The following is a 57,050-nucleotide window of genomic DNA, read 5'->3' on the forward strand; positions in this document are numbered from 1 at the left end:
CATCTTTCCATGTACCAGAATCTTCAGGCCATGATGAGAAACCAAGGACATCTCCTTTAGTGTCTGGCATACGCCCCACTACCCAAATATTGAAGTTGTTTGTGGTGTTCGTAGCATCAATTCCTCCTGTAGATGCTCTCTTCATCGTACTGTTGTTAACATCTGTTGGTCCCCATGATGATTTTGTAGTCGATTTTCTAACCGTATTCACTAGTTTGAATCTTACCTTTACATCACCTGCTTTTACTCCTTGAAACTCTGTAGGTATTTTTGAAACATCAGTGTTTGTTCCACCATAATCAGCATTTAATACGGCAATCTGTTCTGCAATTCTTGTATCTGATACATTCTCAGCAGTTGTACTGTATAGTACATTCACTACTACAGGGATCTCAACAGTTCCGTCGGCTAGAACTTTTCCCATAGCCATATTTTTGGCAAAATTTGTCGCATTAGCTTCAAAATCAGCAACTTTTTGTCTTAATGCCGGATCGTTTTTTAAGGCTTCATTTCTCATTTCTTCTGAAGGACAATTTCTTTGTGTAGCACTGAGAGGAGAAGAAGCTTCTGAATTCATTGGTGTTTCATTTTGGTTGTTTACGCTGTCATTATTACAGGCAGACATTAATCCCAGAGCAAGAGCTCCAAATAATAGTTTTTTCATATCGCTTTTAAATTTTGAGAATGTGAAATTATATTATTTGAAATTGATGTGCAAATTATTTTGCATTTTATTTAAATTATTCTCAATCAATAGAGGTTTTAATTGAGTATTATTTATTTAAAATAGCGTTGTATTGAATTTTAGTTAAAATTGAATATATTTGATATATTTCACAATTATGTGGGTTGGGTGAAATAAAAAAATTCTATAACGAATTATTTTTATAGAATTTTTTTAATATTATTATTAGCTGGCAAAGCCATTTTTAATGGCAAAAACGGCTAGTCCAACACGGGTTTTTAAATCCAGTTTTTCACATAATTGGTCTCGATAGCTCTCAACTGTTCTGGGACTGCAGCACATTCTATCTGCTATCTCTTTATAACTTAGCTCAGTGACTGTATATTTCAGGAATTCTTTTTCCCGTTCGGATATTTTTATAGAGATTTCGGATTCATTAGCTTTGTTGAGATTGGAAAAGATAATCTTTGAAGCCCATTCGGGGTAAAAGAATCCGTCCGTATTTAGCCTTATTAAAGCTGTTTCCAGATCTTTTGGGTGGGTATTTTTTAAAAGATATCCCTTTGCTCCGTTTTTGATCATTTTAATCACACTATTATCATCGCCCTGCATACTCAATGCCATTATTTTGATATCCGGGTGATTCTTGGTAACCCAGGCGGCTGTTTCAAAACCATCCATCACGGGCATGCTGACATCCATAAGAATGATATCCGGAATCTTATTTCCCTCTTCAAATTTTTGAATCAGATCTTTGCCGCTATCACAGACATAGATAACCTCAAATTCACTGAAGTTACCAATAATCCCTTCCAGGGCTTTAGCTATAAGTATATGATCATCAACAATTACAATTGTTTTTTTCATGGTTGCTTTTTTAAAATAATATTAAGTTGGGTGCCTACATTTTTTTTACTCTCAAGAAGGAAGTCGGCACCGATAATTTCAGCCCTGTTTTTCATATTGGTAAGACCGATACCGTTGGATTTTGTACGAGCAGTATCAAACCCAATCCCGTCATCACGAATAGTGAGTTCCCAAAGAATACTTTCAGAAGTATCTAAACTGATCAAGATATTTTTGCAATGAGAATGTTTTATACTGTTTTGAATAAATTCCTGAGTGATCCTGAGCAGAAGATTTTTATGTACAAAACCCAAATCCAGCTGATCAAAATTATGTTCGAAGCTGATAAGGCATTTCTTCAATGAATTGGTATTGTCAACTTCTTCCTGAATTAAAGTAATGATTTCTTTTTGACTGATATTATCATCCGTCAGCGTTTTTGAAAGGCTTCGCAAATCCTGTAAAGATTGATTGATGATTTGTGAAACCTGGTCAATTCTTTCGTTGGCCTCCGGAACTTTGTTCTCATAAAGCATTTGTTGAACATATAGACTCACAAGGGTTAGTTTTTGTCCGATATTGTCATGCAGTTCCCGCCCAATTTGCTGCATGGTAGCCTGTTGGATCTCCAGTTGAGTAGACAGTAGTTCCCTCTGGTGAATTTCATTTTTCATTTCGATCTCATTAAGATATTCTTTTTTACGCTGCCTGTAGTTTCTGATATAGATAGCTACTGCAACGGCAAACATTACAAAGAATGTATTGAAAAGAATGATTGTGACTATTAATTCTGCTTTCCCCATATAAATGAACTTGCGAATAAAATATACATTACAGCTCCGGACACCTGAAAATAAGCAAAATAAAGATCCCATATATCTCTATATTCCCAAAGAAGAGACATGAAGGTGAAAAATGGGAGCGTTCCTATATAAAAAAGAGTAATCCCCAGGTTGATATAAAACATCCTGTTCGTACTGAATTTTAGAATCTCCGTTGAGTTGACCTGCTTATAATATTCCATGACTACCAAAACCATTAAAAATAAGCAGCCTAAAGTATAATTTAAAGAATAAACAACCTTTTTTTCCATGAAAAGCGAAAGTTGTGGAATAAACGCAGCAAAATACAGTGCAGAAAATATATAGAACAACTTTGGTTTTTTCAGAGACTTTATAGCATACAGCCAATAAAAGTATATAAATTGCAATGGCATTACAAAATAGTTGTAAAAGATAATCCTATCGATACGAAGAGGTTTTTCTGCCCATTTCACAGAAGATTCGCACAAAAAAATAGCAATCAGGTACAAAGAAAAATACTTCCAATGCTGTTTTTTTATGCGGTTGAAATAAATAATGGAAACTAAAGCAGCTATTGCTTCTCCAGTATACATGAATTGTGAGAAAAACCTCTGAAATTCAGTCATTGCTTATAATAAAATTCTTTTAATTGATACTAGAACATTCCTCTGGAATTTCCCGGAGGAGATAATATTCCGCTATTTTCTCCTAACTCTCCAGGAGGTTCTTGTCCACGTGCAGTAAGGGCAAGATGGGGTGACTTTCTTTTTTTAGTCTGTAAAGTATGAAAATCACAATTGAAAATTTCCCCTTCATATTCTTTTTTCAAGGTAGGGATCATGACGAGAGTATGTCTTCCAGAGTATTCGTGTGGTACAGGGTGACTTTCCATCATATCCCAATTTTCAATTGTTGGATATGCAGCATAGTAAAATCTGATTCCCAAATCTTCAGGAGTATAATCAGGATTTATTTTACTGGCTTCCTGCTCCATCAGATTGATGAAATTTTTCAATTTAGGAAGATCAAACCATATCGAATTAGCGTCTTCTATTCCCATGGCTTTGTTGATAGCATTCATTTGATTCTCACGATAATTGTCAATAAGCGCCTTCATCAGCTCATTTGACATTATTCCTGATACAGCAGAATAGCGCTCATTAGTAGATTCTGTTTCATAACTTAGTTTTATAATGGAATATCCGTATTTCTGCAAATTTCGTAAAAAAATAAGTTATAAAATAGAATAGGGAATAGGGAATTATACTATTATTTTTTCCGTGTTTTTACGGGTTGCATATGAATGGGAAAAGGATGATGTAAAACTAATCGATTGTGTATAAAAAAAACGGAGAAAATTCTCCGCTTCTATTTAAATGCATCCATATTTTTTAGGATCTCTGCAGACCAGACCTGCTGTACAGCAAAGACCGGTAGGGCAATTCCAGAATTCGTCACATGCAATCATTGGAGGAAGAACTCCACCCGCGATTTTCTTTAACTCTTGTCTTTTTAACTTTTTCATACTGATTTTGTTTAAGTTATTAATTTGTTTGTATGATAAAGATAGTTATAATTCACTGGATTTTGATAAAAAATGAAAGGATAATAAATTTCTTAACCCCTGATGAATATATATATAGAAATAGAATATAGATTATTCATGTATCGGAATATCATAAATGCTAATCAGATGTAAGGCTTTATCATTAATTGTGATTTCGAGCCTGGAAGCTGTAACTATGTAAGAGACGAGCCACACCAGATTTCTGTCTGTGTTTTTATATTTTTTAACCTTCTTTTCAGCATTTTTGAAGAAGCTTATTAGCATTTCTTCTACCTGAATATCACTTATATGATCATTATTCTTTTTAATTTCTTGCAAAAGATATTTTCTTGCAAGCTTATCAGTAGCTGCAATGGCTTGGCTTTCATTGTGTTTGAACTCTTTATCTTTGCTGTTTTGGTGAGGCGGAATGGGCGGATAGTCTTTATTTTGGGCGCTGGAGAGAAACGAAAGCCCTAAAAATAAAAGAATAATTAGCTTTTTGTACATGATTATAATTTTACTCTAAATTATCGAAAAAAAATAAGTGCCGCAGATTTTCTCTACAGCACTTATCTACAAAAATTAATATATGAAAAAAAACTATTTTATTCTTTTATTGTTCAGTCGGTCTGAATACTAATCCTGTTTCCACAAAGTAATCCAGCGTAATTCTGTCACCATCATTTACATTTCCTGCAAGGATTTCTTTGGACAGTTTATTCAATACTTCCTGTTGAATAACTCTTTTTAAAGGTCGTGCTCCAAATGCCGGATCATATCCTTTATTCATCAGATAATCTACTGCATCCTGAGTGAAAGTCATGATGATATTACGTTTGGCTAACATCTCATTGAAGCCTCTCAACTGATACTGAACGATTTTTCCAATTTCTTTCTTTTTTAAAGGCTGGAACAGTACAATCTCATCAATTCTGTTCAGGAATTCCGGTCTTAATGTTTGCTTTAAAAGATCGAAAACCTGATCTTTGGTTTTATCCACAATCTCATCCTGATTTTCCTCAGTTAAGTTTTCAAAATTCTCCTGAATAAGGTGAGAACCTAAATTCGAGGTCATAATGATGATTGAATTTTTGAAATTTACTACACGGCCTTTATTATCTGTTAAACGACCGTCATCCAAAACCTGAAGCAAAGTGTTGAAAACATCAGGATGTGCTTTTTCAATCTCATCTAAAAGTACTACTGAATAAGGTCTTCTTCTTACGGCCTCAGTCAATTGCCCGCCCTCATCATATCCAACATATCCCGGAGGAGCTCCTACCAATCTGGAAACGCTGTGACGTTCCTGATATTCACTCATATCAATCCTGGTCATATTGTTTTCATCATCAAATAAGAATTCAGCTAATGCTTTTGCAAGCTCAGTTTTACCTACACCAGTTGTTCCTAAGAATAAGAAGGATCCGATTGGTTTTTTATCATCACTCAATCCGGCTCTGTTTCTTCTGATGGCATCCGCTACAGCTTCAATGGCTTCATCTTGTCCTACAACTCTATGATGAAGTTCTGTTTCCAGATGTAATAATTTATCTCTTTCAGATTGCAGTAACTTGGTGACAGGAATACCTGTCCATTTGCAATGACTTCAGAAATATTTTCAGAAGTTACTTCCTCTTTGATAAGCTCGTTCTGATGGTTCTGCATTTCCAGTTCCATTTTGGCTAGCTCATCTTCTTTTTCACGAAGTTTTCCATATTGGATTTCCGCTACTTTAGCATAGTCTCCGGTTCTGGAAGCTCTTTCGGCTTCTAATTTCAGAGATTCAATATCTTTTTTGATCTGAGTAAGATCTTCACTTTTTTGTTTTTCTTTCAGCCATTTTGCATTAATCTCATTTCTTTGTTCAGAAATTTTAGAGATATCTTCTTTTAAATGGTCAATCTTGGTTTGGTTGCCTTCTCTTGAAATGGCGGCTAACTCAATTTCCAACTGCATCAGTCTTCTGTCTAAAACATCCAGTTCTTCTGGTTTGGAATTGATTTCCATTCTTAGTTTAGCAGAAGCCTCGTCGATAAGGTCAATAGCTTTATCCGGTAAAAATCGGTCTGAAATATACCTTTGAGACATTTCTACAGCCGCAATAATCGCTTCATCTTTGATTCTTACCTTGTGGTGCGCTTCATATTTATCTTTAATTCCACGAAGAATGGAAATCGCAGATTCAGTATCCGGTTCTTCCACCATTACTTTCTGGAAACGTCTTTCTAGTGCTTTATCCTTTTCAAAATACTTTTGGTATTCATTTAAAGTGGTTGCTCCAATAGCTCTTAGCTCACCTCTTGCAAGGGCAGGCTTCAAAATGTTGGCAGCATCCATAGCGCCCTCACCACCACCAGCTCCTACTAAAGTGTGGATCTCATCAATGAAAAGAATGATTTGTCCATCCGATTTGATCACTTCATTCACAACAGATTTCAGACGCTCTTCAAATTCACCTTTATATTTGCCCCGGCGATCAATGCACCCATATCCAATGAATATAATGTTTTATCCATCAGGTTTTCCGGAACATCTCCATTAATAATTCTATGGGCAATTCCTTCAGCGATAGCCGTTTTACCTACACCTGGTTCCCCAATGAGGATAGGATTGTTTTTGGTTCTTCTGGAAAGGATCTGTAATACTCTTCTGATCTCTTCATCACGCCCGATTACCGGATCCAGTTTTCCTTCAGCAGCTAATTCGTTGAAGTTTTTAGCATATTTATTTAAAGATTGGTAAGTCTCTTCTGAACTTGCAGAAGTCGCTTTGCTTCCTTTTCTTAATTCTTTGATGGCTCCTTCCAATAATTTTTTGGTTACTCCCATATCTTTCAACATCTGAGAGACTTCAGAGCTTGTTTCTATTAAGGATAACCATAAATGTTCAATCGTTACATATTCATCACCCATTTTTTTAGCGATGTTAGGTGCATCCAGCAATACTTTGTTTGCTGATTGTGAAAGATAGATATTCCCTCCCTGTACTTTAGGAAGCTTTTCTAAATTTTCACGGTTTCGCTCTCTAACTAAATTGGCATCTGCTTCAGATTTCTTTAATAGGAAAGGCGATATATTTTCATCCACCTGGAAGATTCCTTCCAGTAAATGTTGAGGTTCTATTTGTTGGTTGCCAAATTCCATTGCAACTTGTTGAGCTGCCTGAATGGCTTCTTGTGATTTTACAGTATATTGGTTTAAGTTCATATTTTCTATATTTTTGGTAATGATTCGTTTAAAGTTCAGTTTAAAAAAACATCAAGAAACTAAATTTTAAGGCTCAGTTTCTTAATGCCTATCAATTATTTAATCATGTAATCGATGACTGTATCGCAAAAATCGTTCAATTATTAAATTTACAAAAAATTAGGACAAAATTTCCGGATTATGTATTTTTAACGATAATTTAACTTGACAAAATTTCCGATTCTTTATAATTTTCTTTGAAGTTGATGAGCAATTCGTCAGTTCAGAGAAGAAAAATATTGAAACGGAATTTGGATATCAACGAATTTGCTAGATTGCAACTCTCAATTTATTTCAGAATAACTACTTTTGCATTTTTACAGATGGAACTTAAAGAAAAACAAAGGAAAATATTAGACGTAGCAGTAGAGCTTTTCAAGGAGAAAGGCTATATGGGGAGCTCGGTAAGAGATCTGGCTACGAAGCTTAATATCAAAGCAGCATCGCTGTATGCACACATCCGTTCAAAGGAAGAAATTCTGGAATGGGTTTGTTTTGGTATTGCACAGGAGTTTTTCGATGAGCTTCAGAAAGTAAAAAATACGAATATTGCTCCAAGGGAAAAACTAGATCTGTTTTTGGATAAACATTTATCGGTTGTTCTTAAAAACCGTGATGTTACCCACATTTATTCTATAGAATGGAGACATCTGGAAGAAAGGCTTCCAGAATTCATAGAGCTAAGAAAGAATTATCAACAGGAAGTGGAACAACTGATTTCCGAAATCTATCAGGCAGAAAATTGGGAATTGAAGTCCCCATCATTTACGACAAGATTCATTCTTCATACTCTAAATAATTCGTATTTCTGGTTCAAAAGAAGTAGTGATTCTACTGATGAAATCACTGAGGAAATAAGGGATAAGATTCTTTTTGGACTTCTAGGGAACCAAAATAAATAAAATATTCTCTGTCATTATTTCAATTTAACTAACACATTAGTTAACATTCCGAACTCCACTTCGTTCCGCTCTGAATGACAATCAGTAAGGATATAAGTAATTGGTAAAGGTTCAAATATACCTTTTAATATTGCTATTGAGTCTATGGTCATTCCGTGCCATTTTCAAATCAGTTATTTAGAATCATTCAAAATATGACGAAAATCATAAAAATTTTGTCAGCTTCCAAAATCTTTTTAAATTTACACCTAACAAATGTTAGTTAGTTTTATGGATTTTTCAGTTGAATATCTGGAGCTGGGTCAATTGAGACAGCTTCAATCCGACCGGTTAGTAAATCTCATGGGTTATCTGAACGAGAGATCGGAATTTTATAGAAGAAAGTTTGATGAATTGCAGATCTCCCCACAGGATATAAGGTCAATTGAGGATATCACGAAACTTCCAATTACTTACAAACAGGACTTAAGAGACAATTATCCATTCGGTTTATTTACAGTTCCTAAAGATGAATTACAGAGAATTCACTGTTCAAGTGGAACTACGGGAAAACCAACAGTGGTGGGATATACTAAAGAAGATGTAAGCCTGTTCAGTGAAGTGGTGGCGAGATCACTACATGCTGCTGGTGCAAGGCCGGGAATGCAATTACATAACGCTTATGGTTATGGGATCTTTACAGGTGGATTAGGACTTCATTATGGTGCAGAAATGTTAGGAATGAGTGTTCTTCCTATTTCAGGAGGAATGACGGCCAGACAAGTGGATCTTATTGTAGATTTTAAGCCGGAAGTGATCTGCTGTTCTCCATCTTACGCTTTGACCATTGCGGATGAATTTGCTAAAAGAGGGATTTCTGCCGATGAAATAAGTTTAAAGTATGCCGTATTAGGATCAGAACCATGGACAGAGATTATCAGAGGTCATATCGAAGAAAGGTTAGGAGTTCATGCCACCAATATTTATGGATTGAGTGAAATTATTGGGCCAGGAGTTTCTATGGAAGATTTTGAAGAAAAAGGTGGAGCTTACATTTGGGAAGACCATTTTTATCCTGAGATCTTAGACCCAATTACGAAGCAGCCAGTTCCTTTCGGGGAAGAAGGGGTGTTGGTGATTACCACTTTAACAAAAAAAGCAATGCCACTTCTGCGTTATTGGACGAATGATATTACAAGTCTTTATTACGATGAAAATGCTAAACGAACATTGGTGAAAATGAAACCGATCATTGGCAGAGCAGATGATATGCTGATCGTAAGAGGAGTAAATGTATATCCAAGCCAGATTGAAGAGGCATTTTCTCATGTGAAAGGAGTGGTTCCCAATTATTATTTAACCCCAATTGAAAAAGAACATATGTGCGTAGCTTTGGATATTGATGTTGAAATTGATGATGAGCTTGTAAATGCTCAAAAAATTAAAGCAGATACCGATGATTATTTTAATTTTGTCGGAAGCTTCGGGAAAAATATTGAAAACGAAATCAAAAAGAGAGTAGGGATCACTACAAAGGTTAAAGTGCACGCCCAGGATAGCCTGCCAAAATGCGAAGGTGGAAAAATTAATAGAATACTAAAAAAATAATGAATTCATTTTATAAACTTAAAACTGTAAAGGTTCAGAAGGATACTTCAGATGCGGTAAATGTTGCTGTAGAGATTCCTGAAGAATTGAAAGACAAGTTCAGGTTCAAACAAGGACAGTATCTTAATTTCCGAATGATGATCAACGGAAATGAAGAAAGACGTTCTTATTCTATCTGTAATGCTCCAAGTGAAAAAGGCAATACACTGGAAGTTTTGGTGAAATTGTTGGAAAACGGAAAAGTATCCGGGTATTTCAATGAACATCTTCATATGGATGAAATGTTGGAAGTAATGCCTCCAATGGGTGGTTTCAATACTTCCTATCACCCAACTAATGTGAAGACTTACGTAGGATTGGCTGCGGGAAGCGGAATTACTCCGGTTTGTCTAATATTAAAGAAAGTCTTTATCAGGAACCTAGCAGTAATGCTTATCTGTTTTACAGTAACAGAAGCATGAATCATGTTTTAAGAAAAGCTGAAATTGATAAGCTGGTGGAACAGTTCAACGGAAGGCTTAAAGTGATTTATCTGGTAAGCCGTGAAAAACATGAAGATCCGGTTTTTGAAGGAAGAATTTCTCCTGAAAAGTTAGATCAGTTGTTTGAAAGATATACAGAGGTTGATGTAAAAGAAGCTACTTATTTTATTTGTGGTCCTTCAGAAATGATCAAAGGGATTGCAGATTATTTAAAGAAAGATAAAAAAGTACCTGCTATTCAGGTTCTATTTGAATATTTCACAGCTCCCGATGAAGAGAATACAGAAGAAATGAGTGATGAATTCAAAGCTATTGCCAATATTGAAAGTATGGTGACAGTGATTATTGATGATGATGAATATTCATTCCACCTTAATTCCAAAAAAGAGAGTATCTTAGATAAAGCATTGAAAGACAATCTTCCTGTGCCTTTTGCTTGTAAAGGAGGAGTGTGTTGTACGTGTAAAGCGGAAGTTTTAGAAGGAGAAGTTTTTATGGAGAAAAACTACGCACTTACCGAAGACGAAGTCGCGAGAGGTTTCGTTCTTACCTGTCAATGTCACCCGACAACGAATGTGGTGATGCTTAATTATGATGTTTAAAAATTTAATGTAACAATGTAACAATTTACCAGTGTAATGATCATTGGTACATTGCTAGACTGATACATTGCTAAATTGAAAAAATTATGGACTTAGAAAAATTTGTTCAATACGTTCACGAAGAAAATAAAGTAGAACCTAAAGATGTAATGCCTGATGATTACAGGAAATTATTGGTTCGTCAGATTTCACAGCACGCCCATTCTGAAATTGTGGGAATGTTGCCGGAAGCAAACTGGATTTCCAGAGCGCCTTCATTGAGAAGAAAAATGGCTCTTCTGGCTAAAGTTCAGGATGAAGCAGGACATGGTTTATACCTTTACTCTGCGACTGAAACTTTAGGAAACGGAAGCATCAGAGCAGACAGAGATGCTACTTACGACGATATGTTGGAAGGAAAAGCAAAATACTCGAGTATCTTCAATTATCCAACATTAAGCTGGGCTGATATCGGTGCTATCGGTTGGTTGGTAGATGGTGCTGCCATCATGAATCAGGTAATGCTGATGGGAAATTCTTATGGTCCCTATTCAAGAGCAATGGTGAAGATCTGTAAAGAAGAATCTTTTCACCAAAGACAAGGGTATGAGATTTTAATGGCACTTTGCCGTGGTACCAAACAACAAAAAGAAATGGCTCAGGCCTCGTTAAATCGTTTTTGGTGGCCGGCTTTAATGATGTTTGGTCCTAATGATGACAGCTCACCAAACTCGAAAATTTCTATGAATTACCGAGTAAAAAGAGAAAGTAATGACAATCTTCGTCAAAGATTCATTGATGTTACTGTTTCTCAGGCTGAGTTCTTAGGATTAACGATTCCTGATAACGATTTGAAATGGAATGAGGAAAGACAACATTATGATTTTGGAGAGCTTCCGTGGGGAGAATTTATGGAAATCTTAAAAGGAAACGGCCCTTGTAATAAGAAGCGTATCGAAACCAAGAGAAAAGCACAAAGAGAAAACTCCTGGGTAAAAGAAGCGGCAATAGCTTTTGCAGAGAAACAACAAAAAGAAGTAATATAATTTGAAAATGTGCTAATTTGAAAATTTGAAAATGACTTTAACCACGTTATTTATGCTCAAATTTTCAATGAACACGATTCATCAATTTTCAAATTAACCAATTTTCAAATTTTCAAATTAATTATGGCAAATTTAGATATGTGGGAAGTGTTTATTCAGACTAAACCGGGATTATCTCACAAACATGTTGGAATTGTACAGGCACCAACAGCAGAAATGGCTTTGCAAAACGCAAGAGACGTTTATACAAGAAGAAAAGAAGGAACTTCTGTTTGGGTTGTTCCAAGTAAATATATAGTGACTTCAGAAGGAATAGATAAAGAAGCTTTCTTTGATCCTGCAGATGACAAACTATACCGTCACCCGACTTTCTACGATATTCCAAACGATGTAAAAAATATGTAATAAGACTTCGAGATAATAGACGAATAGATAAAAGACGTTAAAGTTTACCTATCTATTATCTATCCGTCTATTATCTATTGGTCTTCAAATCTATTAAACAATGAATCCATTATATAATTATTTATTAAACTTGCAGACGACAGTTTCATTATGGGACAGCGTTTATCTGCATGGTGTGGTGAAGGGCCTTACCTGGAGGAAGATATTGCATTGACAAATATTGCATTGGATGAACTTGGTCAGGCAAATAACTTTTACGTCTATGCTTCAAGAGTAATAGACAATGGTAAAAATGAAGATGATATCGCTTTCTTAAGATACGAGCACGAATATGTAAATGCACACTGGACAGAGCTTCCTAATGAAGACTATGCTCAGACGATTCTAAAGGTGTATGTTTTCTCTGTGTACCAGAAACTGATGTACGAAGCATTATCCAACTCAGCGAATGAAGAGTTGTCAGCCATTGCCCAAAAATCATTAAAAGAAGTAAGATATCATTATACTCACGCTGCATCCTGGATGAAAATCTTCGCTCAGGGAACAGAAGAAAGCCGTCAGCGTTTAGAGAAGGCGATCGAAGAAATCTGGGAATATACAAAAGGATTATTTGCCAAATCAGAAGGTGAAGATGATCTTGTTGTCTTGAATATTGTTCCTAATGTTGATGAGCTATACAAAGAGTTTGTAGCAATTACGGAAAAAGATTTCCAAAGTTTTGATTTGGAATATCCAACCAATCCGTTTATGCAACCAAAATCAAGAACAGGGTATCATACGGAATATTTCGGATTTATCCTTTGCGAGCTTCAGTATATGCAGAGAGCATATCCTGGGTGTACTTGGTAACAGGTCATGAGAAGGATGCTTCTTGGGATATTGATCTTTTTTCTTACAGCATATGTGATACTATGTGTGGGTGTTTATTTCTATCAGGAGAAAATTATCTTTTATCCTGAAAAATTACCTCAAAATTATAAGTTTAATTTTAGAGATGATTTTGAAGAAATAACAATAAGAACAAAAGACGATAAGAGTTTAAATTCAGTTTTATTTAAAGCTGAAGACCCCAAAGGAGTTATCTTTTATCTTCATGGAAATGGGGGATCAATTAAAGAATGGAGTGAGGTTGCTCAGCTATATAAGAGTATGAACTATGATACATTTATACTTGATTACAGAGGCTATGGAAAAAGTGAAGGTGAAATTAATAACAAAGCCCAGCTTTTTTCAGATATAGAAGAAGCTTACAGAGAACTTTTAAAAAGATATCCGGAGAACAAGATTATAATTTTAGGATACTCAGTAGGAACTGGACTAGCTGCAAAATTAGCATCGAACCATCATGCAAAATTATTGGTTTTACAAGCACCGTATTACAGTATGAAAGATGAAATGGATCAAAAATTTTCATTTCTACCTAAGTTTTTACTGAAATATAATTTTGAAACCAATGAATATTTAAAAACCGTTCCATCACCTGTTATTCTTTTTCATGGTGATCAAGATGAGGTCATTCATTATAATGCATCTTTGAAACTTAAAAAGAATTTTAAAAAAGGAGATAGTTTGATTGTATTAAAAGGTCAGGCTCATAACGGAATAACAGATAATTTGGACTATCAGAACTCAATGAAAACAATTCTTGATTCTGGTAAAAAATAGAATATGAATCAGCTTTTAGATTTATTAAAAACAATCCCAGACCCGGAAATTCCGGTGATTGATATTGTGGAATTAGGAATTGTAAGAGATGCACAGGTTACAGGAGAGAATTCCTGTGAGGTGATAATTACTCCTACATATTCCGCTTGCCCTGCAATGTTTACCATTGAAGAAGATATCATCAAAATGATGAAGGAAAATGGATGGGATGCCAAAGTAGTTACCAAAATGTTTCCGATTTGGACAACAGATTGGTTAACGGATGAAGCGAGAGAGAAACTTCGTGCTTTCGGAATTACACCGCCTGAAAAAGGAGCAGATGAACATCACATCGGGAAACCGAAAAAATGTCCACGCTGTGGTTCTGAGCATACCAAACAGATCAGTAGATTTGGGTCTACACTGTGTAAGGCATCTTATCAGTGTTTAGACTGTTTAGAACCTTTTGATTATTTTAAATGTCATTAACTTTAGTGTAATTATAAATCAAGATTTCAATTTCTCAATACAGTTTACGGACTATGCAAAACATAACGATGATAGGGCTAGATTGTTAAATTGTTAGACTGTTACATTAATTTATATTATTAAATTAGTGCATTGTTAAATATAAATTCAAAAAACTATGTATACACAACTCGATATTGAATCACACTTTGACGGAAAGCTTAAAATCGCGTTTCTTAATCAGCCTGAAACAATGAACGCTCTTACTAAGCCGGCTTTAGGAGATCTGAAAGATTTCATTAAAGAATGCAGTGAGGACGAAACGGTAAGATGCGTTGCTATTTCCGGAAGAGGAAGAGCTTTTTGTTCAGGACAGAATCTTGATGAAGCTTTTGTAGTAGGAAAAGAACACCATGATCATGACATCATCAGAAAAATTGTAGTAGATTATTACAATCCTCTCGTGACTGAAGTTACCCGTTGTAAAAAACCAGTTATTGCTTTGGTAAACGGACCTGCAGTAGGAGCTGGTGCGATGCTGGCATTGATCTGTGACTTTGTACTGGCAAACAACAAAGCTTACTTTGCTCAAGCATTTTCAAATATCGGTTTGATCCCTGATACAGGAGGTACTTATTTCTTACCGAAGCTTTTAGGTAGACAATTGGCTAACTATTTAGCATTTACAGGTAAAAAACTATCTGCAGAAGAATCTAAATCTTATGGTCTTGTGGCAGAAGTTTTCAGTGAAGAAGAATTTACTCCAAAGTCAATGGAAATCCTTGAGAGAATGGCCAATATGCCAACAGCAGCGCTTAAGTTGACGAAAAAGGCTTTTGCTCATTCTTATACAAACACATTAAAAGAACAGCTGGATCTGGAAGCCGATCTTCAACAAGAAGCAGCAGAAACAGAAGATTTCATAGAAGGTGTAAATGCCTTTTTACAGAAAAGAAAACCGGATTATAAAGGAAGGTAAAATTCGTATTAATGTATTCATGTAAAATGTATTGATGATTTTAAAACAGGTTTACATGAATACATTTTACATTAATACATTGTACAGATAAAAATGAATATTGGAATTATTGGGGCAGGAACCATGGGCGTTGGAATTGCTCAGGTAGCTGCAACAGCAGGATGCAAAGTCGTTTTATTCGATGCTAATGCTCCACAAATAGATAAAGCACTTACAGGTTTAGAGAAAACCCTTCAGAAATTAACTGAAAAAGGAAAGATCTCTCAGGAAAAAGCTGGAGAAATCAGAAACAATATCATAAAAGGTGAGGTATTGCAGGATTTAAAAGATTCTGATCTAGTTATCGAAGCGATCATTGAAAACAAAGATATCAAAACCAAGGTTTTTACAGAGCTTGAAACCTATGTTTCTGCAGACTGTATCATCGGTTCCAATACATCATCTATTTCTATCACCTCTCTTGGTGCAGAACTAAAGAAACCGGAACGTTTCATCGGAATCCACTTTTTCAATCCGGCTCCATTGATGCCTTTAGTAGAAGTGATTCCCTCTTTATTAACAGAAAAAACGTTAGCAGAAAAAATATATAACCTCATGAAAGACTGGGGGAAGATACCTGTTATTGCTAAAGATATTCCAGGGTTTATTGTAAATAGAATTGCCCGGCCATATTATGGCGAAGCATTAAGAATTGTAGAAGAAAACATTGCGACTCCTGAACAAGTGGATGAAGCAATGAAAACTCTTGGAAACTTCAAAATGGGACCTTTTGAATTAATGGATCTCATTGGAGTAGATGTAAATTTTGCCGTAACAACAACGGTTTATAAAGATTATTTCTACGATCCGAAATACAAGCCTTCTTTACTTCAACAAAGAATGTCTGAAGCTAAACTTCATGGCCGAAAAACAGGAAAAGGCTTTTATGACTACAGTGAAGGTGCTATAAAACCGGAAGCACAGAAAAACGATGCTCTTTATCAACAGATCTTTTTAAGAATTATTTCAATGCTAATCAATGAAGCTGTTGAAGCTAAAAGATTAGGTGTTGCCAATGACGAAGACATTGAACTGGCCATGCAGAAAGGAGTAAACTATCCAAAAGGATTATTAGGCTGGGGAGAGGAAATCGGATATTCAAAAATTTCTGAGACACTACAAGGTCTTTACAACGAATATCAGGAAGAAAGGTACAGACAAAGTCCTTTATTAAGTAAATGAATTAGATAATTTGAAAATGCGCCAATTTGAAAATTGATTATAACTGGTTTTCATTTTCAAATTTTCAGATTTATTTCATTTTCAAATTAATATTATGAATATAGAAGAATTCAGAGCAGAACTGGAAACAAGGCTTCTCATTGAAAAACAGTATTTAACTCAGGAAGCTTCTTCCATGGAGGGTCAGGAAAGACTTGAATTATTGGGGAAGTTTAATGAAAAATACAGAATGTTAATTCAAAGACTAGCCAATGAAAGCGGAATTGATTTAAACGCAATGTATGAAGCCGAAGATAGCTCAGGCAATTCCGATACGAACCTTTCATATGAACAGGTGATTTTAGGGAAAACGATGAGTGTTTACGATAAATTATCGGATGAATTATATGAAGAAATAACAAACGAATAGCAGAAATGAATCCAAGACAAGTTGCAGATTATATGTTCGATCAGGATTATTTTTCCCAATGGATGAATATTAAAATGATTGAAGTGAAAGAAAACTATTGCCTGATAGAAATGCCTATTAAAAAGGACATGCTGAATGGGCTTAAAACTGTTCATGGTGGGGTTACCTTTGCTTTTGCGGATTCAGCATTAGCATTTTCATCCAACAATACAGGAGATGCAGCGGTAGCTTTAAACTGTATCATCAATTTTACCAAAGCTGGAAAAGAAGGTGATGTGTTTAGAGCAGAAAGTGCCCTGGTCAACGATACCAGAAAAACAGCTGTTTATGATATTAAAATCACTAATCAAAACAATGAACTGATTGCCAAATTTGTGGGAACAGTCTATAAAATCGGAAAGAAAGTAACTGAATTATAAAGAATTTGAAAATTTGAAGATGTGGTAATTTGAAAGTTATTATACTCTTTAAATCTTACTATCAGATATTTTCAAATTTTCAAATTGACTCATTTTCAAATTAAAATTATGAACAACGTATACATCATAGACTATGTCAGAACTCCTATTTCAAAACTACAGGGAGGATTATCAGAAGTAAGAGCCGATGATTTGGCAGCCATTGTTATCAAAGAAGTGGTAGCAAGAAATCCTGAAGTTCCTGTAGAGGAAATTGAAGATGTGATCTTCGGATGTGCTAATCAGGCCGGAGAAGATAACAGAAACGTAGCTAGAATGGGGCTTTTATTGGCTGGGCTTCCTTATAAAATAGGAGGTGAGACGGTAAATAGATTGTGTGCTTCAGGAATGTCAGCGGTAGCCAATGCTTTCCGGTCAATTGCAGCTGGAGAAGGGGAAATTTATATTGCAGGCGGAGTAGAACATATGACGCGTTCTCCTTATGTAATGTCAAAGCCTACTGCAGCCTTCGGAAGAGACAGCCAAATGTATGATACCACTTTTGGATGGAGATTTGTAAATCCAAAAATGAAAGAAATGTATGGCGTTGACGGGATGGGTGAAACAGCTGAAAATCTTGCAGACCTTCACCAGATCAACAGAGAAGATCAGGATAAATTTGCCCTTTGGTCTCAGCAAAAAGCAACGAAAGCTCAGCAAAGCGGTAGATTGGCTGAAGAAATTGTAAAAGTTGAAATTCCTCAAAGAAAAGGAGATCCTATCGTTTTTGAAAAAGATGAGTTTATTAAACCAACATCTTCCATGGAAGGATTAGGAAAACTTCGCCCGGCTTTCAGAAAAGAAGGAACAGTAACGGCCGGAAATGCTTCAGGAATGAATGATGGAGCCGCAGCATTGATCTTAGCCAGTGAAGAAGCTGTTAAAAAATATGGATTAAAACCAAAAGCTAGAATCTTAGGATCTTCTGTAGCGGGTGTAGAACCAAGGATTATGGGAATTGGGCCTGTAGAAGCGACTCAAAAACTACTAAAGAGATTAAATCTATCTCTGAATGATATAGACATCATAGAATTAAATGAAGCTTTTGCAGCACAAGCCTTAGCGGTAACAAGAAGCTTAGGATTGCAAGATGACGATGCAAGAATAAATCCGAATGGAGGAGCAATTGCCATCGGTCACCCGCTAGGAGTTTCCGGAGCAAGAATCATTGGTTCTGCAGCTATAGAACTTCAGAAACAAGATAAAAAATATGCATTGTGTACCCTTTGTATCGGTGTTGGACAAGGATATGCAATGGTGATTGAAAAAGTATAAAACAATTTAAAAATGGAGTAATTTGAGAATTTGAAAATGTTTAGCGACATTATTAATTTTCAAATTAACTCATTCTCAAATTTTCAAATTTAAAAATATGAACATCTACTCATATCACGGAATCCGTCCCATTATAAAGCCTTCTGCCTATATTCATCCACAAGCCGTAATTATAGGGAATGTGGAAATTGGTGAAGAAGTCTATATCGGCCCTAATGCAGTAATCCGTGGCGACTGGGGAAAAATTATCATTAAAGATGGAGCGAATGTTCAGGAAAACTGTACACTTCATGTTTTCCCTAATATAGAAACTATTTTAGAGGAATCGGCTCACATTGGACACGGAGCGATTATTCACTCGGGACACATCGGAAAAAACTGCTTGATCGGAATGAATTCTGTAGTGATGGACAAAGCTTATATCGGTGATGAAAGTATTGTCGGTGCTTTGGCATTTGTTCCAGCCAACTTCAGATGTGAACCCAGAAAACTGATCGTAGGAAGTCCTGCAAAAATTATCCGTGATGTTTCCGATGAAATGATTCATTGGAAAACAGAAGGAACAAAACTATATCAGGAACTGGCAAGGGAAGGAAAAGAAGCCATTCTGCCTTGTGAACCTTTTACTGAGTATGTACAACAGATCCCAACAAAGATTGTAGATTACAGTATCTGGGATGATGTGAAATAAATAATATTGTGGATCTAAACCTAACAGGTTTCTAAAACCTGTTAGGTTTTAACAGAGTAAGCATCAAATTTAAAAATGATTAATACAGAAAGTTTTGAATTCGAAGGAATTTATCACATCTTTTCTCATGTAAATGGGAAAGAAGTTATTTTTCGGGAAGAAACAAATTATCATTTTTTCCTAAAGCAGTTAAACAGATATATTCTTCCGATTGCAGATATTTATGCATACTGCCTGTTACCCAATCATTTTCATTTGCTATTAAGGTTTAAAAGTTTTAATGATATTGATACAGAAGATGAACATCAATATTTGATGAAAAATTTTGGAGACTTTCTAAATTCTTATGCTAAAGCATACAATAAAAAATATAACAGAAAAGGAGCTCTTTTTCTTAATACAATAAAGAGGAAAAAAGTGAATGACGAAAAGTATTTGTTGAAAGTTGTACACTATGTACATAACAATCCTGTACACCATGGCTTTGTCAACAATATTGAAAATTGGAAACATTCTTCTTATAAATCTTTTTTTAATTTAGAAAAAGAAAGCAAATTGGATAGAAAAACGATATTAGATTATTTTGACACAATAAACGATTTTATGGTTTACCATAATTCAAATGTTGAATACGATTATTTGGATTTAGAATAATTGTGAACATCTAAACCTAACAGGTTTTTAAAACCTGTTAGGTTTCAAAAAAAATTAAGTATGATTAAGAAAATTGCTCTTGTATGCAGTATGATGTTGGCGGTAACTTATACAGTTTCAGCACAGACTGTTACTACTAAACCGCTTACAATAGGAGAAGTAAGGACGATTAAGTCCAAAACATTGAATGAAGAAAGAACATTAAACATCTATCTTCCTCAAAATTTTGATAAAGCAAAATCATATCCGATTATCTATCTTTTAGATGGAAGTATGAATGAAGACTTTATCCATGTTTCAGGATTGATGCAGTTCTTTAATCAGATGTATTCTATGCCGGAAACTATTGTGGTGGGAATTGCTAATGTGGATAGAAAAAGAGATTTTACTTTCCATACGGATATAAAAGATTTACAGAAAGATTATCCTACAACAGGACATTCTGATAAGTTTATTGCTTTTTTTGAAAAGGAATTAAAACCTTATGTTGAAAGTCAGTTTAAAACTACTGAGAAGTATCTGTTCGGACAATCTCTTGGAGGGCTTTTAGCAACAGAGATTTTACTGAAAAAGCCTGAAATGTTCAATAATTACTTCATCATCAGCCCAAGTTTATGGTGGGATGATGAAAGTCTTTTGAAGCAGGCTCCACAGTTACTTTCAAAATCTTCAGATACTAAAAAATTCGTTTATGTTTCTGTAGGAAAAGGAGAGCATCCTGTGATGGTGAAAGATGCAGAAGATTTTTATGATGTTTTGAAAAAAGCAGGAAAGAAAAACTGGACAGTAGAATACAAAATGATGGAAACAGACAATCATGCCACCATTCTTCACAGAAGTTTGTATGAAGGACTGCTGAAATTGTTTCCGTATCAGGAACCGAAATAATTAATAAATGTAACAATATACCAATGTAAAAATCTAACCATTCTTTTCATGCAGAATACTGTAAGCATTTATTGGTAAACTGTTAGATGGATACATTGTTAAATTAAATATTATATGGAAAAATTAAAAAATTATATCTACGGACAATGGGTAGAAGGAACTGGAACCGGAATTCCTTTATACAATGCCGTAACCGGAGAGCAGGTTGCTGTTTCCGATACGGAAGGACTTAATTTTGAACAAGCTCTTGATTACGGTAGAACGGTAGGATACAAAAACCTTTCTTCAATGACTTTCTACGATCGAGGAGAAATGTTGAAAAAAGTAGCACTTTACCTGTTAGAAAGAAAGAAAAAATATTACGAATTATCATATAAAACAGGAGCCACACATGTTGATTCATGGGTAGATATTGAAGGAGGTTTCGGAACCTTCTTTACCTACTCCGGATTGGCAAAAAGAATGCTGCCTAATACTCCGTTTTGGGTAGATGGAGATACTCAGAAGATTTCTGCTAACGGAACTCATTTGGGAACTCACATTTTGACACCTAGTGAAGGCGTGTCTGTACAAATCAATGCCTATAACTTCCCGGTTTGGGGAATGTTGGAAAAGTTATCCACATCGTTGTTAGCAGGAGTACCTTCCATTGTGAAACCATCTCCTTTCGGATCTTATCTTACGAATGTGGTATTTCAGGATATGATTGAAAGTGGAGTATTACCTGAAGGGGCAGTACAATTGGTATGCGGAGAGCCAGGAAATATTCTGGATTATGTTCAGGATGGAGATTCTGTATTATTCACTGGTTCGGCAACAACAGGAAGAAAGCTAAAATCACTTCCATCTGTTGCAGGAAATGCTGTTCGTTTCAATATGGAAGCAGATTCCCTGAACTGTTCTATCCTTGGATTGGAAGCAAAACCCGGAACTCCGGAATTTGATTTATTCATCAAAGAAGTTCGTAACGAAATGACTACAAAAGCAGGTCAGAAATGTACGGCGATCAGAAGGATTATAGTTCCTGAACATTTAATTGGGGACGTTCAGAATGCTTTATCCAAAGCGTTAGACCAAACGAAGATCGGTAACCCATTAAGCAGAGAAACAAGAATGGGATCTTTGGTGGGAAGACAGCAATACGAAGAAGTTTTAAGAAAAGTAAATATTTTAAAAACAGAAACGGAACTTGTGTATGATGGGAAGCATGAGCTTGTAGATGCCAGTTATGAAAATGGAGCATTTATGAGCCCTAAACTATTCCTGAATGACAAACCTTTCGAGAAAAATATCTCTCACGATGTAGAAGCTTTCGGACCGGTATCTACATTAATGCCATATAAAGATGCTGAAGAAGCAGCGGCTTTGGCAAAAAGAGGAAAAGGAAGTTTGGTAGGATCTATTGTTTCTCATGACGAAAACTTTATTGCCGAAACTTCCTGGAAAATGGCTTCTCAACATGGTAGAATCTTTGTACTCAACAGAGATAACGCTAAAGAAAGTACAGGTCATGGTTCTCCACTTCCGACATTAATGCATGGTGGCCCTGGGAGAGCTGGTGGTGGCGAGGAAATGGGTGGCTTGAGCGGACTGCATTTCTTCCTGCAGAAAACGGCTATTCAAGGATCACCAGATGTATTGAAGGCTATTACTAAAATTTACCAGCAAGGAGCAGAGAAAAAATTCTCTGATAAACATCCTTTCCAGAAATATTTCGAAGAAGTTGAAGTAGGAGATTCTCTTGAAACAGCAGGAAGAACTGTAACTGATGCAGATATTGTCAACTTCTCGAATGTATCTTGGGATCATTTTTATGCCCATACTGACGCAACAAGTTTAACGGGAACTATTTTTGATAAGACAGTTGCTCATGGATATTTCATCCTTTCGGCAGCAGCAGGATTATTTGTTTCCGGGAAAAAAGGCCCTGTTATCGCTAATTATGGATTAGAAGAGTGTAGTTTCTTCAAGCCTGTATATGCCGGAGATACTATTACAGTTTATTTAACAGCAAAAGAAAAGATCAACAGAGGGGTAAAAGGAAGAAATATTCCATCGGGAGTAGTGAAATGGTTGGTTGAGGTAGTTAATCAAAGAGATGAGGTAGTTTGCGTAGCAACTATCTTAACCTTGGTAGCAAAACAGTCTCCTTTCATTGATCTGAATGTGAAAAATGTTCAAAAGATCTTAGGTGGATTAACGGAAAGTACTCCTGCACTTTGGGGGAAAATGTCTCCACAGCAAATGATTGAACATTTGGAACAGGCTTTATTAGTAAGTTTCGGAGAACCTGAAGCAGACCAATGTTTCACTCCTGAAGAGCATCTTGAAAAATGGCAGGATTCTCTTTATAATCATAGAGGAATGCCAAAGGACTTTACAGCTCCTTTCTTACCAAAAGATGGATCACTTCCTGAAGCTATACACAAAAATCTGGATGCCGCAAAAACCTCTTTCATGGATAACCTGAAGAAATTTGTAATCTACTACAAAGAAAATCCACAGGCAGAGCACATGAACTTTGTATTCGGAAAATTGAATAAAGAAATGTGGGAGCTGATGCACAGAAAGCACTTCACTCATCATTTCCAACAGTTTGGATTGATTTAATTCAAAATAAATACGTATAAAAGTCCCTTTCATCATTGTATTGAAAGGGACTTTTATTTTTATATTATTCTGTTTTTATTTTCTAAATTCAGCAAAATTTTTATCATGAGGTATTGGATTCTTTTCACAGCTTTTGGGGTTCTTACTCTTCTTTCTTGTTCAGGGAATCCCAAACCGGGAAATGACGGGTATTTTTCTGAAGAGAAATTTGTAGACAGCTTGAATGCAGGAGTAAAAGGTAAAACCAAAATCGTTTTTGAAAAGTTTAGGCATTCCGGAAATGGTGAGGTCTATGTTTCCATTCATTTTTATGACCTGAAAAAAATCCGGGTGGAATCCAAAGGCTCAGAATTGTACACCTGGGAGCTGAAGAATAATTTTAAATTTGATAAAGATGGAGTTTCAGATCTTAATGTGGAAATTAAAGATTTTAATAACGATGGATTTAATGATATAACCTATCAAAGTGCCATAGCAGGAAGGGGAGGAAATGTCGTAATGACACTATTTATATACGACCCTAAAAATAAAAACTTTATTCATATTAAAAACTCTGAAAGATTTCCGAATTTAAGTTATAATACAAAACTAAACTGTATCAATTCTTTGATATTGACAGGTTCCACCACAACAGCATTTTTAAAAATTAAAAAAGATTCTTTGGATGAATTTGCAAGGGTGGATGTTTCAGATACCATTCAGGTAGAAGTAAAAGATGCTACGGGAAAGTTCAAAATTATTCAAAAGAAATCATTTCTAGGTTCAGATGAGGACTCTTACAGAATCTTTAGAAATTACAATCCCTTAGAATACTAGATTGATATTTTAGGTAACTATATTTGTTTCGATATGTTGTTTTATTTTGTATCAATCTTAGTTTTCATTTTGATGTAAAAAGTCTCATTTTTTCTAATGCTATTCTATGTGATAAAATCAATAAGAGAATAGAGCAAAGCAAGAATTGCAAAAATGAATTTAGAACTCAGTTTACCGGATGAGCTTTTTAATTGAACCATGTCAAGGTTTCAAACCTTGACATGGGTAAAAAGATAGAAAACCAGACTAAAGTATTTTGAAAATCAATAAATGAATAGTATTTTTAATCCTCAATCATAAAATAAGAACAATGAACGAAAGCTGGAAGCAAAAATGGAAAGAGATAAAAGATAAATTAGTATCTCCTGTAGATATTGAGACCTATTTTATCGCGGAAGAGATCATGGAGCAGAAGATGGAGACCATGGAAATTGGTAATGTTTCCCTGCCGTCAGGAAAAGTAATCGTAAGAGATCCTCTGGTATATCTGAATCAGAAAGAGCAGCCTTTTTTTGTTGAGGTTCCCAAAGGAAACTTTCCCGTAACCATAGCTGTTGTAAAACTGGAGGATTGGGGAGATCGGTATGCTGCTGCAAAAGTAGAGTTTACTAAGGAAAAACCGGTGATGTATAGAGAGGCATTAATTGGTATTGAGAATATTGAAAATGCCAATGAAGATGAGTTTTTTGGATTTAACGTAGATGCTGGTTTAGCTTGTATTACCGATCCTGAAGTAGTTCCTTATGTAGACAAATTTATTGAGGAACTGGATGTAGACAATATTTATGATGATTATTTTGCAGAATTATTCGCGAAAAGTTATTCAGAGAATCCAAGAAACCAAAGAGAGCTAGGCGATTGGATCAACTGGACTGTTCCCAATACAGAATATCAGATCCCAATATTTGCCAGTGGAATAGGAGATGGTGTATATCCGGTTTACTTTGCTTATGATGAACAGGATCAAGTATGCGGATTATATATCCTGTTTATCGATATTGAGTTAGAATTATCTGAATATGATGAAGACGAGGATGAAGATGATGATACTGATCAGCCGGATAATTTTGTTTTCCTAAAATAAATTCAATGAATAAAACTTTTGCAGATCAGGTGATTGAATTCAATGAGAATCTTAGCTATTCGGGAAATCTTCCTGATGGTTTTGAAGTATTGAATCCATATCTGGATAATCCGGAGACGATGCAGGTCATGCAAAAGTTTTATCACAAGTATTATAACGATTTTCGTAAAAGAAAATTTATCGTTGGGATCAATCCTAGCCGGCATGGAGCAGGAGTAACAGGTGTTCCTTTTACTGATACCAAGCGATTGGAGAGTGTATGCGGAATAAAAATGGAATCTGCCCGTACTCATGAAGTCTCTTCTGTATTTATGTATGATATGATAGAAAGTTATGGTGGAGCGGATGTGTTTTACCAAGATATTTATATCAATTCGCCATTTCCTTTGGCCATTGTAAGAAAAACAAAGAATGGATGGCTCAATGCCAATTATTATGATGATAAAGAGCTTTTCAAGGAGGTAAAGGATTTTATGATTGATTCATTAAAAAAGCACATCAGCCTGAATCTGGATACCTCAGAAGTCTTTGTGTTAGGTAAAAAAAATGCCGAATTTATTTCAAAACTTAATAAAGAAGCCCAACTATTCGATACTATGACGGTTTTAGAACATCCTCGGTATATCCAGCAATATAAATCGAAGGAGAAACAGCTGTATATAGACAAATACGTTTTAGCATTAAAAGATAAAGATCAGTAATTCCGATAAGCTCGTTTTTTATTAAATTGTGAACATGAATGTTTTTCCTAAAGACACAGCCTTTAAATACAGCTGGCGGATGTATCAGAAAAGATTTCTGGATCATTTGGAGGAGTATCTTATAGATAATCATTTGCATGTCTCTGCACCTCCTGGTTCCGGAAAAACGGTTCTTGGATTGGAAGTGATGATAAGACTGGATAAACCTACACTTATTGTTGCTCCTACTTTAGCCATTAAAAATCAATGGATCCAAAGATTTTGTGAGCTGTTCCTCAATACAGAAACTGTTCCTGAATGGATCTCTTCAGACATTAGAAAACCGGGAATTATTACAGTAACAACCTATCAGGGTATTCATTCTGCTTCTGAAACAGCTGAAGAAGAGGAAGAAACAGTAAGGTCTTCAAAAGTTCCGGCCTCAGAAATTATAAAACGACTTAAGAAGCAAAAAGTAGGTACTCTTATTCTGGATGAAGCCCATCATTTGAAAAATGCATGGTGGCGAAGTCTCATGGAACTGAAAAGTAAAATTGAACCCACTGTTGTCTCTCTTACAGCCACACCGCCTTTTGATGTTTCAGGTATAGAATGGCAAAAATATATTCAATTGAATGGGCCTATAGATGTAGAAATATCTGTTCCTGAACTCATGATTGAAGGAGATCTTTGTCCACATCAGGACTTAGTACACTTTACGTTACCTTCTCAGGAAGAACAAAATAAAATTGAATATTACCATACACAGGCATTAGGGTTTTTTGAAGAAATAAAAAAAGATGCTGCACTTCTTGATGCTATTGATCAACATCCCGTATATCAGAAACCGTTGGAACACTTGGACTGGATCTATGAAAATATATCTTCCTATACTTCGGGATTGGTATACCTTCATTTCAGGGGAAGAGAAATTCCCGAAGTCCATTTTGAAATTATTGGCGATCAGCAGCAATATATTCCCGAATTTGATTTCTTCTGGATGGAAGAACTTTTAGACTTTTATTTAATCGTGGATGAGACTCATTTTAAGGTTGATGAAAGTCACCGTACTGATTTGGGTAACAGATTAAGAAGGCTTGGCTTTCTGGAGCAAAAAACATTGAGTTTCTTTAATAATAAAAATCTCAATCAAATCCTTAATTCAAGCATCGGAAAACTTCAGGGGATAAAAGAAATTTCCGACTTTGAGTTTTCAGAACTTAAAGATGAACTCAGAATGGTAATTCTTACTGATTTTATTAAAAAAGAATATTTAAATAACGGAACTCAAAATACGCTTATTCTGGATAAAATAGGTGCGGTTCCAATCTTTGAAAAACTGAGGCGGGAAAATTCTCAACATAAAAAAATCGGAATTCTTACAGGAAGTTTGGTCATTATTCCTGCAAGTGCAAGGAACATATTTGAGGAGCTTTGTATGAGAAAGGAATTGTTAGGAATAGGACTTTCTCCATTGAGCTATGATCAGGATTACCTTGTTATCAATCTTTCAGAACAGATAAAACATGATATTGTACACATTATTACGGAAGTCTTTCAACGCGGAGAAATTCATGTTCTGATTGGAACCAAGTCATTACTGGGAGAAGGTTGGGATGCACCCAAGATGAATACGCTGATCCTAGCAAGTTTTGTAAGTTCCTTTGTTCTTTCAAATCAGATGCGGGGAAGAGTTATAAGAACTGATAAAGATATTCCTCATAAAACCGGGAATATATGGCATCTTGTATGTTTTGACTCCAACGATGAGGCTGGAGGGCAAGATCTGAATATTATGAAGCGGAGGTTTAGAACCTTTGTAGGCATTTCCAATAAAGAGATTCCAACTATTGAAAACAATTTTGAAAGGCTTAATACTAAGACGATTGAAAATAAAGAAGATATTCAAGCGATGAATCAATCCTTTTTCGCTTTGGCTAAAGATAGACAGAACCTTATTAGACGTTGGGAAAAAGCTTTAGAGCAAGGAAATGTTTTAGTAGAAGAGATTCAGGTTCCTGTCATCAATATGATTGCCATGGAAGAGGTGAAAATGAATTATATTGGAAAAATGTCCAGGAATATGGTTAAGGTGATGGCATCTTCTGTACTATTATTCTGGCAGAATCTTTTATTTGGTCTCTTAAGGAATATACAGGCAATTAGTTCTGTAAAAACTTTTTCATTGTTTGTATCTCTATTTGGATTAGCAGGTTTCGTGGTGTATGGAACAAAGTTATATAGATCTGCAAGGCAATACTGGAGATGCCGGGATGTCGGAAGGCAGCTGAGTGCACTTGCAGAAGTAGTCTTATATGGACTGATTCATGAAAAAGTCATAAAAACCTCTTTTGAGAAATTAAAAATTGTAAGCTCATCCAACAGAAATGATGGAGCATTCTGCTATCTGAAAGGAGGCAGCCAATACGAAAACGCGCAGTTTATCCAGACATTACAAGAGTTGGTTTCTCAGATAGATAACCCGAGATATCTATTGAAGCAGAAAAGAAATTCTTTTTTCCAAAAAAGTGAACAATACTTTCCGGTGCCGGAAATGTTTGCAAAAAACAAAAAGAGTGCGGAATTCTTCATGAAGGTCTGGAATAAAATTATGGGAACATCAGAACTGGTTTTTACCAGAACCATTGATGGTCGTAAAATTTTATTAAAATTAAGATTTGAATCTCTTTTAAAAAGAAATGGAAGAATAGAACACCTTCATAAATGGACAAGATAAAAAACAAACCCCTTAATAAATCAAGGGGTTTTGTTATTCATGAATTAGAATCTTTATGGGAACAAGCTCGGATGTGAACTTTGAAATATTAGTTTTTAATAACTTTAGTAGATTCGGTAGCGGTCTTGATAAAGTAAACGCCTTTAGGAAGCTCTGAAATACTAATTTCATTCAATCCTTTCTGAACCTGAACCGTTTTCAACATTTTACCATCAACACTGTAGACGCGTGCTTCAGAGTTGTTCTCTGCTGTAATGGAAAGTGGTCCATGGGTTGGATTAGGATAAAGAGTCAAGTTTTTTTGAGTGCTTTTATTTTCTGAAGTACCTAATACAATGTTACTATCTTTTACCCAGGTGAAAGCATCTAAAGCTACATATCTAAACCCGCCATTTGCTGTGATACGGAGTTCGTCAATAACAATGTTTGAGTAATTCTGGCCATTTAAGTTGGTCATATCTATCAAGGTATAACCATTGGTCGCTCCTAAACTTGTTGCAAATCCGTTGGTTTTTGTTTGGGTAAATTTTGTTACCCCGCTCAATTTTCCGGTTATCGTAAGGGAGCCTGTTACATTAAGATCAAGATTCAATGCCGAGAGATACATCCAGAATCTGTTTACTTTAAATAAATTAGAAGTCGTTCTGATACTGAAGGATGGTGGAGACTCTTGATTATTGGAATTATCAATGTAACGGTTATCATTGGCTGTTCCATTCCAGCCTGTTCCCGGATAGTTAGCTTGAATATCAAAAACACTTACATAGGAGATGATATTAAAGACAACCCCATTATCGGTGAAGCTTGTACTTGCGTTTGACTCCGTCTCAAATTGTTCTGTGCTGGTCTGCCCAAATGAAAAAAGTGAAATGAGCAGACTACAAATTGTAAAAATAGTAGTGCTTTTCATGATTTTTGTTTTAAATATTAGGTTATGATATGTATTAATCTCGCGGAGGGTAAATACCTTCCACACAGATGATATAATTTAATCCCAGATAAGGCGGCATATTATTCATAGGTAAATTTTGACCAACGAAAGCAATACTTTTGTTGTTAATAGCGGTATCAGGATCATTATTGACATAACTTGTCACTGCATTGAAATCTCTTCCTACCTGTGTTCCTGTAATAGCAATAGAGGTGGTAGCGTTTGGAGTAGATGTATTTGCGTTTTTATTGGCCACTTTAAGTTGAAAACCCGCTCCAACACTTGGAAGGTTTGAAGCCAATAATGTGTTTTGAGTTGTTCCGGCTACTACTCCCAGTGGATAAAATTCATTGGCATTTACATTTCCCGCTCCCAAAGCCATTCTTCCCTTTAAGTTGGGAAGGGCAAATGTTGTTATTCCGTCTCCACCATATGTGGTTCCTAAAAGAGAAAATAATGCCGAATTTCTTGAAATAGATAATATGCTTCCGTCACAAAACATCCAGCCTCTTGGTGCGAAATTTCCTGCAAATAATTTAACGATTCCCATGTACTCTTCCATGATATATTTTTTTAGCCTTTAATTTTCTTACTCTGTTGATGGCTTTTCAGATTCCGCCGTTAGTGATTTTTTCTTACCCAAAGGAACAACTAATCATAAGGCGGTACTAGAGTAGAAAATACCAAATTGAGTATTCCGTATTTCTACGGATAATGAATTTTTGAGGGGTAAATAAATTGAGTACATAAAGAGAAAAACGAAGCATGTACAGTTGAAGAATTAAGATATTTTTTTATTCATTACAAATCTGATTACAGTTTCAGATATCCATCTTCCATGATTCTTTATCATAAACCTAATTATCAAACACTTTTCCATCTAATTTCTCTCTCTGAAGTTTCTTCAAAAGCACTGTATTTAGTATTTTTGTAAGAATCCAATAAAAATTAAAATGAACGAATTCGTAGTATCAGAAATTAAAAATAATATTGCCGAAATTACATTCGGAACCCCAAAAAGTAATGCTCTTCCAGGAGCTATTTTAGAAAAACTTGCCCAAACCATTTTAGAAGAAGGAGCTAAAGATGAGGTAAAAGCGATCTTAGTAAAAAGTGAAGGGGAAAAGGCATTCTGTGCAGGAGCAAGTTTTGATGAACTTTTGGCTATTGAGGAGCTTGAGGCTTCAACAAAGTTTTTCGGAGGTTTTGCTAAAGTTCTGAATGCCATGAGAAATTGTGGAAAGATTGTAGTCGTAAGGGTTCAAGGAAAAACAACTGGCGGTGGAGTAGGAATTGCATGTGGTGCTGACTACTGTTTTGCAACAAAAGATTCTGCATTGGCACTTACAGAGATCAATCTAGGAATCGGACCTTTCGTTATTGGGCCTTACGTAGAAAGAAAGATCGGAAATCACAATTTTCAGCAATGGCTATTGATGCCGATTTCAGATCCGCTGAGTGGGCAGAACAACATAATGTGTATCATTCTGTTTCAGATAATATCCAGGAAATGGATGAAAAGCTTGAGAAGTTCTTACAAACTCTAGCCTCAAGAAGCAAGGAAGCTTTGGCATTGATCAAAAAAGTTTCATGGGAAGGAACAGATCATTTTAACGAACTTATGCCGGCAAGAATTCACATGAGCGCAAGCCTTATTTTAGAAGATTCTGCAAAAAAGAATATTGAAGCCATCAAAGAAAGATTGAGAGCAAAATAATTTCTTTTTACGCAAAAGATATTCACCGCTGATTATTTCAGCGGTTTTTTTATTGATAGAAAATTGGGAAAGGTCTTTTATTACGGTATTATTAATGAAGTTTTTCAATCTGAAAATAAGGATAATAACTAATGATTATTACTCTTATAACTTCAAGCTTCCATCATCTAAGTTCAAATTCATTTCCATAATTTTAAAAAAATATTTTGCAGGTTCATAAAAAATTATAACTTTGTAATTCAAAGTTCTTTTTATGGATTCAAAAAATTATCACGAAGATTTATCCCATATCCGTTCCATGATGGAACGGTCTTCCAGATTTATTTCTTTAAGCGGTCTCTCCGGAGTGGTAGCAGGTGTAGTAGCACTTTTAGGTGCGGGGTATGCTTATTTTGCCATGGAAAGTAAAAAAGTAGGGTATATGCATACGGGCAGGCTTAGCTTTACTACTGACTTGGTTCATGAGCTTATCATCACAGGATTGGTAGTTTTAGTAGCAGCAGTTTTCAGTGGCTATATTTTTACAGCTAATAAAAGTAAAAAGAAAGGATTAAAGATCTGGGATGCCACTACCAAAAGACTTTTAGTTACCTTTGCAGTCCCGTTAGCAGCTGGAGGGATCTTTTGTGCAGCCCTTATTGAACATCATTTACTAGTATGGGTTGCTCCTACCACTTTAATCTTCTATGGACTGGGATTGATTAGTGCTGAAAGGTATACCTTGCCGGATGTAAAATATCTGGGATATTGTGAAGTAGTCCTTGGGTTATTTTCCTTGTTTTTTCTGGGATGGGGATTATTTTTCTGGGCTGTAGGCTTTGGGATTTTGCATATTGTCTATGGGCTTATCATGCATAAGAAGTATCAATAATGGGAATTGGTTTTGTCATATTATTCCACCTTATCATTATAGCTATTTTGGCTTTCATATGTGCCATAATAGGTTGTCTGCTTATTTATTTCATCAGTGGAAAAGAAAAAAGAAAACGGAAAGTGATATTGGTATGTATAGCTCCTTTTGTGGCATTTTATACTTTCTATATCGTTGGTATTATTGGATTATCCATAATATCAGAGAATAAAAAAGTAGATATCGGAATTGGGGATGCATGGTATATTCCTTTGAAAAATAATCATCAACTGCTATTTATTGATATTCCGGAACAGGCGAGCATTAATAAAAACAATGGAGAAACTCAGATTTCAATGGTGGCAAGAATTGAAGAGAAAGGAAATCAGATTTTCGGAAAAACTTTTGATAATGAGTATTTTTTGTTGGATACAAAAACAGATATGTTGAAAAAGTTTACTACAGAGAAAGAGTTGGTTACGCTTCATTCAGATAAGAAACTCAAGTTGGAGGATGTTACAAAATTTTATTCAGAAAGAAAAAATAATATAATGGGATACTGGCCTCTGTTGATAGTATTCTTGTCTCTCATAATCAGCATTGGAGTGGTATATATATTAAAGTTAGTATTTAATCTTTTAATATTTGAAAAATCATCATATGTGTCATAAATAGGGCTTTTCGGAAGGAAAAAAAATTAATCCCTATTTTTGCACCGTTTTTTGAAACAAAAAAAGTGGTAAAACTATATCAGCAAAGGATTAATGAGAATGAAAAAATAGTCACATTTTGACTGTTTTAGAATAAATAAGATAAAGAAATGATCAAAATAAGTCAACTCAATAAAGAATTTGAAAGTCGTGTAAGATTGGGCATTATGTCTGTTCTTATGGTGAACGACTGGGTTGATTTCTCTGAAATGAAAGGATTGTTGGAGATTACAGACGGAAATCTTGCCAGTCATAGTAATGCCCTTGAAAAAGTGGGATATATTGAAGTGAAAAAAGAATTTGTAGGGAAGAAACCTAAAACCTCTTATCGAGTTACGCAGAATGGGAGACAAGCTTTTACAGATCATCTGGATGCGCTTGAAAAACTATTGGGACGCTAGTCCTATATTTTTTTGAATTTTTACTTTGTAATTCAAAGTTCTTTGTTTTAAATAAATATCATGAATAGGAAAACATTTTTAAAAAAGATTTTACAGATTTCAGTGCTGGGAGCTTTTCCGGGATTGTATTCATGGCAGGTAGAGCCGTTTTGGGTGGAATTTGTTCAGAGAAAGCTTCCTGTGAAAAACTTACCTAAGGCTTTGGATGGGAAAATACTGATGCAGATTTCCGATTTGCATGTAGGAGCTCGCTTCGATTGGAATTTTTTAATTGATTCTTTTCAAAAAGCTAAACAATACAAACCGGATTTTGTAGTGTATACGGGAGATTTTGTAAATCATGGAACATCTCAGGAACAGGAAGATCTAAAAAAAGTAATGGAAAACTGTGTACTGGGTACTTTAGCAACCTTTGGAATCTTAGGAAATCATGATTACGGAGAAAATTGGGAGGATGCAGAATGTTCAGAAAAAGTATGTGATACTCTTAGTAACTCAGGGATTACAATGCTTAGGAATGCCCAACAGGAAAGTCATGGTTTACATTTTATAGGATTTGAAGATCTATGGTCACCTTATTTTCACCCTTCAGAAGTGATGGCACAGTATAATCCTTCAAAAGCCAATATTGTGCTTTGTCATAATCCAGATGCTTGTGATAAGAACATCTGGAATGGTTATCAAGGCTGGATTTTGAGTGGCCATACCCATGGCGGACAATGCAGAATTCCGGGAATCGTTACTCCCATACTTCCGGTAAAAAATAAAGAATATATATCCGGAGAGATTGATCTGAAAGATGGAAGAATGTTGTATATCAATCGTGCTCTTGGACATTCTTTCCAAGTAAGATTTATGGTTCGCCCCGAAATCACTGTTTTTACATTAACTCAAGCTTAAAAAATTAATTAAATGAAAAACAAAGAAATCATCAACCTTGGAAAATCCATATTTGGAGTATTTTTTATACTGGGAACAATCTTCCTTTTAGGAGGAGTAATAACCAGAGATGAAGTATTTGCTAGAGCAGGCTATATACTGTTTTATTTCGGAGTGCCGGCAAATCTGTTGTGTGTATTATCCTTTTTGATTTACGGTATAATACATCGTCCGAAATTTTTAGCCTGCTTAAAGACAGTTGGTATACTCTCAATCAATATTCCCATTGCAATTCTATATGGGGCAATAGGGATCAGTTTATTTTATTAAATTATTCAAAAGATGTCAGAAAGAAATATTTTAAATTTAGGAAAAGCTGTATTTGGCGTGTTTTTCCTCATAGGAAACATTTGCCTTTTCGGATATATTTTAACTAAAGATTTCAAATTTGCAAGTCTGGGCTTTTTAATTGTTAGCTATGGGGCTGCTTTCAACCTCATTGTTTTAGCAGGTCTCATGCTCTACGGATTGATCGATAAGAATAAAACCAAAACCTGCTTTCAGTCAGCAGGATATCTTCTCATTATTATACCCTTTGCTATTCTTTATATCATAATAGGTTGGGATCTTGTTTTTTAAAATACATGCACTATGAAAAAAATACGTGTTCAGTTTCTGCTTTTTGTATACGATAAAACTCAAAAACTATACAGAAAATACTTTAAAAAGAAAAAAAGGCAATGGCAGTTCAATGAAAGGCAGCTGCTGGAATTTCAGGAAGATTCACTGGGAAGAAAGCTAGGAGAATTCTACCACAAACACGGGTTTTCTATGATCCCTAAAATGGAAAATCACGATGTTCATCATCTCATTACTGATTGTGGAACCAACTTCGAGGATGAAATTGCCATGCAATACCTCTTGTTAGGAAACGGAAAACTCAATGCCCATCTTTTAGCAGCTATTGTACTGGGAACCTTGATTCTGCCGGAATATATCAAAATATATGGTAAAGCTTACAGGAAAGGGCAAACGATGAGGGCTTTTCATCAATGGGACTTCGAAGGTTTACTTTGGCAGAACTTTGAGCATCTGAAAGACTTTATCCAACAGAAAGATCCGGTTGCTTTACATTAAAAACGCATCATATAGAAAATATAAAGTTCAGTTCTACCGGGAAATATACTTTTGCTATCTCTCTTGGTCTGGGAACATTTTTGTTTTTATTATTTTTTATCACTAGAAGTGAATATTTGCTGGTTTGCGGATTAATGTATGTAATCCTTGCAGTACTTGTGAACGTAACAGTACTTTTATGTGAACTGATTGTTTTTCTGCTGGACATTTCTGAAAGAAAAGACTCAGGAAACTCTGTTCTCCTTTTATTGGCAAATATTCCAATTGCAGTAATATATCTCCTAACCATTTTCAATTTTTGTTAAACTAACTTCTAATTATTATATACTATGAAAACACATCACTATATATTTTTAACAACAGCTCTGTTTGTTATCCTTTTCTACGATCAGGACATGGGGCTGAATTTTGGAATCCTTGGGATTCTATATACAATTCTGAATTTCTTTAAAACTCCTCAAAAAAACAAAACCAGGGTATTTTACTTGCTTACAGGGACAAGTTTACTTTCGGGAGTTGCATTTGCATGGTATGGTGACTTTCCGTCATTCCTGGCAGTGGCCAGTTCGCTTCTTTTATTAGCTTATAAATCAAGGAACAGGAAAATGAAGATCCTTTTTTTAATTCCTGTTTTTATAACCAATGGCTGTACTTCAATCTGCAGAATTTTTATGTTGGATAAATGGCTGCCTCAAAAGAATATTCCGGGAATGTGGCAGAAGATCATGGCCTTTGTACTCATTCCTTTAGTTCTTATTTCCGTCTTCTTTGGAATTTATGCCACAGGGAGTGATCATTTTGCAGCTCTTTTTACAGATTATGAACTGGATCTCAATCTTTGGCAGGTCTTCTGTCTTACCGTTTTAGGCTTTTTAATCGCTTTTAATTTCTGGAACTTCGCGGTGGAAAAATTGATCTATAAAAACCATCACTTTTTGGATAATGACTTTCAGAAAAGTGTTCAGATTCCTAAATCAACCTATTCGTTCCTTGATCTGGATGCAGAAAGAATGAGTGGTGTAATATCTTTCTTCTGTCTGAATATTTTGCTGGTATTCTTCATTATCACCTATAATTATGAACAGTTTTATGAAGTTTCCAAAACACCGGTTCAGCTTTCAGAAGAAACTCATGAACGTGTCAATGCAGTTATCATGTCTATTGTAATGGCTATCCTGGTCATTATGTTTTACTTTAAATCAGGATTCAATTTTGATCCTAAAGCCAAGCTGCTGAAAATTTTAGCTAAAGTCTGGATTGTTTTAAATGCTGTATTGATCCTCTCTGCAGCAGCCAAAAACTATGAATATATCGTCAACTATGCCTTTACTTATAAAAGATTGGGTGTTTTTGCATTCCTTCTTTTATCTCTGGTGGGACTTGGTTTAACCTTCATTAAAATTCAAAGACAAAAAAGAAATGCCTTCCTCTTCAATACCATGGCGTGGTATCTTTATGGAACCATTTTGATTTGCAGCTATATCAACTGGGGTGGTTTTATTACTTCACAGAATATGAAGCGAAAAGATTTTGCGGTGAATTATCATTTGGGATCTGTTAACTTCAGCGAAAAAGGTTTGTTGAAATATGCAGATGAAAAGAATAATCAAAAGCTTAAAAGAGCTCTTCAGGACAAAATCAAAGGAGAAAAGTCAAAATCTTTCCTTTCAAAGATCATCTATTATCAAACCATCAAATAAAAATAAAACAAGATGAAAAAGTTAATGGAATCTCCAAGATTTAAAATGAATTCTTTGTTGATATTAATGACCCTGTTCTGTTTCAGCCTTTCCCTTTTCAGGTATTATATCAGCGAAACAAAAGTATTTTTATTTCTGAACTGGAATCTGTTTCTGGCATGGATCCCTTTATTTCTAAGTACTTTTATATTGGCATTCAATATTAAAAGCAAAATATCCCTTGCTTTGATCATTATTGTCTGGATCTTATTTTTCCCAAATTCACCCTATATCCTGACCGATCTTTTTCATTTAAAAGTAAGAAATACAATTCCTATCTGGTATGATCTGATTGTAATACTTTCTTATGCCTGGACAGGGCTTATCTGTGGGTTTTTAAGCCTTAATGATATTGAAAAACTTCTGTCAGGTTACAGTAAACAAAAAGTTATCAATGGAATTGTAGTCCTCTTTCTTTTTATGAGCAGCTTTGGAGTGTATCTGGGAAGATTTCTAAGATGGAACAGCTGGGATGTCCTGAATAATCCTTTTGGATTGTTTAATGATATTGTCGTACGATTTATATATCCGCTGGAGTACACAAAAACCTGGGGTGTTACCCTTTTAATGGGAATTATGCTCAATTTTATGTATTTCACTTTTAAACTGATTAGAAATAATAGCGGGGAGCCTGTTCAGTCTAAAAATCTAGTCGGTTAAAAGAGTTGGAACAATTTTAGCATTTAAAAAAGACTGATTAACCAGGATTGAATTGAAAAGGGAAATTTGAACATTGATAATTTCTAATGAAACAGGGTTCAGAAGTATGGAAGACTATAATAACTTCCATCTTCCAGCCTCCATCTTCCAATTTTTTCCAATCTTAAAATTGATTATTATGAAAAAAAGCTTATTGTTAATACCATTGATTATTATTTCATGTAAAAAAGATCCTGCTGTGGCAGATGTATCTCAAAAGGATTCAACGATCGTAACTGAAATGCCGGACTCTGTTTATAAAGCAGATTCTGTAGCGCTGAGAAAGAAAGATTCAATCATTAACAATGCTCCTGCTACTAAGGAAGTTTTACAAAAAGGAGTAATGAGAAGTGAGAAAGAAGGGCAGATCGTAAGAACGGCAGATGCATCTCAGCTTCCTTTCACAATAGGTGAAGAATTCAAAAAAGATGATCAGGAACTGGTTTTAAAGCTAACCCATTTTGAACAATCTCATATCAAGGCAAAAATCTCAACAAAAGAAAAAGAATTTAATATCAGATTCAATCAGATAAAACTTCCTAATGGAAATTATGATGGCCCATTCGGAAGAGAACTTACTTATGAAATTCCTGAAAAAGGAGAAGTATGGCTGATTATTGGAAAAAGTAATATGGCTTCCGGGAATACCAAAGGACATTTTACAGTGAGTATTGAATAGTTTTTATCATTTTGGTACAGTTTCTGCAAATTGATAGAAGAAGTTTAAATTTAAAAATTATGAAAAATATAGTTCTAACAGCAATGGCCGCTTCAGCTGTACTTGTAAGTTGCGGAACCGTACAGTCGCTCGTTCAGAATACATTCCCATATACAACGAATGTTTTAGTTTCTACAGGGGTACCTGTTGATAAAGAAGTTTCTTCAACGGCAACAGCTACCAATGTACAAACATGGTTTGGAGGAAATAATAATGCCCAGATCAAAGATGTAAGAATCTCTGATGCTAAAATTTCTGTGGCATCTCCTTCCGGAGGAAATCTAAGTGCATTTAAAACGATTAAAATATATGTTTCATCCAACGGAACAGGGGAAAGGCTCATCGCATCCCGTTCCAATATCTCTACCAATTCATCCAGCATGAGCTTGGATTTGAATGATACAGGATTCTTGGATAGCATTGTAAAAAGCTCAGGGCTTACTGTAAGAACCGTTTATGAATTGAAGAACCAAACATCTTCAGATATGAACATTAAAGTTGCCCTTAATTTCAGCAGTGTTCCTGCAAAATAATTTTGTACAAACAGTCTATGACTAAAAAAACTCCTTTCAAAATACTGAAAGGAGTTTTTTGCTTTAAAGGAAAATATTGTCTCTTAATTATAATTTAGTAAACTTCTCTAGAACTCGTCTTGAGCCTTCATTGATATTCATGATATATTGCCCAGTAGGAAGGTGAGAAATAATAATCCTCTCTCCGGAAGAAACTGTACTTTTTATCACTGATCGTCCTTGCATATTGATGATTTCAACCTCTAATTTTTTATCTTCAGTACTCTGAATCGCTATATAATTACTGGAAGGATTAGGATATATTTTTACCTCAAGTGCAGGAAGTGCTTTAACAGAAACTGCAGATTTACCTTCCAACTGTAAAATGGCATTTCTCACATTTGGAAGTGGACCTATTTTTTTATTAACATCAGTACCACCTTGTGGAATTCCCGTAGAAACCAAAAGGTTTTTCATAGCAGCCGGACTTAAATATTGCCCCTTAGTCTGACGGTAAAAAGATTGTATAAGTACTGCTGCAGAAGCTACTGTAGGAGTTGCAGAGCTTGTTCCACTGAAATAATTGTATGTTCTGTTGTTGTCATTATCATACTTTGCATACGATCCATATCCTGCAGCCAAACACTGCTGCCCCATCCCTGTACGTCCACTCTGCTCCCATAAGTGCTGAAACTTTGTTTTGAATGTGTTGTGTTAGGAGTTCCGGCTCCTACAATGATGGCTCCACTGTTGCCTCTGGCTCTGTATGCTGCATAAAAAGGTTCATCAAGATCCTGATTTCCGTTTCCTGCTGCTGCAATGATGATGATTCCCGAATCTGTAGCTGCTTTTGTAAGATCCCAGATCACGCTATCATATTCAGCAGGACAATATTCACCGTTTTTTCCACCGGTCTGCATTTCATACAGGATAATATCTCCGGCTTGAGAAGCATTAATGGATCTGCTGACTGCTGAAGCTCTGTTATATCCAACGGTAGTCCATTCCATATATCCTTTTATTTCTGAGGCATTGTAAACCGCACCCGTAAGCCCAATATTATCTTTTATAGATCCTAAAATGCTTACCACAGCAGTACCATGATCTCTATAATTATTTCCTGATAATCCCGAGTTTGGAGAATATCCGGGCTCTAATTGGATAGAATTCTGATTGGTTAACATTTCATGAGTTTTATAGAAACCATATTCTACATCACGAATACGAATATTTTGCCCGGTGATTCCTCTTGACCATGCATATTTTGCATTAATGCCCGGATTGTCATTCAAATAGGTTTGTACACTTTCCAGATCCGGAGTGGTAACAAACATATTGACCAATGGTGGTTCAATAGGGGTGCTACTCATCACCGATACATATTCTATTTCAGGAAACTTTTCAAGGGTCTGAGTCAATCTTTGGAAAGTATCATCATTTTGAACAGGAACATTCGCTTTAAATATTCTTTTAAGCTTTTGAACAGATTCTCCAGAGTTTCCATTCATTTTGCTGTTTTCCATCATTTCATTAATTTTCTTATCACTGAAACCCAGATCATAAGTAAATGAAATTCCATTTTCTTTAACAAATCTTTCCAATTCAGCATTTTTTTCAAATGCATCTTTCTCTGAAGTGACACCTTTTGAAAAACATACATAGATCTGATCGTTTTGCTTGCTACTGCGATTTGAAAGCGATTGTCCAAATGAAAGGACGAAACAGAACATAAATACAATAAGGAGTTTAATTTTTGTTTTCATATTATTTTTATTAAATGGTTGTGAATTGATTTGGATAATGTCAAAAATAATAATAAAATGAAAACAAATCACGTTTTTGTGAATTTATTTTTCAATGAAATTATTCTGCTTTTAGATAAAGGAATTGTTCTGTTTTTTTATAAAAAAATCCCCTTCAGTTTTGCTGAAAGGGATTTTATCATGTAAATAAAATGATGAATTCTTAACCTTCTTCAAATTGTTTTTCATTGATTTTATGATAAACAACCTGCTTTTTATTCATGATTTTATATTCAATTCCAATGCTGTCTTTATTGGCTTTAACAAATTTTGCCTCCTGAATAGGTGCTTGTTGCTCATCTGCCGGGATATCAATCGAAGGCCGCTGCATAACCTTTTCTAAAACCTCAATATAGGGAGTTTTACTGATTCTTTTTTCAAGAATACCCTTCTGTTGGTAAACAGCAATTTGCACTTTAGATAATGCTCCGGGACGATGCCTTTCAATTCGATAATTGCCATCCAGCTGAATCCTCTGGTAGCTGTCAATCCTTGAAAAATAACTGAGAAGGGCAAAGAAAGGAATCATCATTGGCAGAATACTCAAAATAATTCCGGCTACCAAAAAGCCGAAATACACCTTAATTGCTTTTCTTTTCCAAAGTTTGATGATAATGAAAACAGTCATCGCTAGCCAAAGCCAACCTATAATCTTATCCGGGTAATATCCGGCATAACTGTATTGATTAAAATTTAAAACAACTTCACTCAGGAAAATTAAAGTTATCACCAGATAGATGATCACTATATTTCTGTTTTTCATTTGTTTAATTAACTTTTTGTAATGGAATCCATAATGATGGTAACTGGCCCATCATTGATTAATGAAACCTTCATATCCGCTCCGAAAATGCCACTTTCAGTTTTAAGGCCGGACTTTGCCATTTCTTCTTTAAAATAATCAAATAATGGAATGGCCTTATCAGGTTTGGCTGCTTTAATGAAAGAAGGACGGTTGCCTTTTTTATAGTCTGCAATCAGGGTAAACTGGCTGATGCAAAGGAGTTCTCCGGAAATATCCTTTACCGAAAGATTGAGTTTATCATCTTCATCACCAAAGATTCTTAGATTCAGTATTTTTTGTACCAGCCAATCTGCATCTGCTTTCTCATCATTCTCATCAATGCCTACCAGCAGCATGAGCCCTTTTTCTATCTCCCCAACGATCTTTCCGTCTACTTTTACACTGGCTTCAGAGACTCTTTGTATAACGATCTTCATTTTTATTTTATTTTTTGTCTTCTGGTATTTTTCTTAGGAAGACATTTCTTCTTCAATATAATATTTTTAATAATGACTTAAAGAACCGGACTTAAAAAACCGGACTTAAAAAAACACTCTCATAAGTCTCTAAGGCGCGTTTCGTTTTTAGTGCTCTCATCTTTTGCTTACGTTCATCCTCAATTGGCATTTTTTCACCTAGAAATCCTGTATCATATTTATTAACTCCAGATAGATATAATCCTTTGCGAATGCCATTGATCAACGTTTTGCAATACTGACTTTTATAAGTGCTTTCTTCTGTATTATCATAGTTACTAACAATTGATGCGGGATCTTCATAATACATTTTTGCTTCTTCAAACTCCCAGAACAGCATCATAGCCAATCCCAGGTCGCATTGATTATGTTTTACAACTTCAAGAGGAATCACAAAACCATCATCCCAATTGTAATGGCTCATCAGTTCCCAAAGTAGTAAAGGGTCTTCAATCTTGTGGAGCAACTTTAAACGGGTATTCAAAGTTTCTTCCTCATAGATAATTTGATGTACTAACGGATTCATTATTTTACTGCTATAGTTTATTATGGACAGCTATTTATAATTTCTGTATGGGTAAATATAAAAGACTTTTTCTAGTAATAGATATTTAAAGTCTTGCTTCCAGCATCATAATTACAAATATATGTTTTTGGAGGAAGTGATGTTTTTCCTCCTGCCTCTGGTGTCCCATTTAACATCCATCTGGTCTTGTCTTTTGGGCAAACGATGGCAGTAGTACCCTGTACTTCAAGTGTGGTGTCATTATCTGGGCATAAGTGTGGTGCATTTCTATCAAATGCCTTGAATCCCGATGCCGTATTTACAACAATAAGACCCCTTGTTCCAGATTGTTGTTCGTTAACATAAATCCAGCCATTGCCGTTTGTAAGATTATAGTAGGCGGGAAGGTTCAAATTTAAAGTTACGCCGATAGGAACATTAGGAAACAGTTCACAGTATCTTCTCTTCTTCCGCATGAGTTTATAGTTAAAATACTGAAAATCAGTAAAATGAAAATAGATAGTATCGAAAAAGTTTTTTTCATTTCAATTTAAATTTTTATATATTTGTAAAAATTAAACGATTATAACACGTAAAACATTGTCCGGCAAATGTCGGATTATTTTTTTATACTAAAACTAAATTTTGAAAATTATGGCAAGCTATGTAACAAAGGAGGGCCTTGAGAAAATGAAAGCTGAGCTGGAACAGTTGGAAACTGTGGAAAGACCAAAAATTACTCAGCAGATCGCAGAAGCTAGAGACAAAGGAGATTTGTCTGAAAATGCAGAATATGATGCGGCTAAAGAGGCTCAGGGGATGCTTGAAATGAGAATTTCTAAGCTGAAAGACGTTATCTCAACTTCTAAAATTATAGACGAAAGCCAATTAGATACTTCAAAAGTTTCTATCTTAACTACAGTGAAGCTTAAGAATAATGCAACGAAGCAGGAACAGGTATTTACATTGGTACCAGATAACGAAAGCGACCTTAAATCAGGAAAGATTTCTGTAAATACTCCTATCGCTAAGGGGCTACTAGGTAAAGTTAAAGGTGAAACCGCTGAAATTACTTTACCGAACGGAAACAAACTTTCTTTTGAAGTATTAGACATTTCTCTATAGTCTGATACCCTCTTTCATTTCTAAACTTCTAGTATTTTAATCTCTAACTTTTATAAAAATGAGCACTATATTCACAAAAATCATCAACGGAGAAATTCCCTCATATAAAATTGCAGAGGATGAAAACTTTATTGCATTCCTCGACGCAATGCCTTTGGTGAAAGGACATACTTTGGTAGTTCCTAAAAAAGAAGTGGATTTGATTTTTGATCTTGAAAGTGAAGAATACAAAAACCTTTGGGGATTTGCCCAAGAGGTAGCGAAGAAGATCAAAACTGCAATTCCATGTGTAAGAGTAGGAGTGGCGGTTGTAGGACTTGAAGTTCCTCATGCACACATTCATCTTATTCCTTTAAATAAAATGGAAGACATGAATTTCAGAAATGAAAGACTAAAATTAACGAACGAAGAATATACAGAGATTCAAAACTCAATTATTAATTCTTAACAAACAGAAAATCGTAAAAAAGTAATTTTTTACGATTTTCTTTAACATATACATATATTATTATAATATGAATCCAAACCAATGTTCTTTCTGCGGAAGAAAAAGAAATGAAGTACAGATGCTGATTTCTGGGCAGAACGGTTTTATTTGTGAAAATTGTATAGAGCAAGCACACGTTATAGTAAAAGACAGTGCTTCTAAGTCAGAACATTCACCTGCAAATAATATGGAAGATCTTAAAAAGCCAAAAGAGATCAAAGTATTTCTTGATCAGTACGTAATCGGACAGGATCAGGCTAAAAAACAGCTTTCCGTTGCGGTGTACAACCATTATAAAAGATTACTTCATGCTCAGGACGAAAACAGAGAAGTAGAGCTCGAGAAGTCAAATATTATTATGATAGGGGAGACCGGTACAGGAAAAACCCTATTGGCAAAAACCATTGCAAGAGAACTTAATGTTCCTTTCTGTATTGTAGATGCTACTATTTTAACAGAAGCAGGATATGTAGGGGAAGATGTTGAAAGTATTCTTTCAAGACTCTTGATGGTAGCAGACTATGATGTGGAAAAAGCTGAAAAAGGAATTGTCTTTATTGATGAGATCGATAAGATTGCAAGAAAATCAGACAATCCAAGTATTACAAGAGACGTATCCGGTGAAGGAGTACAACAGGGATTATTAAAGCTGTTGGAGGGAAGTATTGTAAATGTACCCCCACAAGGAGGAAGAAAGCACCCTGATCAGAAGTATATTCAGGTGAATACTCAAAATATTCTGTTTATTGCAGGAGGAGCTTTTGATGGAATCAAAGAAATCATCGAAAGAAGAATGAATAAGCAGGCTATTGGTTTCAGTTCTGAAAAAATCAATAAGACTGATGAAGAGGAATATGTATTAACAAATATTAATGCAATCGATTTGAGATCTTTCGGATTAATTCCCGAACTTTTAGGAAGATTTCCAATCATCACTTATCTCGATAAACTCACAAAAGAGACGTTAGTAAGAATTATGAAAGAGCCTAAAAATTCAATTGTGAACCAATTTGTGGAGCTTTTCAAAATGGATGGCACGGATTTGGTAATTACAGACGGTGCAATCGAAAAAATTGTAGAGGAAACGATCGAAAAAGGATTAGGAGCGAGAGGTCTGAGAGGGACTACAGAGAAGGTCTTGGAAGACTATATGTTTTCAATCGGAGAGGAGAAAAAGATTGTATTAACGGAAGATAATATTTTGATTAATAGATAAAAAAAAGTTTTTTTTTTAAAGAAAAAAATAATACCTTTGCGGGTGAAGATTGTATTAACACACAAATAATTTATACAATGAGAAAAAGTTTATTTGCTATAGGTCTTTTAGCAATCAGTTATTCTGTTCAGGCGCAGATATTATGTCACGTAGACACTGGTGCTAATATGTATGTGAGCGAAGGCACCCTAGTGTATAGTGGTGGCGGTGTACAGACAAAAGATACTGGTGTTCTGGATGTACATGGAAATGTCATGATTGTAGGATCAGGTACAGATGCTTTTAAAACAATTGATGCATTAGGTGCAGATAAAACCACTAGTGGAGATAATATTGTTTTAAGGCTAAATACCCCTGCTACTTATGCCGCTTCTACGTACGGTCAATTGTACATTAATGGACTCACTCAGTCCAACATTACAGGTATTGTAACTAAAGAATACCTGACAGACAAACAAGGTAACGGCAATTATTTCCAACAAATTGCACTTCCCTTCTACGGTAAAGCTTACAGTTCATTATCAACTGAATTAGGAAAAACATTCGGTACTGTAAGAAATATTCAGAATCCTGGTAATATAAACAATGATCTTATTTTGCAATGGAATAATACCCAGGCTAAATCTGATCATATTACTGATTTGTCAAGCACAACCAGTAATGGCCCGGCTTATTATATGTTAGGTTCTAGAAATAACAACCTAAATCTTAATACGCCTGTTTCAGGTTCAGTGAATAAGATAAGCGGTAGACCATATGCTACCTTTGCTGCTGTGAATTTACAAAATGGAGGAAATATATATTTCGGTCCTGGCGGTAACGCAGCAAACAGTTACGGTGAAGCTTATAACTCTTATCTTCAGGATCAGTTTGATCTTCCTAACGGAGAATGGAATCCAACTTATGGTAAAAATATTTACCAGTTTGGTAACCCGTTCCTGACAAACCTGGATCTTTCTAAGATTGGTTATATTGAAAACGGAACGATTACTGACGGTAATAATGTTTCCAATATCATGGGGATTGAGTATACATCCGGTTCAGTGGTAACGCAGCCTAATGGGTATACTTTTACGACGGGTGCATTAAAGCAGACTTTTAATTTAGATGGAACTCCTGTTGGAGATATTGGATTAATTATCAAACCAATGCAGCCATTTATTATTAAGCTTAGAGATAATAGTGCTCAAACTTTGGATTTCAGTACCCTTAGAAGATTTAAGGATGTAGTGAGAGCAAATGGGACAGACTATAATGTAAATGCAGCTAAAACAGCTGGAAAAGCTAATAAAATTGCTGGATTAAGTGTTAAGCAATTAGGTGTTATTGGTCTTGATGCTAATGGCAATGAGCTTGGAAGAGCTTATTATGTAGTTTCTGCTACAGCCACTACAGGTCACCAGAATTCTATTGCCACTACGGTACAGGCTGCAGCTAGCAGCAGTAACCTTATTGGTACTTTTGAAGAGTTAACAACTGGAGGTTATGATCCGAATTATAATGCAAAATATTGGCTATATATCAACGAAGCTAATGAAAAAGATTTCTTAGGAAAAGATTTATTACTTTGGAATTTTGATTTTAGCAAACCGGATAAAAAAATAGTTTCTTATAAATTTGAAATCAGAGAGAATGCAGAAATGGTTCCTGCTGGAACACACAAGTTGTCTTCAGGAGTAGGATTTTTCTATAAAGCGTCTAATGGTTCTGTACAAGAAGCAAAACAAGGAGATGTAATTCCTGTAAGCTCTAAATCTTATAATTTATATTATGGAGAGCCTAATAAAGGAACTCTTGCAACTAAGGAAACTGCTACTACGCTTTCCAGAACAACAGTTGTATACAATCCTGCAATCAGTAATTATATAGTTAGATTCGACCCAGATTGGAAAAAGCAGATATTGAGGTTTATGATATGAGTGGTAAACTTATCATCTCTAAGAAAACTGTTGATACATCTAAGGATTTCGTAATTGAACTTGATGGTTCCGTTAAGAGTTCTTACATTGTAAAAGTTGTTTCGGATAAAGGAGTAATAGTTAACACCAAAATCTTAAAATAAAAATTAATATGAAAACTATAAATAAACTAGTATTTGCATTGTTTTTCTTTACCACAATATTGGTAAGTGCGGATCCTGATGATATGCCGGTTCCCGGAGGTGGAGGAACAGGAGGTCACGGTACGGGAGGAGCTCCATCAGCACCAATTGATATGTATGTATATTTACTGGCTGTGGTAGCTGTTGCGTTCATCGCATTTTATACTAAGAAGTATAAAAATATAAAAGCATAAAATTTTATTAAAATAATAAGAAACTCTCTGATTAATCAGAGAGTTTTTTTATTTTTACTCAATGAAAAAGATTTATACATTATCTGCGGTTTTAGCTGCATTTGCGCTGCAGGCTCAGTTTACAGTTACAGTTCAGACTCCAGCAGATTTTAAAGATAAGGATGCTATTCTATATACATTAAATGGTTCAAAAGACATTATTGTTACCAAAGAACAAAGTAAGAATAATACTTGGACGTTTAAATATCCAAATAACTATATGGGGATGATGAAGATTTACTTCCCTACAACCAACAATACAGTAAGCTTTATTTCTGAAAATAAGAATGTCAATTTCAAACTGGATATCCAGAATAATAAAGTGAAGGATGTTGTTTATCTGGATGAAGCCAATGAGCTGATGAGTAAACAACAGGAAGGTTCTCAAAAGAAAGAACTTATTTTACCTGCTTTAGCTCAGATTAAAGAATATTATAAAGACAATACAGACTTTGGAAAAGCTTTGAAAACAGAAATTGACAGGCTTTCCGGTACCGCTAGTTCTATTGATGCGGCAAAACATCCGTTTATTTCTTATTACAATACTAATTATAGCAAGTTTCTTGGAAACTCTGCAGAAGGTGCCAAAAAGGTTGATCAGGATGAGATCATCAATTTCCTTGATAAGTCTAATGATATGCTTGAAAGTTCATCGTTGCTAAGACCAGTATTGGTGTCTTATTTGAACTCCGGAGGTAATACGAATGTTGGAGGCTCAGTAGATAAGCTTTTAGAGCGTTTAAAGGTAGAAACACCAAGAGGGCAGACTGTATTATCTGAGCTTATCGATATTTTTGATGTTTACCAGATGGATGAGTTTAAAAGCAAATATCTTGGTATGGCTAAGAACCTTAAATGTACCATTAACGATAGATTGGCCTCTACATTGAAATCTAATGCGAATGTGGAAATGGGAGCTTTGTTCCCTAACTATAAGTTCCAGTCAGCAACAAATACTACGGCTAAATCTCTTCACGATGTGAAAGCTGATAAGAAGGTTATTGTGTTCTGGTCATCTACCTGCTCACACTGTGAAAGTGAACTTCCGAAGCTATTGGAGAAATACAATGATTTAAAAGCAAAAAATATTCAGGTTATTGCCTTATCTCTTGATGTGGATAAAGACTCTTATTCTAAAAAGATTGCTGCCTTCCCATGGATCAATGATTCAGAATTGAGAGGATGGAATAGTAGCTACGTGGATACATATAATGTACATGCAACTCCAACGTATTTTATTTTAGATGCTAATAACAAGATAATCAACAAACCAGATCATGTTGGGAATGTTTTAGAATATTTTATGTTAAAATAATTTTGGAGGTAAAGAATATTTTTCTATATTTGCACCACCAAAACGGCGAGGTAGCTCAGTTGGTTAGAGCGCAGGATTCATAACCCTGAGGTCACGGGTTCAATTCCCGTCTTCGCTACAAAAACCGCGATCATTTATAATGATTGCGGTTTTTCTTTTTATATAATTACGCTCATTTTTCCAGATCACTTTCGCTTATAATTGTTCGCTCTCTTTAGAAAAATGTCATCCGAAGACGTCAGCCTTATTTTAATTATTATGGGCTAGGGTAGAAATACTACTATTGAAGTTAGGACTCATAAGAATGGAAAGACTAAGAATCTTGATCTCCTTTTTATTTTCTGAGGTATATGATGCTTAAATCTTATATTAAATAACCAGTATAGTCTATTCTGTATATCATGTAAAATATATTTCAAATTTTATTTTCATTATAGGTCTGCAGATAATATTATTTTTTTATATTTGCACCACCAAAACGGCGAGGTAGCTCAGTTGGTTAGAGCGCAGGATTCATAACCCTGAGGTCACGGGTTCAATTCCCGTCTTCGCTACAAAAAAAATCCGTATTATGCTTATAAAAGGCATTTTACGGATTTTTGCTTTTAAATAATCCCGACATAATCCCGAATAGTTAGGTTCTAACCAAAGATCAAGTGTAAAAGTGTCAACAAGAAGACTAGCCATAAAAATAGTTTAATGTACAGTCTTCACGGATTAATATCAATCCAATCTTTCATTCATTATAATAAAAGTTAATATTTCTTTTTTCGCAGATAGTTTTAACTTCTTTAAAATTTTTGAGTTTTAAGCCTCTTGCGTCAATTGTTTCTAGTTTAGGTGCATTTAGAATAGCAATAGGGATTGTTGTTATTCTTGTACCTGAAATATTGATCCACTCCAAATTGGACATATTGTTTAAGCACTGAGGTAAATCAGATATATGAGTATTCTCTAAAGTTAAAAATTTTACTTTTTGTAATTTACAAATAGAAGCGGGTACTTTATTTATAACAGTTCCATCTAAATTAATACTTTCTAAGTTTGTAAGATTGTTTATATCATCATTGATTGATACAATAGGGTTATTTCTTAAATCAATATATGTTAGTTTTTTAAGGCTGTAAAAGGAATTTGGGAGCACAGTTATACTATTGTTTGGAACGTCAAATTGAAGTAAATTTGATAATTTCCCTATACTTTCCGGAATAAATGTAACTTTTTTCTTTTCATTGGCAACTTGAAATACCTTCATTTTTTGAAAATTTCCAATCCAATTAGGAATCGTAGAAGTTTCATTCATTAAGATTAAATCAAGATTTTTAAGTCTAAGATAAGTAAGTGAATCCCTTTTATTCCATAGTGAATCCATAACCATCCTTGTGCTATTTTCTATAGGAAAATCTCTTAATACTTTTTCTTTTTCATCATAGGCTGGGTTATTGTATTGTTGGCAAGAACATAACAATGGGATAAATAGTAAGATATTTAAGATGCTACTTCTCATATTTTCAAATCTTTTATATATAGAGCGTGAATATAATGATTAATCGTTAAACGGTTGTATTTGTCATTTTCTTCAATACTTTGTACTAATACGGATGCCTCGTTTTTTCCGTGGCTTTGATCCTTTAAATAAGTTTCAAAGTTAACGGACTTTTTATCATACTCATATACCTCTCTTTTCAATATTTTCGTAAGCAATTCTTCGGAAATATCAATAAAGTTAAAACCTAAATTATAGTTTTTATTAATTGGAGAATTAATAGCTCTTTTCACAGAATTTCTTCCCTCATTAATTGAAATTTGTAGTTCCTTATTCCAATTTTCAATAATAAATTCATCATTCTCTGCTTTCATTCGGTTTACAGTATCCATTACAAATGGTGGAATAATAGACGGCGGTGGAATCTTGTGGTCAGCCACTCCTCTTAATAAAGCGGCCATATCAGATAAAACACCAAAGATTCCCATAACTTCACCTACAATTTTTATTTTTCCTGCAAGACCTTTTCCAGATTCATATTCTATTGCATTAATTCCTTTGGGTACATTAGCTGATGTTTCGGTTCCTACATTTACGGCTCTTTTTATCTCTTTTTCAAACCTATTATCAATATCAGATACATCATAATAATAGTACTCAGAAGTTGCACCTTTTCTTATAGTACTGAAAAAGTTCTTTTTCTCCAGATTTCTTATTGCAATATCATAGGCTTTCTTTTCAAAAGCTGTCAGTTCTTTTTTTGCGCCTGTTCCGTAAGGTTTTGATAGCGTATTTACTTTATTGGCATATAGTCCATTTTTAATGGCTGAAACATACCAAGGACTTCCAGTTTCAACAGAATATATTGCAGGTAAGAGATGCTTATCCGAAGCATGAACGAAAATAATAGGCTCTACTATCTGTTTAGGTTTTACTTTCAGGTAATTCCAATTTTCCCAGGGTAGTTCTGCTACTTCAATAAAATTATTTTCATCAATATATTTACATCTGAAATAAAGTTCTAAATCCCTGCCTTCATCATCGGCCATCATTTTTATCAGTGCGTCTTCACTCAAAAGTAAAGATATTACTATTTCAGAATTTGCATCCATTTTCCAGTCTGTCAGTGCTTCATTGTTTTCAGGATTAGTACTTACCATATTTATTTTTTCGTAACCTTTGGTATTCTTGTAGCCTGTTAATTCCTTATTTGCTAAACTTAGAATATAGAGCAGAAAATCAAACTCATCCCATTCCCGTAATTCAAGGTTTACTTTTTTTCCTTCAGGAGATTTAATGTTCTTCATTTTCAAATGAAACTGAACCTTATCACCTAATTGAGCTTCTTTGATTTCCTTGCCTTCCTCATCTGTCCACCAACCCTTTTCAAAATATGTGTATGAGGATGGAGCTTCCTTTGGCTCTCCGAAATTAGTGCCTCCATCTGCTGTGAAGTGGCTTCCTTGTCCAGCATACACTGAAAACTCATCTGTGTAAACAGTCCATGTTTCGCATTCTATGCTATTAGTACCACCTACAATTCTTGTAATTTTTCCACCTGCCATATTTAGTGCATTTTAGATTTTTCTCCACTATTATTTTCAAAGTTTCCCTTTGTATGAAGCTCATTCTTTTCATCAGATACAACCTGCTTTTTATTGGATTGGTCTGTAACGTTCTTTGCTTTGGATTTTCTTTCTCCCTGAGCTATTTCCATAATATTTGATGCCATTAGTGAATAATCAGCAACAGCATTTTGTATCATCATTCCTCCTGCAAAACTGCTGTGGTTAACACCTGCGGTTTCAGAAATATTCATCCCGGCATTAGATGTAATATTCATTCCTGCAATCATACTAATGTTTTCCCCTGCATTGAAAGTCATATTCTTTGGTGCGGTTACTGAAATATTTCCTTGCCCATCCATAAAATAAGTATTACCACTTGGATCAATAATATTTACACTTCCTTCAGCATCATTCATCAAAATGCGGATTCCGCTTCTGGTTTGAATGGATTTAAGATGATTATTGACTCCACCTCCTAAAGCAACATTTCCATGGAACATTCCACCCATGGCAAAAGGAAAATCTGGATTATGATATTCAAAACCTACCATTACTTGATCTCCAATTTCAGGGATTGCTACAAATCCTCTATTCTGACTTATTGCATCTGTTCCCCCTGCATCTGGACTCATCATCCTGATAAAGCTTGTTGTATCATTCAATTGCCAATCGAATTGTACTTGTATTCTTCCTTGGTTTAAAGGATCAACATTGGAGATAACAGTTGCTACTTGTGGCTCTGCTTTAGGTATTTCAAAATTAGGCTTAGGCATAAAACCTGTTCCTTCGGCAATTGCTTCAAAGCTTCCTGTGTAATATCCTCTTGCATCAACTTCGTGATTTACCTCAGTAATCATTAAAGTAGTAAAATGCGAGGTTTGATTGCTGTCTGGTTTTCTCATAGCTAAGTCAGCAACACAACCAATATATAGAAACGGAACTGTTGTTTCTCCTGAAACTGTAAAAACATCTACTGCCTTACTACCTCTTGCACTCTTTTGGGAATCATCTACATCACGAAACATATTGGCATTAATGGGAGTAGGGGTTAATGAACGAGTTTTAAAGATATTATCATTCAATTCATAAGCTTTGGAAGATAACTCACCTAAATGCTTAATATGATTGTCAACACCCAACATTTTTGTATGACTGCTACTATTGTAACCAAAATATTCAGGCTTTGTGTGAACCGCTTTGAGTTCAATGGTAACATCATTTACATTACTACCATCAATAAGTTTAATGGACTTTTCATTAGGTGGAAGTTTTCCAAAATGTAGGACTTCTCCATCATAATAAAATTGCTCTCCGTAAGCTTCTGCAATTCTGGCAAGGTAATTATAATGAGTTTCACAATACTGTGCGCTATAGTTGATGTAGCTATTATTTTGAGTATCTACCCTAAAATCAAAATCATTTGTACCCAATGCTTCTTTAATAATTCTGTCTGCAATAATGGATGTATTTACAGATTGATCTCCTCCAAAGCTTTGAGTGTGTGGAGCAGAGGCCATTAGAATTGTGGGACTGTAACCTTTGAGTACAATATTTCCCAAACTCATTTTTCCTTGCTGAATGCTACATTTGTAATAATTCCTACAAATGTTCTCTCTGGGTTTTCATGCTCTGGATCTTTATATTTAAAGGTTACGGTCAATCGTTTTCCCATGAATTGTCTTGCCTGTTCAAGATTATAGTTTTGGGTTTCAGCCAAAGAATCATGAGCCAGGATAAGTTCAAAGCTATGATGTGTTTTAGCACTCTGCTGTAAACGGAAATGTTTAAAATGGTTGATAGGTTTTCCGCCAGCTATAATATCAAGCTGAATGACACGATTGATACCTGAAATATGGTTTTCAGAAATCTTCTCTGAATTTGAGATTTTTTTTTTCATAAGATTATGTGTGTTTTATTATATCACCAAATATAGATAAAAACAGTGCCAAAGTAGATTATTTTGTAACTATTTAAAAAAGTGTAGTAAAACTACGATCAAGTATAAATATTAAAAGGAGGAAGCATAATTAATGGATAAGATTTAAAATTTATATGTTGTAGCTTTTATAACAATCTGCTTATACTGCTTTTATTTTTTTGTTAGAAAAACTTAATAATTGGCTCCTAAACTTTTTGAGAATGTAAATAGTAACTTAGAGAAGGGAAAATAATATGTGAGATTAGGATAGTAATTTACCCGGATTTACCAAAAAATTAATATTTTTGTTTCAGAAATAAACCCTATTTGTTAGGGTGTTAATATACATACTAAAAAGTCTTGTAAGTAGAAATCGGCAAAATTTCAAATAGTAAAACAAGACGGATTAATTGGTATGCCTCTAAAGGCGTATCCTATCCGTTGTTTTACTATGGCTTTGCCGAGCCACTACTTACAGCGTGATTTGGATGCGCTGTTTTCTTTTTATCTGATTACGGTTTTCCATAAAGATTTTTTTAGAATGGCTTTTATTTTTGAAAGTTAAAACTCAAGTTATATGGAAACACAACGACCTCAGCTAAAACAATGGTATAATAACAAAGTCCTACTTATTGTTCTTTTCTTTTTATTTCCTCCTTTAGGAATTTATGCAATGTTAAAACACAAAACCGATACTTGGAAAAAGGTATTGTACATCACTCCTTCTGCTATTGTTACTATTTTACTGACCATAGGAATAATAGGCTCTTTCTTTGTAGATAGTTATAAAAGTGGTCTTGATTATTATAATAAAAAAGATTTTGTAAAGGCGTATGATTTTTTTCAGATGGTAAAACAGGATGATAAAAATTACAATGATGCTATTGCAAAAATTTCTGAAATAAAACCTATTGTGGATAGTATCAACACTGCAAAAGGAAATGAAAAACTTGCAAAAAATCAAAGAAAAGAAGAAGAAAATATAGTTGGAAAACATGAGAAAGGGATTGTTGATGCTTCATTAGAATTTCCTGTAGATCAACAAAATTTCATTAAAGCAGTTGAGCAGGCATATAGCGATTATAAGGATGCTCCCAACGAATTAAAAAAATCGGCAATTAGAACTGAAAGAGGTAACCTCATCAAAAAAAAAGTTGATGGAAAAAGAAACTTTTCAGATTGGGTTGTAGTTGTAAAAGAAATGCATACTACAGGGAAAGGAAAGGCTTATTTTATTGTTAAAATTGATGGGACTAATATAGAAATGGGTACAGTAAACAACGAGCTTTCCAATATGTTTGAAAATTCTTTAATCGAACAATCAAACCCTATTTACAATCAGATTTCTGAATTAAAGAAAGGTGATGTAATTATAATTAGTGGTTCATTCTTTCCTTCGGATAAAAATGACTATATCCAAGAATTAAGTTTAACAGAAGAGGGGAGTATGAGAAAACCTGAATTTCTTATAAAGTTTACCAAGGTTCAAAAAAAGAATTAGAAAATTAATCAAGTATTTAGATGAAAACAAAAAAATATTTTTATAAGTTTTTTTTATTTAGCCTTCTTTTGATTTTTACTTCCATGTTCAGCCAAAAGAAGGAATATATTATCTTGGCCAAACCAAAAATAGTTTCGTATGAAAATGTTTCAATTAAATTTGAAAAGCATTATGATATGATTTTGGTTTCCTTGAATGCTGTAAAACCAAATACCTCTGTTATTTACCGGGGAGTTGTTAGCTCTACAAAAGGCTCATGGTTTCTAAATAGTTATTTTTCCAGTAGTGAGGGTTGGCATAAAGTAGAAAGTGTAGATAAAAGCTCTGGTTATTTAGACTATAACAATCAAGGAGTAATGGAATTTACTTTATCTGATATTGTAGATGTCTATAAGATTTATATTTTTTCCAGTGAGCTTCCGGATAAAGATATTGGTATATTTATTCAGGTTAATAAAGAATAATTCCAAAAAATATCAACTTTTAAATTAGCACAAAATTACAGTGAGGTATACTTCTAACCTAGTGGAGTTCTTCAAATGTGTCAATATTTTAATGGTGGGGGTGCTAATCCCTGCCTTATTTTTGTCTTAAAACCCTTATAATAAAGAAAAATCCCCTAAATTCTATAAATAGGAAAGTAGGGGAATAAATAGAAGCTTATTTTGATGGATTTTTAGTTTTACCCACCCTATCGTTTAATGCTACCAAATATATTTTCAATCTGTTCCTTGTTAAGGTAACTCATGTATTGCCTTAATTCTGATGCTCTTTTATCAGAAGGTAATTGATTGAGGTAGAATTTAGTTTTTGTAAATTCGCTCTTCAAGGATTCATAGATGAGGTTTCTTGTATTATTGCTTATCTCATCATTTCCTGTGCATAATAATTTAATAATAGGTTTTAACCTTACAAATCTTTCATCCGGGCTAACATAGTTAATACTCTTATGAAGCTGTTTAATATTGTCCTCGAATAGTTCTAATAGGTTTTCTTTTGCTTTAGTACTTAATTTATTTCGAGATCCAATTTTTCTCCCGCTGTTTCTTGAATTTTGTTTATCCATTTTATTAAATATTTATTTGTTGTTTTATAAAATACTTGCAATGCTTTTTGAAAAAGCGTTGCTTCTATTTTTGTTTCTATATCTTTTTATATAGAGTTCTATATATGTCCATCTTTTACTCAATATTGATGTAATTTTTACTCAAAATGAATGTAATTTTTACCCAATATAATCCATCTTTTACCCATTTTTTTTTACAATCCATGTTTTACTCACTTTCAATTTTGTATTTGGTTTTTAATTTCTCAAATTCTTCATATATGAAAGAGGGGATCTTATATTGAGTTCCACCTTGTTTTATTATGAATTCTCTATCAATTAAATCCTTCTTGTGTTTAGATAACATTGACTTTTTTATACCTAAGTAATAGCAAAAAGTTTCTTCATTAAAGAATCCATTGTTATTTTTGCTCTTCCGAAATAGAGAAT

63 protein-coding genes, 2 tRNA genes and 2 pseudogenes (2 of these 67 cut by a window edge) are annotated in these 57,050 nt (G+C 34.6%); 45 read left to right on the forward strand and 22 right to left on the reverse strand.

What is annotated here, in order from left to right; translation table 11 throughout:
* The 8 genes and pseudogenes from QWZ06_RS23230 to clpB form a co-directional block, all read right to left on the reverse strand.
* Positions 1-664 carry the 5' portion of a zinc metalloprotease gene (locus QWZ06_RS23230; protein ID WP_290301500.1) on the reverse strand. Its footprint begins 356 nt before the window's first position, so only the first 664 of its 1,020 coding nucleotides appear in the window; it begins with the start codon at positions 662-664; its stop codon lies beyond the left edge, outside the window.
* 246 nt (positions 665-910) lie between these two features.
* Positions 911-1,552: a response regulator transcription factor gene (locus tag QWZ06_RS23235; RefSeq protein WP_290301502.1), complete on the reverse strand. Its 642-nt coding sequence runs from the start codon at positions 1,550-1,552 to the stop codon at positions 911-913.
* Entirely contained in the window at positions 1,549-2,334 is a 786-nt protein-coding gene (locus QWZ06_RS23240) for a sensor histidine kinase (protein WP_290301504.1), read from the reverse strand. The genes QWZ06_RS23235 and QWZ06_RS23240 overlap by 4 nt, the downstream gene beginning before the upstream one ends.
* Positions 2,316-2,960 carry a hypothetical protein gene (locus QWZ06_RS23245; RefSeq protein ID WP_290301505.1) on the reverse strand — a complete coding sequence of 215 codons (645 nt, stop codon included), beginning with the start codon at positions 2,958-2,960 and terminating at the stop codon, positions 2,316-2,318. The genes QWZ06_RS23240 and QWZ06_RS23245 overlap by 19 nt, the downstream gene beginning before the upstream one ends.
* A 29-nt stretch (positions 2,961-2,989) precedes the next feature.
* Positions 2,990-3,550 (reverse strand): hypothetical protein, encoded by a 561-nt coding sequence (locus tag QWZ06_RS23250; protein ID WP_290301506.1) that lies wholly within the window; start codon positions 3,548-3,550, stop codon positions 2,990-2,992.
* A gap of 156 nt (positions 3,551-3,706) precedes the next feature.
* Entirely contained in the window at positions 3,707-3,859 is a 153-nt protein-coding gene (locus tag QWZ06_RS23255; protein ID WP_290301508.1) for a hypothetical protein, read from the reverse strand.
* Positions 3,860-3,991: 132 nt separating this feature from the next.
* Entirely contained in the window at positions 3,992-4,390 is a 399-nt protein-coding gene (locus tag QWZ06_RS23260) for a hypothetical protein (RefSeq protein WP_290301511.1), read from the reverse strand.
* 106 nt (positions 4,391-4,496) lie between these two features.
* Positions 4,497-7,089 (reverse strand): annotated as a pseudogene (gene clpB / locus QWZ06_RS23265) (ATP-dependent chaperone ClpB).
* A gap of 245 nt (positions 7,090-7,334) precedes the next feature.
* Here clpB and QWZ06_RS23270 point away from each other — a divergent pair.
* From QWZ06_RS23270 to QWZ06_RS23375, 22 genes are all read left to right on the forward strand, one after another.
* The gene (locus QWZ06_RS23270; protein ID WP_290301513.1) at positions 7,335-8,030 is read left to right on the forward strand and encodes a TetR/AcrR family transcriptional regulator; all 696 of its coding nucleotides are present in this window, start codon (positions 7,335-7,337) and stop codon (positions 8,028-8,030) included.
* 270 nt (positions 8,031-8,300) lie between these two features.
* Positions 8,301-9,617 carry a phenylacetate--CoA ligase family protein gene (locus tag QWZ06_RS23275; protein WP_290301514.1) on the forward strand — a complete coding sequence of 439 codons (1,317 nt, stop codon included), beginning with the start codon at positions 8,301-8,303 and terminating at the stop codon, positions 9,615-9,617.
* Positions 9,617-10,078 (forward strand): FAD-binding oxidoreductase, encoded by a 462-nt coding sequence (locus tag QWZ06_RS23280; protein ID WP_290301517.1) that lies wholly within the window; start codon positions 9,617-9,619, stop codon positions 10,076-10,078. The genes QWZ06_RS23275 and QWZ06_RS23280 overlap by 1 nt, the downstream gene beginning before the upstream one ends.
* Positions 10,075-10,701 carry a 2Fe-2S iron-sulfur cluster-binding protein gene (locus QWZ06_RS23285; protein WP_290301518.1) on the forward strand — a complete coding sequence of 209 codons (627 nt, stop codon included), beginning with the start codon at positions 10,075-10,077 and terminating at the stop codon, positions 10,699-10,701. The genes QWZ06_RS23280 and QWZ06_RS23285 overlap by 4 nt, the downstream gene beginning before the upstream one ends.
* 86 nt (positions 10,702-10,787) lie before the next feature.
* On the forward strand, positions 10,788-11,726 hold the full coding sequence (paaA, locus tag QWZ06_RS23290) for a 1,2-phenylacetyl-CoA epoxidase subunit PaaA (RefSeq protein ID WP_290301519.1): 939 nt from the start codon (positions 10,788-10,790) through the stop codon (positions 11,724-11,726).
* Positions 11,727-11,849: 123 nt separating this feature from the next.
* A complete protein-coding gene (gene paaB / locus QWZ06_RS23295; protein ID WP_034679196.1) occupies positions 11,850-12,131 on the forward strand; it encodes a 1,2-phenylacetyl-CoA epoxidase subunit PaaB in 282 nt (93 codons plus the stop codon).
* 150 nt (positions 12,132-12,281) lie between these two features.
* Positions 12,282-12,980, forward strand: coding sequence for a 1,2-phenylacetyl-CoA epoxidase subunit PaaC (gene paaC, locus QWZ06_RS23300; protein ID WP_290301524.1), 699 nt, complete (start codon positions 12,282-12,284; stop codon positions 12,978-12,980).
* 15 nt (positions 12,981-12,995) lie between these two features.
* Positions 12,996-13,796, forward strand: coding sequence for an alpha/beta hydrolase (locus QWZ06_RS23305; RefSeq protein ID WP_290301525.1), 801 nt, complete (start codon positions 12,996-12,998; stop codon positions 13,794-13,796).
* Positions 13,797-13,799: 3 nt separating this feature from the next.
* The gene (gene paaD / locus QWZ06_RS23310; protein ID WP_290301526.1) at positions 13,800-14,264 is read left to right on the forward strand and encodes a 1,2-phenylacetyl-CoA epoxidase subunit PaaD; all 465 of its coding nucleotides are present in this window, start codon (positions 13,800-13,802) and stop codon (positions 14,262-14,264) included.
* 157 nt (positions 14,265-14,421) lie between these two features.
* The gene (locus QWZ06_RS23315) at positions 14,422-15,222 is read left to right on the forward strand and encodes an enoyl-CoA hydratase-related protein (RefSeq protein WP_290301528.1); all 801 of its coding nucleotides are present in this window, start codon (positions 14,422-14,424) and stop codon (positions 15,220-15,222) included.
* Between the two features lie 93 nt (positions 15,223-15,315).
* Entirely contained in the window at positions 15,316-16,443 is a 1,128-nt protein-coding gene (locus tag QWZ06_RS23320; protein ID WP_290301529.1) for a 3-hydroxyacyl-CoA dehydrogenase NAD-binding domain-containing protein, read from the forward strand.
* A 94-nt stretch (positions 16,444-16,537) separates the two neighbouring features.
* The gene (locus tag QWZ06_RS23325; protein WP_290301530.1) at positions 16,538-16,852 is read left to right on the forward strand and encodes a hypothetical protein; all 315 of its coding nucleotides are present in this window, start codon (positions 16,538-16,540) and stop codon (positions 16,850-16,852) included.
* Between the two features lie 5 nt (positions 16,853-16,857).
* A complete protein-coding gene (locus QWZ06_RS23330) occupies positions 16,858-17,271 on the forward strand; it encodes a PaaI family thioesterase (protein WP_290301531.1) in 414 nt (137 codons plus the stop codon).
* Positions 17,272-17,379: 108 nt separating this feature from the next.
* Positions 17,380-18,585: a 3-oxoadipyl-CoA thiolase gene (pcaF, locus tag QWZ06_RS23335; RefSeq protein WP_290301532.1), complete on the forward strand. Its 1,206-nt coding sequence runs from the start codon at positions 17,380-17,382 to the stop codon at positions 18,583-18,585.
* A 97-nt stretch (positions 18,586-18,682) separates the two neighbouring features.
* Positions 18,683-19,276, forward strand: coding sequence for an acyltransferase (locus QWZ06_RS23340; RefSeq protein ID WP_047382988.1), 594 nt, complete (start codon positions 18,683-18,685; stop codon positions 19,274-19,276).
* A 75-nt stretch (positions 19,277-19,351) separates the two neighbouring features.
* A complete protein-coding gene (locus tag QWZ06_RS23345) occupies positions 19,352-19,930 on the forward strand; it encodes a transposase (protein WP_290301533.1) in 579 nt (192 codons plus the stop codon).
* Positions 19,931-19,990: 60 nt separating this feature from the next.
* Positions 19,991-20,818 carry an alpha/beta hydrolase gene (locus QWZ06_RS23350; RefSeq protein WP_290301534.1) on the forward strand — a complete coding sequence of 276 codons (828 nt, stop codon included), beginning with the start codon at positions 19,991-19,993 and terminating at the stop codon, positions 20,816-20,818.
* Between the two features lie 114 nt (positions 20,819-20,932).
* Positions 20,933-23,428 carry a phenylacetic acid degradation bifunctional protein PaaZ gene (paaZ, locus tag QWZ06_RS23355; RefSeq protein ID WP_290301535.1) on the forward strand — a complete coding sequence of 832 codons (2,496 nt, stop codon included), beginning with the start codon at positions 20,933-20,935 and terminating at the stop codon, positions 23,426-23,428.
* A 105-nt stretch (positions 23,429-23,533) separates the two neighbouring features.
* Entirely contained in the window at positions 23,534-24,244 is a 711-nt protein-coding gene (locus QWZ06_RS23360; protein ID WP_290301536.1) for an XAC2610-related protein, read from the forward strand.
* A gap of 310 nt (positions 24,245-24,554) precedes the next feature.
* A complete protein-coding gene (locus QWZ06_RS23365; protein ID WP_290301537.1) occupies positions 24,555-25,328 on the forward strand; it encodes a DUF4241 domain-containing protein in 774 nt (257 codons plus the stop codon).
* A gap of 5 nt (positions 25,329-25,333) precedes the next feature.
* A complete protein-coding gene (locus QWZ06_RS23370; RefSeq protein WP_290301538.1) occupies positions 25,334-26,029 on the forward strand; it encodes an SMUG2 DNA glycosylase family protein in 696 nt (231 codons plus the stop codon).
* A gap of 34 nt (positions 26,030-26,063) precedes the next feature.
* The gene (locus tag QWZ06_RS23375; RefSeq protein ID WP_290301539.1) at positions 26,064-28,745 is read left to right on the forward strand and encodes a DEAD/DEAH box helicase family protein; all 2,682 of its coding nucleotides are present in this window, start codon (positions 26,064-26,066) and stop codon (positions 28,743-28,745) included.
* 88 nt (positions 28,746-28,833) lie between these two features.
* Here the strand turns inward: QWZ06_RS23375 and QWZ06_RS23380 are convergent, their stop codons facing one another.
* A complete protein-coding gene (locus tag QWZ06_RS23380) occupies positions 28,834-29,655 on the reverse strand; it encodes a T9SS type A sorting domain-containing protein (RefSeq protein ID WP_290301540.1) in 822 nt (273 codons plus the stop codon).
* 34 nt (positions 29,656-29,689) lie between these two features.
* Positions 29,690-30,238, reverse strand: a complete 549-nt coding sequence (locus QWZ06_RS23385) for a phage tail protein (protein ID WP_290301541.1) — start codon at positions 30,236-30,238, stop codon at positions 29,690-29,692.
* 391 nt (positions 30,239-30,629) lie between these two features.
* On the opposite strand from QWZ06_RS23385, the pseudogene QWZ06_RS23390 reads away from it, so the two are divergent.
* From QWZ06_RS23390 to QWZ06_RS23445, 12 genes and pseudogenes are all read left to right on the forward strand, one after another.
* A pseudogene (locus QWZ06_RS23390) lies at positions 30,630-31,393 on the forward strand (enoyl-CoA hydratase/isomerase family protein).
* A 253-nt stretch (positions 31,394-31,646) separates the two neighbouring features.
* Positions 31,647-32,264, forward strand: coding sequence for a hypothetical protein (locus tag QWZ06_RS23395; RefSeq protein ID WP_290301542.1), 618 nt, complete (start codon positions 31,647-31,649; stop codon positions 32,262-32,264).
* Positions 32,264-32,914 carry a hypothetical protein gene (locus QWZ06_RS23400; protein WP_290301543.1) on the forward strand — a complete coding sequence of 217 codons (651 nt, stop codon included), beginning with the start codon at positions 32,264-32,266 and terminating at the stop codon, positions 32,912-32,914. Before QWZ06_RS23395 ends, QWZ06_RS23400 begins: the two co-directional genes overlap by 1 nt.
* A 149-nt stretch (positions 32,915-33,063) precedes the next feature.
* The gene (locus QWZ06_RS23405; protein ID WP_123909053.1) at positions 33,064-33,354 is read left to right on the forward strand and encodes a winged helix-turn-helix domain-containing protein; all 291 of its coding nucleotides are present in this window, start codon (positions 33,064-33,066) and stop codon (positions 33,352-33,354) included.
* Positions 33,355-33,414: 60 nt separating this feature from the next.
* A complete protein-coding gene (locus QWZ06_RS23410; protein ID WP_290301544.1) occupies positions 33,415-34,254 on the forward strand; it encodes a metallophosphoesterase in 840 nt (279 codons plus the stop codon).
* A gap of 12 nt (positions 34,255-34,266) precedes the next feature.
* On the forward strand, positions 34,267-34,563 hold the full coding sequence (locus QWZ06_RS23415; RefSeq protein ID WP_290301545.1) for a hypothetical protein: 297 nt from the start codon (positions 34,267-34,269) through the stop codon (positions 34,561-34,563).
* A gap of 12 nt (positions 34,564-34,575) precedes the next feature.
* Positions 34,576-34,872, forward strand: a complete 297-nt coding sequence (locus QWZ06_RS23420; protein WP_290301546.1) for a hypothetical protein — start codon at positions 34,576-34,578, stop codon at positions 34,870-34,872.
* A gap of 12 nt (positions 34,873-34,884) precedes the next feature.
* Entirely contained in the window at positions 34,885-35,370 is a 486-nt protein-coding gene (locus QWZ06_RS23425; protein WP_290301547.1) for a Coq4 family protein, read from the forward strand.
* Positions 35,371-35,699: 329 nt separating this feature from the next.
* Complete coding sequence (locus QWZ06_RS23430) at positions 35,700-37,070, forward strand: DUF4153 domain-containing protein (RefSeq protein ID WP_290301548.1); 1,371 nt, start codon at positions 35,700-35,702, stop codon at positions 37,068-37,070.
* Between the two features lie 12 nt (positions 37,071-37,082).
* Positions 37,083-37,769 (forward strand): DUF1361 domain-containing protein, encoded by a 687-nt coding sequence (locus tag QWZ06_RS23435; protein ID WP_290301549.1) that lies wholly within the window; start codon positions 37,083-37,085, stop codon positions 37,767-37,769.
* Positions 37,770-37,947: 178 nt separating this feature from the next.
* The gene (locus tag QWZ06_RS23440) at positions 37,948-38,487 is read left to right on the forward strand and encodes a hypothetical protein (RefSeq protein WP_290301550.1); all 540 of its coding nucleotides are present in this window, start codon (positions 37,948-37,950) and stop codon (positions 38,485-38,487) included.
* Between the two features lie 59 nt (positions 38,488-38,546).
* Positions 38,547-39,059, forward strand: a complete 513-nt coding sequence (locus QWZ06_RS23445) for a hypothetical protein (RefSeq protein WP_290301551.1) — start codon at positions 38,547-38,549, stop codon at positions 39,057-39,059.
* 87 nt (positions 39,060-39,146) lie between these two features.
* On the opposite strand, the gene QWZ06_RS23450 is transcribed toward QWZ06_RS23445, so the two are convergent.
* The 6 genes from QWZ06_RS23450 to QWZ06_RS23475 all read right to left on the reverse strand — a co-directional run bounded on the left by QWZ06_RS23450 (position 39,147) and on the right by QWZ06_RS23475 (position 43,081).
* A complete protein-coding gene (locus tag QWZ06_RS23450; RefSeq protein WP_290301552.1) occupies positions 39,147-39,695 on the reverse strand; it encodes a S8 family peptidase in 549 nt (182 codons plus the stop codon).
* Positions 39,584-40,801, reverse strand: a complete 1,218-nt coding sequence (locus QWZ06_RS23455) for a S8 family serine peptidase (RefSeq protein ID WP_290301553.1) — start codon at positions 40,799-40,801, stop codon at positions 39,584-39,586. Before QWZ06_RS23455 ends, QWZ06_RS23450 begins: the two co-directional genes overlap by 112 nt.
* A gap of 202 nt (positions 40,802-41,003) precedes the next feature.
* Entirely contained in the window at positions 41,004-41,603 is a 600-nt protein-coding gene (locus tag QWZ06_RS23460; RefSeq protein ID WP_290301554.1) for a hypothetical protein, read from the reverse strand.
* An 8-nt stretch (positions 41,604-41,611) separates the two neighbouring features.
* Entirely contained in the window at positions 41,612-42,061 is a 450-nt protein-coding gene (dtd, locus tag QWZ06_RS23465; protein ID WP_290301555.1) for a D-aminoacyl-tRNA deacylase, read from the reverse strand.
* 91 nt (positions 42,062-42,152) lie between these two features.
* Entirely contained in the window at positions 42,153-42,626 is a 474-nt protein-coding gene (locus tag QWZ06_RS23470; protein ID WP_290301556.1) for a DUF4274 domain-containing protein, read from the reverse strand.
* A gap of 71 nt (positions 42,627-42,697) precedes the next feature.
* Positions 42,698-43,081: a hypothetical protein gene (locus QWZ06_RS23475; RefSeq protein ID WP_290301557.1), complete on the reverse strand. Its 384-nt coding sequence runs from the start codon at positions 43,079-43,081 to the stop codon at positions 42,698-42,700.
* 178 nt (positions 43,082-43,259) lie between these two features.
* Between QWZ06_RS23475 and greA the strand changes: the two genes are divergently transcribed.
* The 9 genes from greA (at position 43,260) to QWZ06_RS23515 (ending at position 49,636) form a co-directional block, all read left to right on the forward strand.
* A complete protein-coding gene (gene greA / locus QWZ06_RS23480) occupies positions 43,260-43,730 on the forward strand; it encodes a transcription elongation factor GreA (RefSeq protein ID WP_068938932.1) in 471 nt (156 codons plus the stop codon).
* A gap of 58 nt (positions 43,731-43,788) precedes the next feature.
* Positions 43,789-44,178, forward strand: a complete 390-nt coding sequence (locus QWZ06_RS23485; protein ID WP_045492597.1) for an HIT family protein — start codon at positions 43,789-43,791, stop codon at positions 44,176-44,178.
* A 67-nt stretch (positions 44,179-44,245) separates the two neighbouring features.
* Entirely contained in the window at positions 44,246-45,433 is a 1,188-nt protein-coding gene (gene clpX, locus QWZ06_RS23490) for an ATP-dependent Clp protease ATP-binding subunit ClpX (protein WP_290301558.1), read from the forward strand.
* A gap of 77 nt (positions 45,434-45,510) precedes the next feature.
* Positions 45,511-47,352 (forward strand): T9SS C-terminal target domain-containing protein, encoded by a 1,842-nt coding sequence (locus tag QWZ06_RS23495; protein WP_290301559.1) that lies wholly within the window; start codon positions 45,511-45,513, stop codon positions 47,350-47,352.
* Positions 47,349-47,495: a hypothetical protein gene (locus QWZ06_RS28035; protein WP_353960032.1), complete on the forward strand. Its 147-nt coding sequence runs from the start codon at positions 47,349-47,351 to the stop codon at positions 47,493-47,495. The genes QWZ06_RS23495 and QWZ06_RS28035 overlap by 4 nt, the downstream gene beginning before the upstream one ends.
* Positions 47,496-47,503: 8 nt before the next feature.
* Positions 47,504-47,728, forward strand: a complete 225-nt coding sequence (locus QWZ06_RS23500; protein WP_290301560.1) for a signal peptidase — start codon at positions 47,504-47,506, stop codon at positions 47,726-47,728.
* A gap of 61 nt (positions 47,729-47,789) precedes the next feature.
* A complete protein-coding gene (locus tag QWZ06_RS23505) occupies positions 47,790-49,082 on the forward strand; it encodes a TlpA family protein disulfide reductase (RefSeq protein ID WP_290301561.1) in 1,293 nt (430 codons plus the stop codon).
* A gap of 44 nt (positions 49,083-49,126) precedes the next feature.
* Positions 49,127-49,200: transfer RNA gene (locus tag QWZ06_RS23510), tRNA-Met, on the forward strand.
* A gap of 362 nt (positions 49,201-49,562) precedes the next feature.
* Positions 49,563-49,636: transfer RNA gene (locus QWZ06_RS23515), tRNA-Met, on the forward strand.
* Between the two features lie 182 nt (positions 49,637-49,818).
* On the opposite strand, the gene QWZ06_RS23520 is transcribed toward QWZ06_RS23515, so the two are convergent.
* From QWZ06_RS23520 to QWZ06_RS28040, 4 genes are read right to left on the reverse strand one after another with little or no spacing between them, the layout of a single operon-like run.
* Positions 49,819-50,589 carry a leucine-rich repeat domain-containing protein gene (locus QWZ06_RS23520; protein WP_290301562.1) on the reverse strand — a complete coding sequence of 257 codons (771 nt, stop codon included), beginning with the start codon at positions 50,587-50,589 and terminating at the stop codon, positions 49,819-49,821.
* Entirely contained in the window at positions 50,586-52,133 is a 1,548-nt protein-coding gene (locus QWZ06_RS23525; RefSeq protein ID WP_290301563.1) for a hypothetical protein, read from the reverse strand. The genes QWZ06_RS23520 and QWZ06_RS23525 overlap by 4 nt, the downstream gene beginning before the upstream one ends.
* 2 nt (positions 52,134-52,135) lie before the next feature.
* Entirely contained in the window at positions 52,136-53,701 is a 1,566-nt protein-coding gene (locus tag QWZ06_RS23530) for a type VI secretion system Vgr family protein (RefSeq protein ID WP_353960029.1), read from the reverse strand.
* The gene (locus QWZ06_RS28040; protein WP_353960030.1) at positions 53,698-54,033 is read right to left on the reverse strand and encodes a hypothetical protein; all 336 of its coding nucleotides are present in this window, start codon (positions 54,031-54,033) and stop codon (positions 53,698-53,700) included. The genes QWZ06_RS23530 and QWZ06_RS28040 overlap by 4 nt, the downstream gene beginning before the upstream one ends.
* Positions 54,034-54,631: 598 nt before the next feature.
* On the opposite strand from QWZ06_RS28040, the gene QWZ06_RS23535 reads away from it, so the two are divergent.
* Together QWZ06_RS23535 and QWZ06_RS23540 are read left to right on the forward strand one after the other, a co-directional pair.
* The gene (locus QWZ06_RS23535) at positions 54,632-55,555 is read left to right on the forward strand and encodes a hypothetical protein (protein ID WP_290301564.1); all 924 of its coding nucleotides are present in this window, start codon (positions 54,632-54,634) and stop codon (positions 55,553-55,555) included.
* Positions 55,556-55,575: 20 nt separating this feature from the next.
* Positions 55,576-56,019: a hypothetical protein gene (locus QWZ06_RS23540; protein ID WP_290301565.1), complete on the forward strand. Its 444-nt coding sequence runs from the start codon at positions 55,576-55,578 to the stop codon at positions 56,017-56,019.
* 227 nt (positions 56,020-56,246) lie between these two features.
* On the opposite strand, the gene QWZ06_RS23545 is transcribed toward QWZ06_RS23540, so the two are convergent.
* Both QWZ06_RS23545 and QWZ06_RS23550 read right to left on the reverse strand, forming a co-directional pair.
* The gene (locus tag QWZ06_RS23545) at positions 56,247-56,621 is read right to left on the reverse strand and encodes a hypothetical protein (RefSeq protein ID WP_290301566.1); all 375 of its coding nucleotides are present in this window, start codon (positions 56,619-56,621) and stop codon (positions 56,247-56,249) included.
* 208 nt (positions 56,622-56,829) lie between these two features.
* Positions 56,830-57,050, reverse strand: partial view of a hypothetical protein gene (locus QWZ06_RS23550; protein ID WP_290301567.1) — the final stretch only. 391 nt of this gene lie beyond the right edge of the window; 221 of the gene's 612 nt are visible here — the last part of the coding sequence; its start codon lies off the right edge, out of view — the gene reads right to left on this strand; it ends in the stop codon at positions 56,830-56,832.

The sequence above is a fragment of the Chryseobacterium tructae genome (assembly GCF_030409875.1).
In the GTDB taxonomy this organism is placed as follows: domain Bacteria; phylum Bacteroidota; class Bacteroidia; order Flavobacteriales; family Weeksellaceae; genus Chryseobacterium; species Chryseobacterium tructae.

Coding starts and splice junctions, on each gene's coding strand:
- QWZ06_RS23285 (WP_290301518.1), top strand. CDS start 10,075: ATGAATCATGTTTTAAGAAAAGCTGAAATTGATAAGCTGGTGGAACAG.
- QWZ06_RS23530 (WP_353960029.1), bottom strand. CDS start 53,701: ATGAGTTTGGGAAATATTGTACTCAAAGGTTACAGTCCCACAATTCTA.
- QWZ06_RS23425 (WP_290301547.1), top strand. CDS start 34,885: ATGAAAAAAATACGTGTTCAGTTTCTGCTTTTTGTATACGATAAAACT.
- QWZ06_RS23405 (WP_123909053.1), top strand. CDS start 33,064: ATGATCAAAATAAGTCAACTCAATAAAGAATTTGAAAGTCGTGTAAGA.
- QWZ06_RS23450 (WP_290301552.1), bottom strand. CDS start 39,695: ATGGGGCAGCAGTGTTTGGCTGCAGGATATGGATCGTATGCAAAGTAT.
- paaC (WP_290301524.1), top strand. CDS start 12,282: ATGGGACAGCGTTTATCTGCATGGTGTGGTGAAGGGCCTTACCTGGAG.
- QWZ06_RS23540 (WP_290301565.1), top strand. CDS start 55,576: ATGAAAACAAAAAAATATTTTTATAAGTTTTTTTTATTTAGCCTTCTT.
- paaA (WP_290301519.1), top strand. CDS start 10,788: ATGGACTTAGAAAAATTTGTTCAATACGTTCACGAAGAAAATAAAGTA.
- QWZ06_RS23360 (WP_290301536.1), top strand. CDS start 23,534: ATGAGGTATTGGATTCTTTTCACAGCTTTTGGGGTTCTTACTCTTCTT.
- QWZ06_RS23435 (WP_290301549.1), top strand. CDS start 37,083: ATGAAAAAGTTAATGGAATCTCCAAGATTTAAAATGAATTCTTTGTTG.
- QWZ06_RS23460 (WP_290301554.1), bottom strand. CDS start 41,603: ATGAAAAACAGAAATATAGTGATCATCTATCTGGTGATAACTTTAATT.
- QWZ06_RS23350 (WP_290301534.1), top strand. CDS start 19,991: ATGATTAAGAAAATTGCTCTTGTATGCAGTATGATGTTGGCGGTAACT.
- QWZ06_RS23420 (WP_290301546.1), top strand. CDS start 34,576: ATGTCAGAAAGAAATATTTTAAATTTAGGAAAAGCTGTATTTGGCGTG.
- QWZ06_RS23400 (WP_290301543.1), top strand. CDS start 32,264: ATGGGAATTGGTTTTGTCATATTATTCCACCTTATCATTATAGCTATT.
- QWZ06_RS23255 (WP_290301508.1), bottom strand. CDS start 3,859: ATGAAAAAGTTAAAAAGACAAGAGTTAAAGAAAATCGCGGGTGGAGTT.
- dtd (WP_290301555.1), bottom strand. CDS start 42,061: ATGAAGATCGTTATACAAAGAGTCTCTGAAGCCAGTGTAAAAGTAGAC.
- QWZ06_RS23520 (WP_290301562.1), bottom strand. CDS start 50,589: ATGAGAAGTAGCATCTTAAATATCTTACTATTTATCCCATTGTTATGT.
- QWZ06_RS23260 (WP_290301511.1), bottom strand. CDS start 4,390: ATGTACAAAAAGCTAATTATTCTTTTATTTTTAGGGCTTTCGTTTCTC.
- QWZ06_RS23270 (WP_290301513.1), top strand. CDS start 7,335: ATGAGCAATTCGTCAGTTCAGAGAAGAAAAATATTGAAACGGAATTTG.
- QWZ06_RS23380 (WP_290301540.1), bottom strand. CDS start 29,655: ATGAAAAGCACTACTATTTTTACAATTTGTAGTCTGCTCATTTCACTT.
- QWZ06_RS28040 (WP_353960030.1), bottom strand. CDS start 54,033: ATGAAAAAAAAAATCTCAAATTCAGAGAAGATTTCTGAAAACCATATT.
- QWZ06_RS23345 (WP_290301533.1), top strand. CDS start 19,352: ATGATTAATACAGAAAGTTTTGAATTCGAAGGAATTTATCACATCTTT.
- QWZ06_RS23455 (WP_290301553.1), bottom strand. CDS start 40,801: ATGAAAACAAAAATTAAACTCCTTATTGTATTTATGTTCTGTTTCGTC.
- QWZ06_RS23430 (WP_290301548.1), top strand. CDS start 35,700: ATGAAAACACATCACTATATATTTTTAACAACAGCTCTGTTTGTTATC.
- QWZ06_RS23280 (WP_290301517.1), top strand. CDS start 9,617: ATGAATTCATTTTATAAACTTAAAACTGTAAAGGTTCAGAAGGATACT.
- QWZ06_RS23275 (WP_290301514.1), top strand. CDS start 8,301: ATGGATTTTTCAGTTGAATATCTGGAGCTGGGTCAATTGAGACAGCTT.
- QWZ06_RS23330 (WP_290301531.1), top strand. CDS start 16,858: ATGAATCCAAGACAAGTTGCAGATTATATGTTCGATCAGGATTATTTT.
- QWZ06_RS23325 (WP_290301530.1), top strand. CDS start 16,538: ATGAATATAGAAGAATTCAGAGCAGAACTGGAAACAAGGCTTCTCATT.
- QWZ06_RS23440 (WP_290301550.1), top strand. CDS start 37,948: ATGAAAAAAAGCTTATTGTTAATACCATTGATTATTATTTCATGTAAA.
- QWZ06_RS23495 (WP_290301559.1), top strand. CDS start 45,511: ATGAGAAAAAGTTTATTTGCTATAGGTCTTTTAGCAATCAGTTATTCT.
- paaB (WP_034679196.1), top strand. CDS start 11,850: ATGGCAAATTTAGATATGTGGGAAGTGTTTATTCAGACTAAACCGGGA.
- QWZ06_RS23485 (WP_045492597.1), top strand. CDS start 43,789: ATGAGCACTATATTCACAAAAATCATCAACGGAGAAATTCCCTCATAT.
- QWZ06_RS23385 (WP_290301541.1), bottom strand. CDS start 30,238: ATGGAAGAGTACATGGGAATCGTTAAATTATTTGCAGGAAATTTCGCA.
- QWZ06_RS23320 (WP_290301529.1), top strand. CDS start 15,316: ATGAATATTGGAATTATTGGGGCAGGAACCATGGGCGTTGGAATTGCT.
- QWZ06_RS23315 (WP_290301528.1), top strand. CDS start 14,422: ATGTATACACAACTCGATATTGAATCACACTTTGACGGAAAGCTTAAA.
- clpX (WP_290301558.1), top strand. CDS start 44,246: ATGAATCCAAACCAATGTTCTTTCTGCGGAAGAAAAAGAAATGAAGTA.
- QWZ06_RS23235 (WP_290301502.1), bottom strand. CDS start 1,552: ATGAAAAAAACAATTGTAATTGTTGATGATCATATACTTATAGCTAAA.
- QWZ06_RS23245 (WP_290301505.1), bottom strand. CDS start 2,960: ATGACTGAATTTCAGAGGTTTTTCTCACAATTCATGTATACTGGAGAA.
- QWZ06_RS23240 (WP_290301504.1), bottom strand. CDS start 2,334: ATGGGGAAAGCAGAATTAATAGTCACAATCATTCTTTTCAATACATTC.
- QWZ06_RS23305 (WP_290301525.1), top strand. CDS start 12,996: ATGCTTCTTGGGATATTGATCTTTTTTCTTACAGCATATGTGATACTA.
- QWZ06_RS23410 (WP_290301544.1), top strand. CDS start 33,415: ATGAATAGGAAAACATTTTTAAAAAAGATTTTACAGATTTCAGTGCTG.
- QWZ06_RS23375 (WP_290301539.1), top strand. CDS start 26,064: ATGAATGTTTTTCCTAAAGACACAGCCTTTAAATACAGCTGGCGGATG.
- QWZ06_RS23445 (WP_290301551.1), top strand. CDS start 38,547: ATGAAAAATATAGTTCTAACAGCAATGGCCGCTTCAGCTGTACTTGTA.
- greA (WP_068938932.1), top strand. CDS start 43,260: ATGGCAAGCTATGTAACAAAGGAGGGCCTTGAGAAAATGAAAGCTGAG.
- QWZ06_RS23545 (WP_290301566.1), bottom strand. CDS start 56,621: ATGGATAAACAAAATTCAAGAAACAGCGGGAGAAAAATTGGATCTCGA.
- QWZ06_RS23395 (WP_290301542.1), top strand. CDS start 31,647: ATGGATTCAAAAAATTATCACGAAGATTTATCCCATATCCGTTCCATG.
- QWZ06_RS23365 (WP_290301537.1), top strand. CDS start 24,555: ATGAACGAAAGCTGGAAGCAAAAATGGAAAGAGATAAAAGATAAATTA.
- pcaF (WP_290301532.1), top strand. CDS start 17,380: ATGAACAACGTATACATCATAGACTATGTCAGAACTCCTATTTCAAAA.
- QWZ06_RS23500 (WP_290301560.1), top strand. CDS start 47,504: ATGAAAACTATAAATAAACTAGTATTTGCATTGTTTTTCTTTACCACA.
- QWZ06_RS23525 (WP_290301563.1), bottom strand. CDS start 52,133: ATGGCAGGTGGAAAAATTACAAGAATTGTAGGTGGTACTAATAGCATA.
- QWZ06_RS23415 (WP_290301545.1), top strand. CDS start 34,267: ATGAAAAACAAAGAAATCATCAACCTTGGAAAATCCATATTTGGAGTA.
- QWZ06_RS23475 (WP_290301557.1), bottom strand. CDS start 43,081: ATGCGGAAGAAGAGAAGATACTGTGAACTGTTTCCTAATGTTCCTATC.
- QWZ06_RS23470 (WP_290301556.1), bottom strand. CDS start 42,626: ATGAATCCGTTAGTACATCAAATTATCTATGAGGAAGAAACTTTGAAT.
- paaZ (WP_290301535.1), top strand. CDS start 20,933: ATGGAAAAATTAAAAAATTATATCTACGGACAATGGGTAGAAGGAACT.
- paaD (WP_290301526.1), top strand. CDS start 13,800: ATGAATCAGCTTTTAGATTTATTAAAAACAATCCCAGACCCGGAAATT.
- QWZ06_RS23505 (WP_290301561.1), top strand. CDS start 47,790: ATGAAAAAGATTTATACATTATCTGCGGTTTTAGCTGCATTTGCGCTG.
- QWZ06_RS23535 (WP_290301564.1), top strand. CDS start 54,632: ATGGAAACACAACGACCTCAGCTAAAACAATGGTATAATAACAAAGTC.
- QWZ06_RS28035 (WP_353960032.1), top strand. CDS start 47,349: ATGAGTGGTAAACTTATCATCTCTAAGAAAACTGTTGATACATCTAAG.
- QWZ06_RS23370 (WP_290301538.1), top strand. CDS start 25,334: ATGAATAAAACTTTTGCAGATCAGGTGATTGAATTCAATGAGAATCTT.
- QWZ06_RS23340 (WP_047382988.1), top strand. CDS start 18,683: ATGAACATCTACTCATATCACGGAATCCGTCCCATTATAAAGCCTTCT.